The organism is Nostoc sp. DSM 114167 (assembly GCF_052692655.1).
This window is the reverse complement of record NZ_CP195116.1, coordinates 1,090,343-1,148,013: the sequence shown is the minus strand read 5'-3', so window position 1 is coordinate 1,148,013 and position 57,671 is coordinate 1,090,343. Positions and strand designations below refer to the sequence as shown.

44 protein-coding genes and 4 pseudogenes (1 of these 48 cut by a window edge) are annotated in these 57,671 nt (G+C 41.9%); 31 read left to right on the top strand and 17 right to left on the bottom strand.

Annotation, left to right across the window (positions count from 1 at the left end; all coding sequences use genetic code 11):
- The first annotated feature begins 243 nt into the window (after positions 1-243).
- The 8 genes and pseudogenes from NSTC731_RS04735 to NSTC731_RS04700 all read left to right on the top strand — a co-directional run.
- Complete coding sequence (locus NSTC731_RS04735) at positions 244-1,824, top strand: dolichyl-phosphate-mannose--protein mannosyltransferase (RefSeq protein ID WP_445629834.1); 1,581 nt, start codon at positions 244-246, stop codon at positions 1,822-1,824.
- A 322-nt stretch (positions 1,825-2,146) separates the two neighbouring features.
- Positions 2,147-4,453 (top strand): ATP-binding protein, encoded by a 2,307-nt coding sequence (locus NSTC731_RS04730; RefSeq protein ID WP_445629833.1) that lies wholly within the window; start codon positions 2,147-2,149, stop codon positions 4,451-4,453.
- Complete coding sequence (locus tag NSTC731_RS04725) at positions 4,398-4,844, top strand: response regulator (RefSeq protein WP_114080291.1); 447 nt, start codon at positions 4,398-4,400, stop codon at positions 4,842-4,844. Before NSTC731_RS04730 ends, NSTC731_RS04725 begins: the two co-directional genes overlap by 56 nt.
- A gap of 116 nt (positions 4,845-4,960) precedes the next feature.
- Positions 4,961-6,124 carry an ATP-binding protein gene (locus NSTC731_RS04720; protein ID WP_445629832.1) on the top strand — a complete coding sequence of 388 codons (1,164 nt, stop codon included), beginning with the start codon at positions 4,961-4,963 and terminating at the stop codon, positions 6,122-6,124.
- Positions 6,125-6,781: 657 nt separating this feature from the next.
- The gene (locus NSTC731_RS04715; protein ID WP_445629831.1) at positions 6,782-7,390 is read left to right on the top strand and encodes a helix-turn-helix domain-containing protein; all 609 of its coding nucleotides are present in this window, start codon (positions 6,782-6,784) and stop codon (positions 7,388-7,390) included.
- Positions 7,305-8,249, top strand: a pseudogene (locus tag NSTC731_RS04710) (cysteine peptidase family C39 domain-containing protein); the annotation flags it as partial. The gene NSTC731_RS04715 and the pseudogene NSTC731_RS04710, both read left to right, overlap by 86 nt.
- Before the next feature lie 73 nt (positions 8,250-8,322).
- Positions 8,323-8,766, top strand: a complete 444-nt coding sequence (locus tag NSTC731_RS04705; protein ID WP_445629830.1) for a hypothetical protein — start codon at positions 8,323-8,325, stop codon at positions 8,764-8,766.
- Between the two features lie 23 nt (positions 8,767-8,789).
- Positions 8,790-9,326 (top strand): annotated as a pseudogene (locus NSTC731_RS04700) (ISAzo13-like element transposase-related protein); the annotation flags it as partial.
- Between the two features lie 290 nt (positions 9,327-9,616).
- On the opposite strand, the pseudogene NSTC731_RS04695 reads toward NSTC731_RS04700, so the two are convergent.
- The 4 genes and pseudogenes from NSTC731_RS04695 to trmB all read right to left on the bottom strand — a co-directional run.
- Positions 9,617-9,973 (bottom strand): annotated as a pseudogene (locus NSTC731_RS04695) (T3SS effector HopA1 family protein); the annotation flags it as partial.
- A 611-nt stretch (positions 9,974-10,584) separates the two neighbouring features.
- Entirely contained in the window at positions 10,585-11,022 is a 438-nt protein-coding gene (locus NSTC731_RS04690; protein WP_445629829.1) for a nitrogen fixation protein, read from the bottom strand.
- Positions 11,023-11,166: 144 nt separating this feature from the next.
- Positions 11,167-11,463, bottom strand: coding sequence for a hypothetical protein (locus NSTC731_RS04685; protein ID WP_445629828.1), 297 nt, complete (start codon positions 11,461-11,463; stop codon positions 11,167-11,169).
- 439 nt (positions 11,464-11,902) lie between these two features.
- On the bottom strand, positions 11,903-12,550 hold the full coding sequence (trmB, locus tag NSTC731_RS04680; RefSeq protein ID WP_445629827.1) for a tRNA (guanosine(46)-N7)-methyltransferase TrmB: 648 nt from the start codon (positions 12,548-12,550) through the stop codon (positions 11,903-11,905).
- A gap of 393 nt (positions 12,551-12,943) precedes the next feature.
- On the opposite strand from trmB, the gene NSTC731_RS04675 reads away from it, so the two are divergent.
- From NSTC731_RS04675 to NSTC731_RS04665, 3 genes are all read left to right on the top strand, one after another.
- Positions 12,944-13,672: a MotA/TolQ/ExbB proton channel family protein gene (locus tag NSTC731_RS04675; protein WP_445629826.1), complete on the top strand. Its 729-nt coding sequence runs from the start codon at positions 12,944-12,946 to the stop codon at positions 13,670-13,672.
- A gap of 42 nt (positions 13,673-13,714) precedes the next feature.
- Entirely contained in the window at positions 13,715-14,407 is a 693-nt protein-coding gene (locus tag NSTC731_RS04670; protein WP_445629825.1) for a biopolymer transporter ExbD, read from the top strand.
- A gap of 375 nt (positions 14,408-14,782) precedes the next feature.
- Positions 14,783-15,145 (top strand): phage holin family protein, encoded by a 363-nt coding sequence (locus NSTC731_RS04665; RefSeq protein ID WP_289798955.1) that lies wholly within the window; start codon positions 14,783-14,785, stop codon positions 15,143-15,145.
- Between the two features lie 94 nt (positions 15,146-15,239).
- Here the strand turns inward: NSTC731_RS04665 and psb29 are convergent, their stop codons facing one another.
- On the bottom strand, positions 15,240-15,947 hold the full coding sequence (psb29, locus tag NSTC731_RS04660; protein ID WP_322694602.1) for a photosystem II biogenesis protein Psp29: 708 nt from the start codon (positions 15,945-15,947) through the stop codon (positions 15,240-15,242).
- Positions 15,948-16,156: 209 nt separating this feature from the next.
- On the opposite strand from psb29, the gene NSTC731_RS04655 reads away from it, so the two are divergent.
- A complete protein-coding gene (locus NSTC731_RS04655) occupies positions 16,157-16,762 on the top strand; it encodes a chromophore lyase CpcT/CpeT (protein WP_445629824.1) in 606 nt (201 codons plus the stop codon).
- A gap of 81 nt (positions 16,763-16,843) precedes the next feature.
- On the opposite strand, the gene NSTC731_RS04650 is transcribed toward NSTC731_RS04655, so the two are convergent.
- Both NSTC731_RS04650 and hemF read right to left on the bottom strand, forming a co-directional pair.
- Positions 16,844-17,212 (bottom strand): STAS domain-containing protein, encoded by a 369-nt coding sequence (locus NSTC731_RS04650; RefSeq protein WP_094351701.1) that lies wholly within the window; start codon positions 17,210-17,212, stop codon positions 16,844-16,846.
- Between the two features lie 299 nt (positions 17,213-17,511).
- Positions 17,512-18,552, bottom strand: a complete 1,041-nt coding sequence (gene hemF / locus NSTC731_RS04645; protein WP_445629823.1) for an oxygen-dependent coproporphyrinogen oxidase — start codon at positions 18,550-18,552, stop codon at positions 17,512-17,514.
- 449 nt (positions 18,553-19,001) lie between these two features.
- Between hemF and NSTC731_RS04640 the strand changes: the two genes are divergently transcribed.
- The 8 genes from NSTC731_RS04640 to NSTC731_RS04605 all read left to right on the top strand — a co-directional run bounded on the left by NSTC731_RS04640 (position 19,002) and on the right by NSTC731_RS04605 (position 28,822).
- Positions 19,002-19,526: an SRPBCC family protein gene (locus NSTC731_RS04640; RefSeq protein ID WP_322673260.1), complete on the top strand. Its 525-nt coding sequence runs from the start codon at positions 19,002-19,004 to the stop codon at positions 19,524-19,526.
- A 354-nt stretch (positions 19,527-19,880) separates the two neighbouring features.
- Entirely contained in the window at positions 19,881-20,951 is a 1,071-nt protein-coding gene (locus NSTC731_RS04635; protein WP_322673259.1) for an Mrp/NBP35 family ATP-binding protein, read from the top strand.
- Positions 20,952-21,098: 147 nt separating this feature from the next.
- Positions 21,099-22,412, top strand: a complete 1,314-nt coding sequence (rodA, locus tag NSTC731_RS04630) for a rod shape-determining protein RodA (RefSeq protein ID WP_445629822.1) — start codon at positions 21,099-21,101, stop codon at positions 22,410-22,412.
- A 205-nt stretch (positions 22,413-22,617) separates the two neighbouring features.
- On the top strand, positions 22,618-22,815 hold the full coding sequence (locus NSTC731_RS04625) for an NAD(P)H dehydrogenase subunit NdhS (RefSeq protein WP_322694608.1): 198 nt from the start codon (positions 22,618-22,620) through the stop codon (positions 22,813-22,815).
- Positions 22,816-22,894: 79 nt separating this feature from the next.
- A complete protein-coding gene (locus NSTC731_RS04620; RefSeq protein ID WP_445629821.1) occupies positions 22,895-23,551 on the top strand; it encodes an HAS-barrel domain-containing protein in 657 nt (218 codons plus the stop codon).
- A 148-nt stretch (positions 23,552-23,699) separates the two neighbouring features.
- Positions 23,700-25,838, top strand: a complete 2,139-nt coding sequence (locus NSTC731_RS04615) for a cation:proton antiporter domain-containing protein (RefSeq protein WP_445629820.1) — start codon at positions 23,700-23,702, stop codon at positions 25,836-25,838.
- 494 nt (positions 25,839-26,332) lie between these two features.
- Positions 26,333-27,283, top strand: coding sequence for a UDP-glucuronic acid decarboxylase family protein (locus NSTC731_RS04610; protein ID WP_322689629.1), 951 nt, complete (start codon positions 26,333-26,335; stop codon positions 27,281-27,283).
- 147 nt (positions 27,284-27,430) lie between these two features.
- Complete coding sequence (locus NSTC731_RS04605) at positions 27,431-28,822, top strand: UDP-glucose dehydrogenase family protein (protein WP_445629819.1); 1,392 nt, start codon at positions 27,431-27,433, stop codon at positions 28,820-28,822.
- Between the two features lie 190 nt (positions 28,823-29,012).
- Here NSTC731_RS04605 and NSTC731_RS04600 read toward each other — a convergent pair whose 3' ends face one another.
- The 6 genes from NSTC731_RS04600 to NSTC731_RS04575 form a co-directional block, all read right to left on the bottom strand.
- The gene (locus tag NSTC731_RS04600; RefSeq protein WP_445629818.1) at positions 29,013-29,807 is read right to left on the bottom strand and encodes an LmeA family phospholipid-binding protein; all 795 of its coding nucleotides are present in this window, start codon (positions 29,805-29,807) and stop codon (positions 29,013-29,015) included.
- A gap of 560 nt (positions 29,808-30,367) precedes the next feature.
- Complete coding sequence (locus NSTC731_RS04595; RefSeq protein WP_445629817.1) at positions 30,368-31,339, bottom strand: aldo/keto reductase; 972 nt, start codon at positions 31,337-31,339, stop codon at positions 30,368-30,370.
- A 245-nt stretch (positions 31,340-31,584) separates the two neighbouring features.
- On the bottom strand, positions 31,585-31,890 hold the full coding sequence (locus NSTC731_RS04590; protein WP_445629816.1) for a small RNA NsiR4-regulated ssr1528 family protein: 306 nt from the start codon (positions 31,888-31,890) through the stop codon (positions 31,585-31,587).
- Between the two features lie 135 nt (positions 31,891-32,025).
- Positions 32,026-32,280: a hypothetical protein gene (locus NSTC731_RS04585; protein ID WP_445629815.1), complete on the bottom strand. Its 255-nt coding sequence runs from the start codon at positions 32,278-32,280 to the stop codon at positions 32,026-32,028.
- A 184-nt stretch (positions 32,281-32,464) separates the two neighbouring features.
- Positions 32,465-35,593: a phosphoenolpyruvate carboxylase gene (locus NSTC731_RS04580; RefSeq protein ID WP_445629814.1), complete on the bottom strand. Its 3,129-nt coding sequence runs from the start codon at positions 35,591-35,593 to the stop codon at positions 32,465-32,467.
- A gap of 84 nt (positions 35,594-35,677) precedes the next feature.
- Entirely contained in the window at positions 35,678-35,932 is a 255-nt protein-coding gene (locus tag NSTC731_RS04575) for a hypothetical protein (RefSeq protein WP_445629813.1), read from the bottom strand.
- 491 nt (positions 35,933-36,423) lie between these two features.
- On the opposite strand from NSTC731_RS04575, the pseudogene NSTC731_RS04570 reads away from it, so the two are divergent.
- The 7 genes and pseudogenes from NSTC731_RS04570 (at position 36,424) to NSTC731_RS04540 (ending at position 48,875) form a co-directional block, all read left to right on the top strand.
- Positions 36,424-39,443, top strand: a pseudogene (locus tag NSTC731_RS04570) (DUF1574 family protein).
- 177 nt (positions 39,444-39,620) lie between these two features.
- Positions 39,621-41,120: an MBOAT family O-acyltransferase gene (locus tag NSTC731_RS04565; protein WP_445629812.1), complete on the top strand. Its 1,500-nt coding sequence runs from the start codon at positions 39,621-39,623 to the stop codon at positions 41,118-41,120.
- Between the two features lie 351 nt (positions 41,121-41,471).
- Complete coding sequence (gene psbA / locus NSTC731_RS04560; protein ID WP_445629811.1) at positions 41,472-42,554, top strand: photosystem II q(b) protein; 1,083 nt, start codon at positions 41,472-41,474, stop codon at positions 42,552-42,554.
- A 344-nt stretch (positions 42,555-42,898) separates the two neighbouring features.
- Positions 42,899-44,002 (top strand): photosystem II q(b) protein, encoded by a 1,104-nt coding sequence (gene psbA / locus NSTC731_RS04555; protein WP_445629810.1) that lies wholly within the window; start codon positions 42,899-42,901, stop codon positions 44,000-44,002.
- A gap of 323 nt (positions 44,003-44,325) precedes the next feature.
- On the top strand, positions 44,326-45,717 hold the full coding sequence (locus tag NSTC731_RS04550; RefSeq protein WP_445629809.1) for a malic enzyme-like NAD(P)-binding protein: 1,392 nt from the start codon (positions 44,326-44,328) through the stop codon (positions 45,715-45,717).
- A gap of 317 nt (positions 45,718-46,034) precedes the next feature.
- Positions 46,035-48,320, top strand: coding sequence for a PhoD-like phosphatase (locus tag NSTC731_RS04545; protein ID WP_445629808.1), 2,286 nt, complete (start codon positions 46,035-46,037; stop codon positions 48,318-48,320).
- An 81-nt stretch (positions 48,321-48,401) separates the two neighbouring features.
- Positions 48,402-48,875, top strand: a complete 474-nt coding sequence (locus NSTC731_RS04540) for a hypothetical protein (protein ID WP_445629807.1) — start codon at positions 48,402-48,404, stop codon at positions 48,873-48,875.
- Positions 48,876-48,926: 51 nt separating this feature from the next.
- Here the strand turns inward: NSTC731_RS04540 and NSTC731_RS04535 are convergent, their stop codons facing one another.
- Positions 48,927-49,352 carry a hypothetical protein gene (locus tag NSTC731_RS04535; RefSeq protein ID WP_445629806.1) on the bottom strand — a complete coding sequence of 142 codons (426 nt, stop codon included), beginning with the start codon at positions 49,350-49,352 and terminating at the stop codon, positions 48,927-48,929.
- A 452-nt stretch (positions 49,353-49,804) separates the two neighbouring features.
- Between NSTC731_RS04535 and NSTC731_RS04530 the strand changes: the two genes are divergently transcribed.
- On the top strand, positions 49,805-50,455 hold the full coding sequence (locus NSTC731_RS04530; protein WP_445629805.1) for a Uma2 family endonuclease: 651 nt from the start codon (positions 49,805-49,807) through the stop codon (positions 50,453-50,455).
- A gap of 205 nt (positions 50,456-50,660) precedes the next feature.
- A complete protein-coding gene (locus tag NSTC731_RS04525; protein ID WP_445632016.1) occupies positions 50,661-52,199 on the top strand; it encodes an ArnT family glycosyltransferase in 1,539 nt (512 codons plus the stop codon).
- Positions 52,200-52,264: 65 nt separating this feature from the next.
- On the opposite strand, the gene NSTC731_RS04520 is transcribed toward NSTC731_RS04525, so the two are convergent.
- Positions 52,265-54,250: a DMT family transporter gene (locus tag NSTC731_RS04520; RefSeq protein ID WP_445629804.1), complete on the bottom strand. Its 1,986-nt coding sequence runs from the start codon at positions 54,248-54,250 to the stop codon at positions 52,265-52,267.
- A gap of 45 nt (positions 54,251-54,295) precedes the next feature.
- Entirely contained in the window at positions 54,296-55,603 is a 1,308-nt protein-coding gene (locus NSTC731_RS04515; RefSeq protein WP_445629803.1) for a mannosyltransferase family protein, read from the bottom strand.
- Between the two features lie 294 nt (positions 55,604-55,897).
- Between NSTC731_RS04515 and NSTC731_RS04510 the strand changes: the two genes are divergently transcribed.
- Both NSTC731_RS04510 and NSTC731_RS04505 read left to right on the top strand, forming a co-directional pair.
- The gene (locus NSTC731_RS04510; protein ID WP_445629802.1) at positions 55,898-56,056 is read left to right on the top strand and encodes a hypothetical protein; all 159 of its coding nucleotides are present in this window, start codon (positions 55,898-55,900) and stop codon (positions 56,054-56,056) included.
- A 14-nt stretch (positions 56,057-56,070) separates the two neighbouring features.
- The gene (locus tag NSTC731_RS04505) at positions 56,071-57,267 is read left to right on the top strand and encodes a 1-deoxy-D-xylulose-5-phosphate reductoisomerase (RefSeq protein WP_445629801.1); all 1,197 of its coding nucleotides are present in this window, start codon (positions 56,071-56,073) and stop codon (positions 57,265-57,267) included.
- A gap of 197 nt (positions 57,268-57,464) precedes the next feature.
- Here NSTC731_RS04505 and NSTC731_RS04500 read toward each other — a convergent pair whose 3' ends face one another.
- On the bottom strand, positions 57,465-57,671 hold the 3' portion of the coding sequence (locus NSTC731_RS04500; protein WP_445629800.1) for a type II toxin-antitoxin system RelE family toxin. Its footprint extends 57 nt past the window's final position; 207 of the gene's 264 nt are visible here — the last part of the coding sequence; its start codon lies beyond the right edge, outside the window — the gene reads right to left on this strand; its stop codon occupies positions 57,465-57,467.

Genomic DNA, 57,671 nt, shown 5'->3' with positions numbered 1-57,671 from the left:
CTCATCGGCGAGTATCAAAGACTCATCGGCGAGTATCAAAGACTCATTCACGAGTATTAAAGACTCATCAGCGAGTATCAAAGACTCATTCCCTATTCCCCATGCCCAATACTTCGACTACGCTCAGTACAAGTGCCCAATACTTCGACTACGCTCAGTACAAGTGCCCAATGCCCAATGACAAATGACAAATACTTCGGCTTCTCTTCGAGACGCTACGCGAACGCTCAGTACAAGTGACAAATGACAAAAAAGTGGTTCCGAATTGGGATGGTGAGTGTATTTCTTCTTTCACTTGCCTTAAGGTTTTGGGGGCTGGAGCGATTCAACACTCTGGTATTTGATGAAGTTTACTTTGCCAAATTTGGTAATAATTATCTCACGCATACGCCATTTTTTAATGCTCATCCGCCGCTAAGTCAATATATGATTGGCATCGGCATTTGGATTGGCAGTCACATTCCTTTTTGGCACGATACGGTGAATGGGCTGACAGGTTCATTGCGATCGCCTTGGACTTATCGGTGGTTAAATGCCCTTACAGGCTCATTTATCCCTGTAGTTGTAGCTGCGATCGCTTATCAGTTAAGTTATCGTCGTACCTTTGCAATACTTGCAGGATTATTCACAGCTTGTGATGGTATTTTTTTAGTTGAGTCTCGGTATGCTTTAAGTAATATTTATATCGTCATCTTTGGTTTATTAGGGCACTGGTTTTTATTATTGGCATTAGATAACCAAAATCGCCGACGTTCTTTTTGGTTAGTTTTTGCTGGCATTGGTTTTGGTGCCTCAGTCGGTACTAAGTGGAATGGTTTATGGTTCTTATCAGGTGCTTATCTCATCTGGATAGTAGCTTGGGTAATTCATTTGATACATTCTTTTCCTAACTCCAAACTCTTTTTTAAATCCCCCTCATTAGAGCAGGAGGCAGGAGGCAGAAGTCACGATAGCGCAGCGTTAGCGAGTCCGCGAGCGTCGGCAGAAGTCAGGAGGCAGGAGGCAGGAGTTAGTACTTATTCTCCCTCATTCCCCTCATACCCCTCATCTCCGACACCACTACAAAATTTAACTCAGCTAAATATTTTTCAAATGCTGTTTTATCTAGGAATTATCCCAGCTTTTATCTATAGCATCATCTGGATTCCTCACCTTCAACTAGATAAAACGTATGGATTTATTGCAGTACATCAGCAAATTTTGAAGTTTCATTTACATCTAGGTGGTAATAGTCCTAACGTACATCCTTACTGTGCTGCTTGGTATAAATGGCCTTTGATGACTCGACCAATGGCATATTATTATCAAACAGCTGAAAGTATCACCGAACCGTTACCTGTGATGGGCCCGCCTTTACCTGCCGGCGCTGGACAAGTTATTTATGATGTCCATGCAATGGGCAATCCATTTTTGTGGTGGTTTGGTGTTGCTGCCATGTTGTTTTTAGTAGGAATGCTGGTATCACAAGCGGTAATTCCTTGGGTGAAAGAAAAGCGTTTTTCTATGCCTGCAACCCTGAGTGTTGATACTTGGATTGCTTTGTATTTAGTTATAAATTATGCTGCAAACTTATTACCTTGGGTGAAAGTGACAAGGTGTGTTTTTATCTACCATTATATGTGTGCAGTGGTGTTTGTATTTTTAGCGATCGCCTGGTTTGTCGATCGGTGTCTTTGCAGTTATTATCAACAACTCCGGGCGCTAGGTGTCACCATTACTTTTATCATTCTGGCTGCTTTTATTTTCTGGATGCCCATTTATTTGGGTTTACCCCTTTCTCCTAACGGTTACAAGCTGCGAATGTGGTTCAACTCTTGGATTTGATTGAAGGGCATGGGGCATGGGGTATTGAAATAATAACTCCTAACTCCTAACTTATTTCTCAACTTAACATAGCTACACATATATAGAATTGTTCAATCACATGGTTTTCACATTTCTTATCGCTATGTAACTTTAGTCACTGTTAGACTTTTCAAAGCACAAGCAGATAAAACTAAGGCTGCAAAACGCAACACCAGGGCATGGGAAATTAGATACTAAGTAAAAATGATGAATGGAAAATTATAAAATTTTTACATTCATCATTCTGCATTATTATAGATACTCTAGTTTTGATGCTCCCGGACAACACAGGAGGATCGTCATGGAAATGAACTTACAATTGCCAGGTATTAATTTAATTAGCTTGAAAGAGGCACCGATTCATATTTCTAGCCAAATTCAGCCTCATGGTGTCCTGTTAGTCTTGGAGGAGCCTGAGCTAAAAATATTACAAGTTAGCACTAATACGCTAAAGATTTTCGGAATTGCTCCCGAAAATATGTTACATAAAAAACTAGAAGATTTACTCGATCCCTTTCAAATAGAGAGAATTAAAACAGGGCTATCCGGAGAAAATCTTGATTTTATTAATCCCACGAAAGTTTGGGTGCGAAAAAAAGGTGATGAATACGTAGTATTTGATGCAGTATTTCACCGCAATACAGAAGGATTTTTAATCTTGGAGTTAGAACCTGCTCTTACTCAAGAAAATATCCCATTTTTAAGCTTTTATCATCTAGCTAGAGCATCTATCAACCAACTAGAAAAAACAGCAAATCTCCGAGACTTTTGTCAAGTTATCGTTCAAGAAGTTCGGAAAATAACGGAATTTGACAGGGTAATGTTATATAAATTCGATGATGATGGGCATGGTTCCGTTGTCGCTGAAGAAAAGCTAGAAAGCTTAGAACCATATTTAGGGCTGCATTATCCAGAGTCAGATATTCCCAAACCAGCGAGAAAGTTATTTGCTGCTAATTCGATCAGAATCATCCCCGATGCTTATTCTCAGCCAGTCAAGCTTTTTCCTGTCAATAATCCAATTAGCGATCGCCCGATTAATTTAACCAACTCTATTCTCAGAAGTGCTGCTTCCTGTCATACAGAGTACTTGCATAATATGGGTGTAGGTGCTTCGCTGACTATCTCTTTAATTAAAGACCAAAAACTCTGGGGACTAATTGCTTGTCACCATCAATCCCCGAAATATGTTTCCTACGAATTGCGTAAAGCCTGCGAATTTTTGGGACGAGTCATATTTGCAGAAATCTCGGCTAGAGAAGAGACAGAAGACTACTATCACCGGATAAATCTGACACACCTTCAATCAATCTTGATTGAATACATGTCTCAAGAAGAAAACTTCATTGATGGTTTAGTTAAAAACCCTCAACATCTTTTAGATTTGGCCAGCGCTCAAGGTGCAGCCGTGTGTTTTGGCGGAAATTGCACGGTAGTTGGTGAAACCCCTAGAGAAGAAGACCTGAATTTTTTAGTCCAATGGCTAAAAAATAATGTTGAAGAAGAAGTTTTCTATACAGATTCTTTGCCACAGATTTATCCAGATGCCGAAAGTTTTAAAAATGTCGCCAGTGGTTTATTAGCGATTCCCATCGCCAAGCGCAATTATGTTTTGTGGTTCCGACCGGAAGTAATTCAAACTGTAAATTGGGGTGGCGATCCTAATAAGGCGTTTGAAGTTAACCAGTCAGAAGGAAGTGTTCGTCTGTGTCCGCGCAAATCATTTGAATTGTGGAAAGAGACAGTTCGCTTAACATCTTTACCTTGGAAAGATGTAGAAGTTAAAGCAGCATTAGAATTGCGGAAAGCAATTGTTAATATTGTGCTGCGTCAAGCCGATGAACTAGCCCAGTTAGCCCAGGATTTAGAACGTTCTAACGCCGAACTGAAAAAGTTTGCCTACGTCGCCTCCCATGACTTGCAAGAACCACTCAATCAAGTGGTGAATTACGTCCAGCTGTTAGAGATGCGCTATAGCGAAGAACTTGACGAAGATGCTCAGGAGTTTATCAGCTACGCTGTGCAGGGAGTTAGCCTGATGCAGACGTTGATTGATGACGTACTAGCATACTCAAAAGTGGATATGCAAGCGATCGCATTTCAAATGAACGAGGTAGAGACAGCCTTAAATCGGGGATTGGGCAATTTGCGTCAACGCATTAATGAAACTGGGGCTACTATCACTCACGATCCCTTACCCGTAGTCATGGCTGACAGCACCCAACTGATGCAGCTATTTCAAAACCTCATTGGTAACGCCATCAAGTTTCATAGTGACCAGCCGCCACAAATCCATGTGGGAGCAGAAAGAATAGAAGATGCATGGCTATTCTCAGTTCGGGATAATGGAATTGGTATCGATCCAAAATTTAGCGATCGCATTTTTGTAATTTTTCAGCGCTTACACACGCGGGATGAATATACTGGTACAGGTATGGGTTTAGCCATCTGTAAGAAGATTGTCGAATGTCACCGGGGGCGGATCTGGGTAGAGTCAGAACTGGGTGAAGGCGCAACCTTCTACTTTACGATTCCAGTTGGAGGACGCGAACTTGAGCGTAGAAACGGGAGAAAAACACAAAACCATCTTTTTGGTCGAGGACAATAAAGCTGACATTCGCTTAATCCAAGAAGCGTTGAAAAATAGTTCAGTGCCCTACCAAGTGGTAACGGTCAGGGATGGTATAGATGCTATGGCTTATTTACGCCAAGAAGGTGAATATGCTGATGCACTACGCCCTGACCTCATTCTGCTGGATTTGAACTTACCTAAAAAAGACGGTCGAGAAGTGCTGGCGGAAATAAAAGCCGACCCATTACTAAAGCGTATTCCAGTTGTTGTTTTAACAACCTCAAAAAATGAGGATGACATTTTTCACAGCTACGATTTACATGTGAATTGCTATATCACTAAATCTCGCAACCTCAACCAATTATTTCAAATCGTCAAGAGTATTGAAGATTTTTGGCTCTCTACCGTGACGCTACCATCGGAGTAGGCAGGGGGTAGGGGGCAGGGGGCAGGGAGCAGGGGGAGAATAACTAATAACTAATGACAAATGACAAATGACAAATGACAAGATAGAGCAGCAATAGGGGGTGAAACCTGAAGATTATGGTTGTGAGCTACTCAGTAAAAATCTTGTTAATTGAGGATAACCTAGCTTCTGCTAGGTTGCTACAAGAGTTTCTGATGCAAGCCCAGTCCCAAGAGTTTACTCTGGTTCATGTGACCCGATTGGGCGAAGCACTTCAGGAACTAAGTCAATGTAATTATGATGTTATTTTATTAGATTTAACTTTACCTGATAGCCAAGGATTGTCATCTTTACCTCTTCTAATTAGTCAAGCGCCAAGTATACCGATTGTTGTTTTAACAAATACTAATGACGAAGAACTAGCAATTGAAGCAGTGCGGCAAGGGGCGCAAGATTATCTAGTCAAGCGACAGGTAAATGTTGATGTGTTGGTTCGCTCTTTGCGTTATGCGATCGAGCGCAAGCAGGTTTTAGAATCATTACGCACTGTCAATGAAACGTTACAAACTAGGGTTGAAGAACGAACTGCGGAACTCGTAAAAGCGAATGAACTCAACCAGTTCAAATCTGAATTTGTCTCAATGCTCTCCCATGACATTCGCAATCCGCTAAATACTATTCTCTTGGCTGCTGGATTGCTACAAAATCAGGATGAAAGATTAACTAAAGAGAAAAAACAAAATCATTTGCAAATGATTCGCTCGGCAATTAAAAACATGGCGCAGCTATTGGATGAAGTTACATTCATCGGCAAAGCTGATTCTGGTAGACTCGGTTTTGAAGTCATCTGCTTAGATTTAGAAGCTTTTTGTCGCCAAATGGTCGATGAAGTTCGATTGATTGCAAATGATAAGCATCTGACTTTAGTGTTCGCCAGTTTTGGGCAATTAGATGAAGCTTTATGGGATGAAAGCTTACTGCGGCACATTTTGGGCAATTTACTTAGCAATGCTATTAAGTATTCACTACCGGGCGGCATGGTGCGCTTTGAACTAATTGGTCAAGAAAAAGCAGTAATTTTCCGAGTTCAAGATTGGGGAATTGGCATTCCTCAAGAGAACCAAAAACGATTGTTTCAGCCTTTCCGACGGGCGGACAATGTGGGAAACATTCCTGGTACTGGCTTGGGACTAGCGATCGCCAAAAAATGTGTCGATGCACATGGAGGCGAAATTGTAGTTAATAGCCAAGTTGGAGTAGGTACAACCTTTACCGTCACCCTTCCTTTACTAGAAGTTTAAGCGGTTACAGCAATTTTCATATATGGGGAATACAGTTCATTAGACCTCTTGGCATTTGTGCTTTTTGCACTCTTGGGGAAAAGGGTAAAGGTTAAAGGGGAAGGGGATTTTTGCAGAGCCTTTTCCCCTTCCCCCTTCTCCTTTTCCCGACAAATGCCAAGAAGTCTATTATTGGGGCACAATAAATATATTGTGCCTTTACGTATGTGATTTTTCAAACGAATTTTCATCCGTGGTAATGGCAACTCCGTTATCAATTTTTTCTCTGTTCAGAAGAAATTTATGTTTACAAAAAATTTACTAAAATTTAACAACTATTTTCGGAATTTACAAATTGGATTTGTAGCCTAATATAGGCTTACAAAAGGAATATTTAAAAACCGTTGTCAAACATATTATTTAACTCAATTATTTCTTGCATAAAATAAAAAACAAATCGTAATAAGTATTACAGTTACAAAAAAATTAGCTTTTGCAATATCTCTATAAGTAGGATATTGCAAAATTCTGCATCGTTCAGAAAACATTTGTGTGTCCACAAATCTAGTTAATTATACGTGTATGTCGGACTGCCAAAGTAAAATTGAAACAAGATACATAAATTTAACTAACAGTAAGTATTTAACATCATTTCAACGAAAATTACTGTTAGCAAGTTTGGAAAAAACTTTACCCGAATCTTACCAACAACGTATTGAAATCATGTTGTTGGCAGATGAGGGAAAAACCCAAACTGAAATTTGTCAAATTTTGGGATGTTGTCCAGCAACAGCAAGGCATTGGATGCACATAGCCCGAACAGGGATGGCGCACCAATGGCAAGATTGCCCCATTGGTCGCCCGAAGGCAATAAATAACGAGTATTTAGAACGTTTGAAAGAACTGATTAAAGGTAGTCCCCGCGATCATGGGTATTCTTTTAGGCGATGGACAGCTAACTGGCTGGGAAAACATCTAGCGAAAGAATTTGGGATTGAGGTAAGCGATCGCCATATCAAGCGCCTGCTCAAACAGATGGGATTATCCACAGTACCAAAACCCAGCAATTCTGAACAAAACAGCACTGAACAGACTCAAGGTTCCAAAATTTTGATTAATGACCTGAAATCGGCAGTTATTCCTGATAATCACGAATTTTTACCTATTAACTTTGCCAAATTAGCAAAAGATGTAGACATTCATGGCGCAAAATATATTAACTCAGTTAGTAACTCTACAACAGTTCAACAAAATTCTGGGGCATTCTCTTTCGACAGAGGAATTTAAACACTATCTTCAACAAGTTAAATTTATCAACCCGAAAGTCGGCAAATTCTGGCAAGGAACTGATGTTCAGCCAGGAATCTATATTGCGATCGCTGGTAAAGTCAGGTTGCTAGATAGCGCCGATGAGTTAATCGCAACTTTAAAGGCAGGTGACTCATTTGGGGAATTTACCTTGTTTAAGGAGGGAGACTTTAAACCTTACGCTGCCAGGGCTTCAATCAACTTGCAACTGTGCTTTGTTCTGGGTGAAGTTTTATGGCCATTGATGGCTAAATATCCCCAAATTCGAGAGCATTTGTGGGCTAAAGTTCTATCCCGTAATCCTCCACAGGTAGACTCAGAGAATTCTCTAATACTGCCATCTGATTCAAAACGGCTGCATGAAACGAAGGTTTTGTCAACGCCAGCAGTAAAGCCACGCGATAAAAAAATAAGTAAAGCCTATTTTCCCAACTCCACGCAGCGAGTAGGGCATTTATTACAGCGTGTGATTCGGCGCTATCCGTTTTTTGCCCAACAGAGTGGAGCGGATTGCGGTGCAGCTTGTTTAGTGATGGTGTCTCGCTATTGGGGGAAAAACTTTAGTGTAAATCGGCTGCGGGATATTGCCAATGTTGACCGCAATGGCTCGTCACTGCGGGGGTTATCGGCGGCAGCGGAAAGTATTGGTTTTGCCACGCGGCCTGGAAAAGCGAGTCTTGACCAATTAGCGAAGCAAAAATTACCTGCGATCGCTCACTGGGAAGGCAAACATTACATTGTTGTCTACGAAATTACACCCAAATACGTTATTGTCGCCGACCCCGCTATTGGTCAACGCACCCTCAGCCATGCCGAATTTAAAGTCAACTGGACAGGCTCAAGGGGCGACAATCGCCTCTAAACCGAGGCAGATAAAGGTTTTGGAGGCACAGACCCTTGAAAAAAATTGGGTGCTTATTGAGAATGAACTGTATGAGGGTAGTAGGCTTTTCTGTGGGGAGCGGTTTTGTGGTAAAAAAGAATGGTCTCGTAATTTGACCAAGACCGTCGAAATAATGCTGGCATCATTCTATCAAAACTTCTTAGAAAAATACCTAAATAAAGCACAGTTAATCACCCTAAAGATGTTGGTGTGGTTGCTACAAAATCAGAAACAAGTGAAGATAGAAAGATTGGCTGCAACCTTGCCTCTACCAATTCAACAAAACAGTCGTAGACGGCATATACAAAGGTTTTTAACACTAAATGCCTTGAGTGTAGTCTTGTTGTGGTTTCCCATCATTGAAGCAATAATTAACCAACACTTTAAAGTAGGGTCGCAGTTAACCATTGCGATGGATAGAACACAGTGGAAGGAAAATAAGGGACTTCCAGAAAATAAACTATTCCATTAATAATAATGATAATCCTTTTAAAGGAAGATGAACTATTTTTGTACTTGACAGAATCGAAAGTTACAAGTAATTTTATTGTTGATATTTTAGAGGATTTTTGATTAGAACAAAAGCATCGTTTTTCCGATATTCAAACCCTACTTCTAAATCAAGATAATGGGCCACAGAACAGTTCACGACGTACCCTATTTATGAAGCGTATAGTAGAATTTGCCCAAAAACATCAAGTAAATATACGTTTAGCTTACTATCCGCCCTATCATAGTAAATATAATCCGATAGAAAGGACATGGGCAATACTAGAGAATCATTGGAATGGCAGCATTTTAGATGAAGTGGAGACGGCTTTAAAGTTTGCTAGCACTATGAAATGGAAAGGTTCTCATCCAGTAGTTAAGCTAGTACACAAAACTTATGAGAATGGGGTAAAGCTTACAAAAAAAGCTATGTTAAAAATTGAAAAACAGATTGAGCGGCTAACCGATTCTACTCATGAAGTTTTCCCAAATTTAGGTAATTGGTTTATTGATATTTGTTGTAGTAAAACAAAAGTTGTTTGATTTTAATAACAGCATTTATTTAGCTACAAAACATCCCTTATTTACACTGTTTAACTTCAAAGCAGACGACAAGTGTATAGATTCTTCATGCATAGATGAGGGGGAGAAAAGGGAAAGACATAGGCAACCCCTTTTCTCCCTCTTAAAATGATTATCATTCTTGATAAAACCTGTCTCTTGTTTTTCTTGGAATAATTTATTCTTTGGAAGTCCCTTAAGTCCATCGCTAACATCGAAGCATCGGACTATAGCCTAGCCAATCAGTTTATTTCCCTTAACCAATGGAACTACTAATAAATATCTTCAGAGTTGGCATTAAGATATGAACGATGTAATTCGATTCCCACAGAAGAAAATTGTTCACGGATAGCCTGCATTCGCCCTTCAATTGAGTTATCTTCTTGATACCAAGCTGTCAGCAACCCATTTGCTACAATCTGACAGCGATTCATACCAAAACTTTCTTGAACAGCAAATTTTTGGTCTGGTTCTTCTGCCAACCCTAACCCTAGTGCTAGTTGTTTGGTAAATAAAGGAATTTCTGACTTCAAATGCAATTGGTGTTTTTGATAAACAATTTTTAAGAGTTGTCTAACAACTTCATAGTTTCTCTTGTTAAAGTAAAGCACTCCTGAATCGTAGCGTTTCTCTTGTTGATTGTGTCGTTCTTGTTTAACAAGAAGCTTTCTCTCATTTGGTAAAGTAATTAATAAATTAAAATTTTTAGCTGCAACTGGTTCTATTTTAATAGGTAATTGCTTGGACTGATTACATAACCCCTGTTCAACTAAATAATCGACAACATTATAAGAGTTTAAGATAAATATCATAAATTTTAAAAGTATCAACCAATTTTGATGTCAAGAAAACTGTGGTAGTAACTCAACTACCACAGGCTATTTTTCCAAGGATTATTAAAACTTGTACCACACGGCATCAATAAAGCATCTATTACAAATTAATCAAATGTCTGCGGTATATAAATTAAAAATTACGCCCAGCAGTATTAACCTAGTAAATAGCCACCGATGAGAATTATCACATCTCTTAGTACCCCACCCGTAATATTTTTCTCTTCTTCAGACAATTCTAATAGCAGCTCTTGTGCATCTAAACCTTGTTTTCATCTCGCAGATGCATTCACAACAGCTTCTTCAATTAAGTTCGTAATTTCAATTTGACTTATGAGATGTTTGTGATGAATGTTCATTGATATAATATTCTCCTTGAATTACTTAAATCAACTTTGTAGCTTCGTTTAGCCAACAGTCGGTGTCGCCACTTTAAGTAGTAATTCAGAGCGATTGTAGTTATCTGTTATAACTTGTGGACAACGCATACAAGCTGCCTTACCTTCCTGCTGCCACCATCGGCAATCTCGGCGTATAGAACAAGGTGGTAGTTCCTCTACTACCTTTGGCAAGTTTTCTACAACTCGCATTGCTAGACGACAATCTTTACCATCAAAATGTTGACAACCCTTAGTTGCACAGGGTGCAGCCGTCCGAAAAATTTCAGTGGGTGTTACTGGACTAGCTTTTGCTATCAGTTCATCTGTGACAGGTTGGGGGTGCTTAAGATAAGCTACGCGGGGTTCTGTGACTGTACCACCAACGACGCCGAAAACAACACTGTCTTGCCATTCTGGTCTTGCACTAGGGCAAAGTGTAGTCTTTTCAGTAGCGATGTCTTCCATAAATTGAACCTATAATGAATTGTATTTTTAAGCTGATGGAGATTGACAGATAGTTTTGAATTGGACTGCTCTCCATCAACCTAAATAAGCAAATTAAATGTCCAAGAGTTTAATACTGACTGGTAACTTCAAAGACTTGTACTTTCAACTCAAGTTCTGCTCTGCAATTAGTCCACAAATAATTGGTTTTATCACTGGAGTATCATTAATTGGTTTGATCGCACCAGTACCACCTGTAATACCACCTGCAATAATTGGATCGAATTTTGCAACCGTTACAAAACCACCTGCAACGTTTGCCATTTCTTCATCAGACAGAGTTAGCAAAGCATCTTCTAAATCCTGATTGGGGTTCCGTCGTGCTATTGCACTGTTAACAGCATTATCAATCAGATTACTAATGTCTAATTGAAAATCTGAATTTTTTTTATTCCTTTCCATTGTGCTTTTCCTCTGAAGATATAACTAGATATAGGCTTAATAATTAAGTACTGTAATTACCATAGCCTGTATTGTATATATTTTAAGCATGGTAATAATATATTTAACTATATTTTGAAAATTATAATTAGACATAAATAAACCTTTTATGTCACTAAATAATAATTTGAAGTTTTTTGTGAATAACTATTTATTAATAAAATTTATATCTCTCTTAATCACTTCAGCAGCAGAGTTTGTTACTAATTATCAAAGAATATTTAATTAAACTTTTGACCTTTAATAAAACATTTATGTCCCAAACAATTTTCCAAGCTTGGGCAATATTTAATGAAAAGATAATAAGCAAGACTTAAGTAATATTAACAAATATTTATAAGTCTGCTCAATAAAACTTCAAATTCAAAATTTGGGAACAGAGTTGATATTACAAATATCTCTATTCTGTAGTTTTCACTCTTTCAAACAAAGCCCGATAAATAGGTTCACCTTTTTTTTGCGTGCCTATTTCCCTTTCTGTGGAGACTGGTAAGGGGTTTTCAGCCAACCATTCTTCTGTACCAACTTTCTGAAAAGCTGAATTAGCTGCAAAGCGATCGCGCATTTCTACAGCCACAAATTCCATATCTGATTGTAAAAATATCAACCCCCCAACCGCAAGATACTTAGCTAAGTCTGCCACTAGTTCTGGTTGGACTACACGACGTTTAGCGTGGCGGGTTTTAAACCAAGGATCGGGGAATTGAATTGTAACGCGTTGTAAACTTCCTGGAGGGAAGGAAGATAAAAGCGATCGCAGTGAGTTATTCACATTGCAAAATAAATAGTGCAGGTTTGTTAAACCTAACTCAGAACGTAACTTATTTGCCTCCACCACCAGCGGTTCTCGAATTTCCAAGCCGAGAAAATTCCAGTTAGGTTCTATCTTGGCCATATTCAACAAAAACAGTCCCTTAGCGCAGCCAATATCTAAATGTAATTGTTGATTTGGCTTGGCATAAATTTTTTCCCAGTCTTGGTGACTTGCTGGTGTTTGATACTTTTTACCAAGTGGATTAACATGCTGGCGGACTCGGACTGCTGCCAAAATTTTTCTCCTTTACGTGAAAATATCCTCTGTGATTTAGGTTATATCAATTCAAAAAATGTTTGCGACCAGATGCCCACGCTTACTGACGCACACTCTCCCCAAAGCCTAGTAGAGGGTTGGGTAAGGTCTTATCTATGTATTGCATTCTTTTTTTAAATTGGTATTACAAGGAAGTCTAGCAAAAGTATGCCAACAATTACCGGTCTATTATTCGATTGCCTACCCAGCAGCAAGTTAGTACAGCAGTCTCAGTCAAATACATCATCCTTGCACTGTTTTTTTAGGTTTTCGAGAAATTTATATTTTGGAAGTCCCTCATTTTGCATTAATCTCTAGAATTAAAATGCCTTAACACATTTGCTTTAGTCGTGGAGGGAGGAAATTTAAACGGTGGATATTTTAGATTTGTTTTACAAGGGTGGGCCAGCGATGTGGCCTTTACTTATTCTGTCGATTCTAGCTTTGAGTGTGATTTTCGAGCGTATATGGTTCTGGTTGCGAATTTTGACTCAGGAAAAGCAAATAGTTGATCGCGTCTTGGATGCTGCCCAGGATAATTGGGAAGTAGCTGCGGACATAGCAAGAGAAGCAAGCCATCAGCCTGTCGGGCGTTTTCTCTACGCCCCTCTACGTTTTGCCAAAAGTGATGCGGAAACTTTTCGACTAGCACTGGAGGCTACGGCAGAAGACGAATTAGCTGGGATGCGGCGGGGCGAAAAACTTTTAGAAGCCGTGATTGCTCTAGCGCCGTTGCTAGGATTGTTGGGTACAGTTTTGGGTTTAATCCACTCTCTGCGCTCAATTCGGATTGGCGATTTGGGAACTGAATCTACCGCTGGGGTGACTACTGGTATTGGTGAATCCTTAATTAGTACGGCAAGTGGGCTAATAGTTGCCATCATTAGTTTGGTATTTTACCGTCTATTTCAAAGTTTTGTAGTCAACCAAGTCAAAGTTTTTCGGAAGGCAGGGAATGAGATGGAATTGCTCTATCGCCAGTCTCCTCCTGACTTTAGCAATAGGACATCAGCAATTGTGGCAGAAAATTTCACTCCACCCCGCAAGCCAGGAAAGACTAGAGTTTCTGAACCTCCTGAACCCCCGAATACACCTAATTAATAGTCAATAATTCAATCCCCAAACCAGGTTTGTGAGTAAGACATGAAAGTTAATCTACATACTCCAATTGAAGAAGTCCAAATTCAAATCATCCCTTTAATTGATGTCGTTTTTTGTATCCTGACATTTTTTTTATTAGCGGCTTTACAATTTACACGGCAACAGGCAATAAATGTTGATTTGCCTAAAGCCAGCCCTAGTACAGTCTCTGGAATAACGTCACAGAGTGGGAGTGTGATTGTGACCATCGATGCTGTAGGCAATACTTACATAGAAAAACAGCCTGTAAAACAGGAAGATTTGAGACAGAGTTTAAAACAGTATCTCCAAGCAAACCCTAATGCCGTTGTCGTGCTGAATGCTTCGCGCACAGCAACTTACAACGATGTGATTGAGACATTAGATTTGCTACGACAAGTAGGGGGCGATCGCGTTTCTTTGGGAATTATTCCTGGCCCATCTCAACCATCCATAAACTCACCTAACCAGCCTACTGTCCCCTCTTTCCCAATCAATCCTGGTGCTACACCACTTCCAGGAATCAATCCCGAAGGGAATATTACCCCAAAATTCCCCTTAGCACCTAATTCTGTACCCTTTCCTAGCATCACTCAGCCTCCAGCGGGGCAAGGTATCAGTCCGATCAATCCTGGCATTTCTCCCGTAGTTCCTAACTCACCAGCGCCTCAAGCGCCTGTAGCACCCAAACAAACCCAACCTCCTCTTAAAAGGTGAAATAAGAGAAGGGGAATTGGGGATAAGGGGTAAGGGGCATTGGGCATAGGTTATTCTCCTTATCTCCCTTGTCCCCTTGTCCCCCATTCATCACTTTCCATTTCCCCTGCAAGCCTTTTCCCAAACCTAAAGATATCTATAATAAATTTCGGCTAGATAAAAAAAACTGCTAATTTACAAATATATTGGTTGAGCTTTAAAGAATTTTCCACCTATAGACTGAGCAATTCATCACCAATTACCATCCACATTTCATACCAAATTGGGGAAGGATGTCCAAATAGGTTAATAGCTTGAAAAGCGCTTATATCAAGCGTCTTTCAGTGTGTCCTAATTACGAATTACAAATTACTAATTAGTATCAGGGGTTGTGGCATGAATATCGTGACGCTTTTAATTGTTTGGGTCGTAACAGCTATCAGCTTGTTGATAATTAGTAAGCTACCTTTGGGAGTTGAAATTGATACTCCTGGTAAAGCGTTTCTTTCTGCCGCAGTGCTTGGTATCGTAACGGCAATAGTCAGACCGATTTTAAGCCTCATTTTTGCAGTACCAAATCTACTCACATTGGACTTATTATCCGGCATTTTCACATTTATGATTGCCGTGGTTTGTTTTAGTATTGCTGCTTGGTTAGTAGAGGGCTTTCGCTTGCGCTACGGAATTTGGAGCGCTGTTATTGGGGCATTTACGCTGACTATAATTAACAGCTTAATCTACAAAATATTGGGCGTATAAAGCTAATAGTTAGGAGTTAGGAGTAGAGACGCGATTAATCGCGTCTGTACAGGAGTTCACTCATAACTCCTAACTCATCACTGCCAAATTCTAACTATTCATTGGAACTTGGGGGAGCAACTGGGGTAGTTGATTGTTGTTTACGTTGCTCGCGCTTTTTGCGATCGGCTGAGAGGATATCTGCCATCACTACTAGCGCTTGCGCCATTTTATCTAGGTTAGAACGGTATAACTCCAAATCCTTGTTGAGTTTGTCATCAGAGAGATGCAAGCCAGCAGCGATCGCTTTTAGCGCCTCAGTGAGTTGCTTTTCGTCTTTGACTAATTCGGGATCTGACTGTTCTAATAGCGAAAATACACCAATTGCGAACAAACGGTTGTATTTAAAGTTAGGATTATTGGCGATCGCTTGTAGGGTTGCTTGCAAGTCAGCATCTCTATCTAAGTAAGTAGTTTGACCCAGCCATCCAATTAAATCTTTAACTGGCAAACCTTTAGCTACAGCTTGCAATCTCTGGGCATCTTGTCGATATTGTTGCGGATCTTGTTCTATAGCCTGACATAAGGCGTTAAAAATTGATTCTCGATCCCGTTCTGGTTGATAGCCTTCCATGAAGCGATCGAAAGTAGTGACGACACCCAAGGCATAAATTGGATTGTAGCTAAAATCGATATTTACTGACAGCAGATGCATTTCCACCATCAATTCTTCTACTACCCGACGATAAATAGTATTGATCGGACGGGTGTGAAGATTGTAGAAAGTTCGCTTTGTATCAGAGACTGTACGGACGTTATTCACAAATAAAAAAGAAATGTTAAGGGCGACGTATCTTTATTTTCTCGCTTAAAGGCTACTTTGCCAAGTTGAGCTTTTAGCGGGTGATGGTTTCATTTACAATATATACACATTAGAAGTATTTTATAAACTGATAGCTACAGGAGATCGGACCTTTTCTCCTCAAAAACTAGCCAAAAATTATTATCCTTAATGATTTATTTATTGTACTTATGAACTTCTCGCCACAGTTAATTGCTTTAGGTGAGTACCTAGCTGGTGAATTTGATAATCAAGAACAAGCCATAGCAGAACCAGTTTGGTATGTCCACCTGTGCCTGTGGCAAAGACCAGTTAATCTGTTCGCAGAAGATAGCATCACCTTATTTGCCGAACAGGCTAACGTTCTTACCTTAGATCAACCTTATCGCCAGCGAATTATCCGGTTGCGTCAAAGCAGTGACTCTGACGCAACTGTAGAAGTTCAATATTATATGCCTCAAGATCCAGGTGCATTAAAAGGCGCAGGTAATAACCCGGCTCTACTAAACACACTGACATCCGAACAATTAGATTTACTACCAGCTTGTATCCTAAGAGTTACTCAGGAGAAACTAGCTGGCGATCGCTATAAGTTTACCGCTACCCCACTACCAGACACTCGTTGTAGCTTTACTTATCTTGGCAATAGCATCCATGTTTCTTTAGGTTTTGCAGCTACAGCGACAGAATTTCACAGCTACGACAAAGGAATTGATCCCGCAACAGGAAAAGCAACCTGGGGAGCGATTATGGGGCCTTATCGCTACACCAAGCGAAATCAGTATTCAATAAGATAAAGTTATGAGTTATGAGTACTTGAGTTATGAATGAACTCCTGTACAGACGCGATTAATCGCGTCTCTACTCCTAACTCTTTTTTAGCTAGCAATGCTACGAGGTACACCTTCTAAAGCTTCCTCTTCTGTTTCAAAGATTTCAAAAACAGTATCCATCATTGTCACTTCAAACACGAGTTTGGCTTCTGGATGTACATTGCAGATGCGGAAACTGCCTTTGACTTTATCAGCATCACGCATTCCAGCTACCAAAGATGTAAGACCAGAACTATCAATAAAATTTACCTGAGCCAAATTTACAACTACATGGCGACTGAGTTTGGAAATACACTCTTGTAACTTCAGGCGAAATTGCCAAGCCGTGGTGATATCCAGACGGCCTGATGGTGTCAAGACGATAACGGTGTTTCCGTCTTGGGTTGTATAAGTTTTTTGGTCTATATGAATCACTAAAGCCCTCCCCGTGGCATTCCTTTTAAGATTAACTAGTGACAGAATTTTCTAATGCTGTCACTTGAGATTAACAAGCTATAGCTAAATTTGTCACCTGTTTCAGCTAAGTGCTTAACTTTAGTAGTTATAACTCACCAAAATAGTAGAGTATAGGGTATGGGGAATAGGGCATGGGGCATGGGGGAGCCACTGCGGTCTTGGGGTCTCCCCAAGTGGAGCAAGTGGCGTCATAGGGAGATGAGAGAAGTGGGGGAGATGAGGAAGTGAGGGATAAAGAATTAATAACCAATGCCCAATTAATGTGGTGTCCAATTGATCCAATCTTGAGGTTTAAGGAAGGTTTCATACAACTCGGCTTCAGGGGAATTGGGTTCGGGTTGATAGCCGTATTCCCAGCGCACTAGCGGAGGTAGGGACATGAGGATTGATTCGGTGCGTCCGTTGGTTTGGAGACCAAAAATAGTGCCTCGGTCATAAACTAAGTTAAATTCTACATAACGTCCCCGGCGGTAGAGTTGAAAATTCCGTTGGCGATCGCCATACTCTATCCCATGTCGCCGTTCTACAATTGGTACGTAAGCTGGTAAAAATGCTCTGCCACAGCCTTGTACAAAGGCAAACAAATCTTCCCAATTGCGGGTTGCTGGTGTTCCCACCTGGTTGCTGTAAATGGCCGCTTCCCCATTGGGATTTGGACCGCGGTATAAAGCACCCTGGCCATCTTGGTAATCAAAAAATAGACCACCGACACCCCGTGTCTCATCACGATGCTTGAGATAGAAATATTCATCACACCAGCGTTTAAACACTGGATAATACTCTGGGTGGTGTTGGTCGCAAGCTTGCTTTAATGTTTTGTGTAAATGTGCGGCATCTTCAGCAAAGGGATAATAAGGTGTCAAGTCAAGACCGCCACCAAACCACCACACAGGCCCTGCTTCAAAGTAGCGATAATTGAGATGAACTGTGGGCACATAAGGATTGTGAGGATGTAATACCATTGAAGTGCCTGTGGCATAAAAGCCATGCCCTGCTGCTTCCGGGCGTTGAGCTAAAATTGAGGCTGGCAAATGGGAACCCCAAACTTCAGAAAAATTTACACCTGCTTGTTCAAATATTGCACCTTCTCGCAGTACGCGCGATCGCCCTCCTCCTCCTTCTGGGCGTTCCCAACTATCTTCATGAAACTTAGCCACACCATCTAGTTTTGCCAATGATTCGGTAATTTCGTCTTGCAGTTGTTTCATAAACTGACTGACCCTAGTCTGAGCGTCAGTTGCTGGCAAAGACTTTGATGATTCTGCTTCTACAGTTGGTGTTTGCGAGTTGGTCAACATAGATTCCCGAACCTAAATTACAATTTCCAGAAAGCCACAAATTTTCAAATGAAAATTTGGGGGAAACACGCGCCAACAATCTAGCTCTATTTGCCCAACCCGCTTTTTTCTTTTTGGGTTAAGCATTTATCCGATTGATGGGCATCACTAGAGTTATTTTCCCTCAAATGCGTATAGGCTTGTATATTGAATTAGTTTTTTTTGAAATTCTTAATTGGAATATTCTGGTATAAAGACTAAATTTTAGTCTTAAGCTTGAGGTATCAAGGATTTGACTGGTCTAATCAGAACTTTCTTGCCATATTGCTGATGTCGGCTATTTGGGTCTGTATCGAATCGAGGCTTGCTATGTTTAGGGCATTTTTGAGAAAGTTTTAATTTAGCAATTGCTCGTAGTTGCACACCATACCAGAGTTACCAGAAAGTATCTAGGGAGGAGGATTAGGAAAATGCAAGGTTGGTTATCCAAATTCATCCACCGCAAACGTCGTCGGTTTTGCGCTTCTCTGGTGTGGACATATCGAGAGATTAGTTCTGCTTCTGTAGATGAACTGTGGCAAAAAGTGGTTGACTTAACAGATGTTTCTTGGCATCCACAACTTAAGAGTACTAATGTTCCCCACGGATTAGTACCCAAACCAGGATTAATTTTTCAAGCTGTAACACGCTTTTCGCCGATTCCCATCAGAATTTTTGTGGAACGCGTCAATCCCAGAGAGATGCTGAGTATCCGAGTGATGGCGATTCCTGGAATAGAGGAACGAGTAACTTACCAAGTAGAGTCAACGGTTTGTGGTACTTGTTTATCTTATTCAGTAACGTTACGGGGTTGGTTATCACCCCTGATTTGGTCTTTATCCCGTCCTTATGCAGACAGAGTTGCACGATCTTTAGTCGAGGCAGTAGAAAAGACGGCATTACCAGCGGTATCTGGGAATAAAAAATCCCTTAATGACAGTTGTTTTGATTTTTAGGTAGTGGGATTGGGGAAGAAGCAAGGGAGCAGGGGAGCAGCACTTCTCTGCGAGACGCTCCGCGAACGACTCATTTCGGCTACGCTCAATGACCAACGCTCAGTGACCGGGGAGCAGGGGATAAGAGGGACAAATCTCTCCCAAGTCTCCCCCTCTTCCTTGTCTAGCTTGTCTCTTCTTCATGCCCAATGCCCAAAGAAAGTTAAGATTCTATTAGGTAATAATGCAATTTGCTAAGTTTTATCACGGCAGTAACAGTGATAACACTAAGCTGACCTTACTTAAAAAGGCATCCAGTTAATAGCTAAGATGTTCCCCACAAGTGTATTTATTCATTTTGAATTTTGAATTTTTATGTACGATGTCCTCGATTCCCGCTCTGTCTTAGAAATTTTGCGACCAGTGGAAGACCCAGAACTTCGTAAAAGTCTGGTAGAACTGAATATGATTCGCAACGTAAAAATTGACGGTGGTAAGGTTAGTTTCACTTTAGTGTTAACCACCCCTGCCTGTCCTTTACGTGAATTTATTGTCGAAGACTGTCAGAAAGCTGTCAAAAAACTTCCAGGCGTAACAGATGTCAGCATAGAAGTGACGGCAGAAACACCACAACAAAAAAGTTTACCTGACCGCACTGGTATTTCTGGAGTCAAAAATATCATTGCTGTTTCCAGCGGTAAAGGTGGCGTTGGTAAAAGTACAGTTGCAGTGAATGTAGCAGTGGCTCTAGCCCAAACTGGGGCGAAAGTCGGTTTGCTAGATGCTGATATTTACGGGCCCAATGACCCAACCATGCTGGGTTTGTCTGATGCTCAAATTACTGTGCGTTCTACTGAAACAGGTGAAATCCTGGAACCTGCTTTTAATCACGGCGTCAAATTAGTTTCAATGGGCTTTTTGATTGACCGAGATCAACCAGTAATTTGGCGGGGTCCTATGCTCAATGGTGTAATTCGCCAGTTTCTCTATCAAGTGCAATGGGGAGAACTGGATTATTTGATTGTAGATATGCCACCAGGTACGGGAGATGCTCAGTTAACTTTAACCCAAGCAGTGCCGATGGCAGGAGCAGTAATTGTCACCACACCGCAAAACGTAGCTCTGTTAGATTCTCGCAAGGGATTGCGGATGTTCCAGCAAATGAATGTTCCAGTATTGGGGATCGTGGAAAATATGAGCTATTTTATCCCCCCCGATCGACCAGATAAGCAATATGACATCTTTGGTTCCGGTGGTGGCTCCAAAACAGCTGCTGAATTGGGAGTACCACTGTTGGGGTGCGTGCCGCTAGAGATTTCTACGCGAGTTGGTGGTGATAGCGGTGTACCGATAGTTGTTGGCGACCCAGATTCAGCTTCCGCAAAAGCATTAACAGCGATCGCTCTTACCATTGCTGGTAAAGTATCAGTTGCTGCCTTGACATAATTATAAATTTTATATTTCTATCTACTTCCTGGGCTATAGCTTGGGAATACTAGAAATTGGGTGTTAGGAATTAGAGAAATTGGGGAAGAATAAATATTGATTATTGACCAATTCCCAACAATTAAAGCTAAAGTCTAAACTGGCACAATGTTGTTAAAACGATCGCTCCCCAAAATTCGCTGGAAGTCTTGGGTTAAGCCCTGGCAGCATGTAGATTGGCTACTTTTTTGTTTGCCGATTGCTGTTAGTATTTTTGGTGGCCTGATGATTCTCAGTACGGAACTGAAGCAGCCAGTAACTGACTGGTGGTGGCACTGGATGGTGGCGGGTATCGGCGTGCTTATAGCCCTATTTTTATCTCGCATTCGTTACGAACTCTTGATGCAGTGGCACTGGGTAACATACACACTGACGAACTTCAGTTTAATTGCCGTGATGATTGCTGGTACTAGCGCCAAAGGGGCACAACGGTGGATTAGTGTCGCCGGCTTTAACGTGCAACCCTCAGAATTTGCCAAAGTCGGCATGATTATCACATTAGCAGCCTTGCTACACAGGCGGACTGCTTCTAGCCTCGAAGGTGTTTTCCGCGTTCTGGCAATCACCGCTATACCTTGGGGACTAGTATTTTTACAGCCAGATTTAGCAACATCACTGGTATTTGGTGCGATCGTCTTAGGAATGCTTTACTGGGCAAATGCTAACCCCGGCTGGTTAATTCTGATGATTTCCCCGGTGGTTGCCGCCATTTTGTTTAGTATCTCTTGGCCTTTAACAGAGCCAATAGTTTTATTCAAAGAACTATCTTTTGGCCCATTAGGATTAATTTGGTCAGTTGCAATGGCTATTGTGGGCTGGCAAACTCTTCCCTGGCGTCAATTTGGTTTAGGTGCTATCGGTGCGTGGACTCTGAATATACTGGGTGGCGAATTAGGAGTCTTCGCCTGGAACCATGTTTTGAAAGAGTATCAAAAAGACCGATTAACTGTATTCATGAATCCCGATCACGATCCACTCGGTGCTGGATATCACTTAATCCAATCTCGCATTGCTATTGGTGCTGGTGAAATCTGGGGATGGGGTCTGTTCAAGGGGCCCATGACGCAATTGAATTTTGTACCAGAACAGCATACAGACTTTATTTTCTCCGCAGTCGGGGAAGAATTTGGTTTTGTCGGTTGTTTGTTAGTACTGTTTGTCTTCTGCTTAATTTGCTTCCGTCTACTGCATATTGCCCAAACCGCCAAAGATAACTTTGGTTCTTTGTTGGCTATTGGCGTTTTGTCCATGATTGTGTTTCAGCTGATTGTCAACATTGGCATGACTGTTGGTTTAGCACCTGTGGCAGGAATTCCCCTACCTTGGATGAGTTATGGGCGTTCTGCGATGCTCACCAACTTCATTTCCTTGGGAATAGTAGAATCGGTAGCAAATTTTCGACAAAGACAGAAGTATTATTAATTCGTCATTTCTTGTTGGTCATTGATCATTTGTCCTACCCTGCAGGAAGCCCTTCGGGTTCAGCAGTCGCTCATGGGGGAAACCCCCAAGACCGCGCTACTTCACCGCTGGCGCGTCTATGTCCTTTGCTAATGACCAATGACTAATGACAAATGACTATTAACAAGTATTAAGCTATTAAAAGGAAACAAATGAGGCTAAAAAAATGATTCTGCCTGGAGCAACTGTTCGCGTCAAGAATCCCGCAGATACTTATTATCGCTACGAAGGACTCGTGCAACGGGTGAGTGATGGCAAAGTAGCCATATTATTTGAAGGTGGTAACTGGGATAAATTAGTTACCTTTCGTCTGAGCGAATTGGAACTCGTAGAAACCACCGCCGGACGTAAAAAAGCCAAATAAGATTAGTCATTAGTCATTTGTTCTTTGTTATTTGGCAAAAACTAATGACTAATGACGAATGACTAATGACTAAATTACTATGCGCCTTCCCCTACCACAGTTTGCCACTGGCGATCGCCATCCGAACCACATTGCGGAGGTGATTGAAACTACTAGTACTGAATTTTTAGCTCAGTGTTTAGAGCCAGAAGATTTAAGCTTTCCCTCGATGCCACCCTTTGGTAGTTGGGTCTGTTCTATAGATGAAGAATCTGGCAATCAAATTTATGCTGTAGTGTATTATGCCACAACCATGCCCATAGATTCCGTACACAGAGCGAGAGCATTAGGGTTGTCCTTGCAAGACTTACGGGAAGAACAACCCCAAATATTTGCCATGCTCCGCACAGAATTCCGGGCTGCGATCGTGGGATTTGAACTATCTTCGCAAAATCAAAGTTATAACCAAAGAGTATATCAGTATCTTCCACCCCGTCCCCCGCAAATTCATCAAGCTGTTTATCGATGTGAACCAGAAGCTATCATTAAATTTACTGAAGAATTAGATTTTTTACGGACACTGCTGTGTATAAATGGTGCGCCAATCGAGTCTTTAACCGCAGCTGCCATTCGAGATGTATACCAGTTACGCAAAGCTGACCGACAATGGCTAATTAAAGCTGGACGTAGCTTAAGTGTGCTACTTAAAGACGACTACGATCGCTTACGGTTCATTTTGAGTCAAATCCACCCGTAGGTAGTTAATTCTTAAATAATTGCCTAGTTAGTGTAAATTAAGAAGATTTTTGATTTTTTGTCAGGTGGCTTCCCTATTTATTCTTATTGATCGGGCGATCGCCCCCAAGGTAATCGCTGTTTTACCATAGCCCCTTCAATTCCTATATATGGAACTAGTATCACAAGTTCTTGTTCTGGAACCAACTTCCCAAGTTCTTGGCAAAGAACCAATTGTTCCCTTTGCTATTTTGCTGGTGGTCATCTTAGTTATACCCATCATGTTTGAGCGATTAAGATTACCAGGATTAGTGGGTTTGGTTTTTTCAGGGCTAGTACTTGGGCCTTCAGGTTGGAATCTTTTTCAGTCTGACTCTCCCATGATTAACCTACTATCAGACATTGGGTTAATTTATTTGCTGTTTGTCGCTGGGCTAGAAATTGATTTAGAACAGTTTCGCCGGAAAAAAAGTCGTGCTTTTGGGTTTGCTAGCTTTACTTTCAGTGTACCCCTACTCATGGGAACCTTAGTAGGGCTGATTCTAGGCTATGGCTGGAATACTTCAATCTTAGTTGGCTCTTTATTCGCTTCCTATACCCTTTTGGCATACCCCATAATCAGCCGTTTGGGAGTGGTAAGCAATGAAGCTGTTACTGTCACCATTGGAGCTACGATTTTTACAAACATTGGTGTAGTACTAATATTAGCCATTTGTGTAGCTGTCTCTCATACTCAAGCATTTAGCTTTGCGAAACTACTCACTTTGTCTGGTTGGTTAATGATTTACTCTGTGGCCGTTGTCACAGGCTTTGATTGGGCAGGCAAAGAATTTTTCAAACGGTCTGGAGACGATGAAGGAAACAAGTTTTTATTTGTGTTGCTTTCTGTGTTTCTGGCAGCTGTGGGCGCTCAATTGATTGGGGTAGAAAAAATTGTTGGTGCTTTTTTAGCAGGTTTGGCAGTGAATGAAGCTGTGGGTGAAGGCCCAGTCAAAGAAAAGGTGGTATTTATTGGCAGTGTGCTGTTCATTCCCATTTTCTTTGTAGACCTTGGCTTATTGATCGATCTACCTACCTTTGCGAACAATCTGAACACGCTCAAGTTAACGCTGTTAATCGTAGTTGGTTTGATTATCAGTAAATTGATCGCAGCTTTGTTGACAAAACTGGTTTACCGCTATAAATGGCAAGAAATGCTAACGATGTGGTCGCTGTCACTACCCCAGGTTGGTACAACGTTAGCAGCAACTTTAGTAGGATATCAGTCTGGGTTGTTGCCAGTAGAAGTATTACATAGTGTGATTGTTTTAATGCTCGTCACATCAACCTTGGGGCCGTTGATAACCAGTCGAATAGCTGTTGGTTTGAATTCCCCACCAGATGAAGATCCAGCACCATCCCTAGCTGAGGAGAAGGCATTAGAAACAGACAATGCTTTTACTATAGTCGTACCTATATATAATCCTCAGACCCAGCAGTATTTGATCGAAATGGCAGCGTTATTAGCACGTCAGTCTCATGGCAAAATTATACCCCTGGCGATCGCTACTGCTGCTGCTCACATGGATGCGCCCCAGTTAGAAGCATCTCTACAACGGAGTGAATGGTTATTGAATAAAGCCACGACACAAAGTCGAGCTTTGGGCGTAGCCGCAGAACCAGTGCTGCGAATTGATGATGCCTTTGCTCAAGGAATTAGCAGAGCAGCTCGCGAACAAAAGGCTAATTTAATTGTTATGGGTTGGGGTAAACGGACTGGGTTACGAGCGCGTTTATTTGGAAATGTGATTGATGGTGTGCTTTGGGCATCTCATTGTCCAGTAGCAGTGACACGTCTAGTAGAATCACCGAAAAAAATTCAGCGGATCTTAGTACCAATAGAAAACTTAACAGCACCAACATTACAACCTGTACAATTTGCCCAGATGCTAGCAGAGGCAAATCAGAGCCACATTACTGTGCTGAATGTGTGCGATCGCCGCACTAGTTCTAGTAAAATTGCTTGGAGGCGATCGCATCTCTCCTTATTGGTATCTAAATTGGCTTTAGCCAATGCCCCAGAAATTCAAATCATCGCTCACGAAAATGTTGCCCAAGCGATTTTACAGGCAGCAAGATTATATGATTTAGTAGTTTTACCTTTTATACGTAATCGTACCAGTCCTGGAGGGTTAGCCATTAGCGATGTCACAACCCAGTTAGCCAGACAACTCACCTGCTCAATTATTATGCTTGGAGAACCGCAACGCACTCAAAGCACAAATTTAATTTTGCCTACCACGGTTAGCAGCATTACATCTGCTGTATGATGTAAGGCAGAATACAGTTCAGGTAAGTAGACTTGGGCTGCGTTAGCGTAGTCCGCACTTCGAGTGAGCTTCAGTGACCGCCGGAGGCATCAAATTTCTAAAAATATTAGTAATAAATGAATCAGCTGTAAGAATTTATATCTATATTATTTGCATATATTTGCAGCGCGAGTGTCAACCCGATCTCGACTAATTTTTGGTCTCCAAATAAAAATTTAATAACCGTAAAAATACTTTATATTTTTGAAGATTTGATAAAGATCGGTTGAATAACAAACAATTTTTAAACAATTTTTGTTATTTTGCTAATTGAATTCTTAAGAAAACAGGTAAAAATATAACAAAACTACAACTGTGAAAAAATAGGTAAGTTCAACAACAATTTTTGATAGAGCCTTGTTATTTTTTTTTGTTTTGTATTTTTGTACCCAAGGTGGGTAATCTAAAAGTAAGCGCAATAGCTACTGAAAATATTTGTAAGTAACTGGGAAACTATGAGAATTTTGGTGACGGGCGGTGCTGGGTTTATTGGTTCCCATCTCATCGACCGACTAATGGCTGCTGGGCATGAAATAATATGCCTGGATAATTTTTACACTGGTCATAAACGCAACATTTTGAAATGGTTAGACCATCCGTACTTTGAATTGATCCGTCACGATATTACCGAACCAATTCGGTTAGAAGTCGATCAAATTTATCATTTAGCTTGTCCTGCTTCACCAGTACATTACCAGTACAACCCAGTTAAAACTGTTAAAACTAACGTGATGGGAACACTAAATATGTTGGGGCTAGCTAAACGTGTGAAAGCAAGGTTTTTCTTAGCTTCTACTAGTGAAGTATACGGAGATCCAGAAATTCATCCCCAAACTGAAGAGTACAGAGGTAGCGTTAATCCCATTGGAATACGTTCATGTTATGACGAAGGTAAAAGAATTGCTGAGACTCTAGCATTTGATTACTACAGGCAAAATAAAGTTGATATTCGAGTTGTGCGGATCTTCAACACCTACGGGCCGAGAATGTTAGAAAATGATGGTCGGGTGGTGAGCAACTTTATAGTTCAAGCCTTGCAGGGTAATCCTTTAACCGTGTACGGTGATGGTTCGCAAACTCGTAGTTTCTGCTACGTTTCTGATTTGGTAGAAGGATTCATCCGCCTAATGAATAGCGACTACATTGGCCCAGTCAACCTGGGTAATCCTGGTGAATACACGATTTTACAATTGGCACAAACTGTGCAAAATATGATTAATCCAGACGCGCAGATTAAATTCGAGGCACTACCTTCGGACGATCCCCGACGTCGCCAGCCTGATATCACAAAGGCAAAAACTTGGTTAAATTGGGAACCTACCATTCCTCTACAAGAAGGTTTAAAACTAACAATAGAAGATTTTCGCGATCGCATTCAAAGCGATGTCAATAATTCAACCACCTGAGTTACGTCTAGCGTCGCTCTAAATTTTCATCCAGGCTAACCCCATCGGTAGCTAGTATATTTAGTTGCTGAGTTTTCCCAAGTGTCTAAGTGTAAAATTGAGAATTTTTTTTGAAAATTAAGCCCAAAAAAGTGAGGAGTTAAATAAATGCGTGTTTGCGTTATTGGTACTGGTTACGTTGGTTTAGTTACAGGCGCTTGCTTGGCTCATATTGGGCATGATGTAATTTGCGTAGACAACAACGAAGAAAAAGTTAAGTTAATGAAGTCTGGGCAATCTCCAATTTTTGAGCCAGGACTCTCAGAAATTATGCAGTCTGCCATTCAAACAGAGAAGATTCATTTTACTAGCGATCTTGCTGCTGGAGTTTCCCATGGAGAAATTTTGTTTATTGCTGTAGGAACGCCACCTTTACCCACTGGTGAAAGTGATACTCGTTACGTCGAAGCTGTAGCTCGTGGGATTGGGGAAAATCTCAACGGTGGTTATAAAGTCATAGTGAATAAATCTACAGTACCCATTGGTTCAGGTGACTGGGTGCGGATGCTTGTTCTAGATGGTGTTGCAGAGCGGCAGAAAACACTGATACCCGCAGGTGGAGTGCCGAGTGATGAGAAATTACCTGAATTTGTAGCCGAGTTTGATGTAGTCAGCAATCCAGAGTTTTTGCGCGAAGGTTCGGCAGTTCACGACACCTTCAACCCCGATCGCATTGTATTAGGAGGCAATAGCCAAAGAGCAGTAGCCTTAATGGAACAGCTGTATGCTCCAATTGTGGAACGCAAGTACGCTGACGATCAATCTTTACCCCCTGTGCCAATTTTGGCAACAGACCTGAGTTCGGCAGAGATGATTAAATATGCCGCTAATGCCTTCTTAGCTACTAAGATTAGTTTTATTAACGAAGTTGCTAATATTTGCGATCGCGTCGGTGCTGATGTTACTCAAGTAGCTAAAGGTATCGGTCTAGATTCCCGTATTGGTAACAAGTTTTTACAAGCTGGTATTGGTTGGGGTGGCTCTTGTTTTCCCAAAGATGTCTCCGCTCTGATTCACACTGCTGATGACTATGGTTATGAAGCCCAGCTACTGAAATCTGCTGTCAGTGTCAACGAACGTCAGCGGTTGATTGCTTTGGAAAAACTCCAACAAGTTCTAAAAATTCTCAAAGGCAAAACAGTCGGACTACTCGGACTGACCTTTAAGCCCGATACCGACGACTTGCGCGACGCTCCAGCACTCAACCTAATTGAACAGCTAAACCGACTGGGAGCTAAAGTTAAAGCCTATGACCCCATTGTTTCCCAAACAGGTCTACGTCATGGACTTTCTGGTGTGCTAGTAGAAACCGATGCCGAAAGACTCGCTGACGGCTGTGATGCCTTAGTACTTGTCACCGAATGGCAGCAATTCAGCACTCTGGACTATGTGAAGATGGCGAAACTGATGGCCCACCCCGTTATCATTGATGGTCGTAACTTCCTCGACCCCGAAGCAATGATCCGCGCTGGATTCCAATATGTAGGCGTGGGAAGATAGAAAGTAGAGACGCGATTAATCGCGTCTGTACAGGAGTTAGGAGTGATAAATAAAAATTAATTACAATTTATAATTAACAACTCCTAACTTTCTTCAAAACCTAAAGATTTAAATTACCGCCTAGATGATTCTAGGCGGTATTTAATTTGTTTAAATTACTCTACTTTAATTTTTTGCCTATAATTTGGGATTAAGGACTATTTGGAATACGTTCAATTTCAGCATATCCACTGAAAATAATTTTTTGACCTTCAGTTTCTAATCGGTTGAGGCGCATTTTCACTCCATCAAGGTCAAAACGATCCAAATCGACCATATTATCTAAAATTTCTACCAACGCTACGCTCAAGGTTTGCGAGATTTCCCGTTGTGCTTCTGGTACTTGGTCAAGTTGAATTTTCGGATCTTTGAAAGAAACTCGCCGCCGTCTTTCAATACCTACAGTTAAAATCATGCTCAGGGGTACAAGTTCGCCATTATTTAAATCTGCTTTTGCTAGAAGCTGTAAGCGATTTTCTGGCAATAGCTGTATCTGGACATCTGTAAAGGAGACTGGTTCACCGCCAGATAATTCTGTCAGTGATGGTACGGTGAGGTTAAGCAGGCGCTTTTTCACCAGTTCCGCATTAAAGGCTTGGTTTATGCCTGCTTCTGATAAGATTACTTGAGCGATCGCTTGAGTAGGTTGCTTAAGGCTAAGTTTGCCCTTTAAAACCGAACCGAAGTCAATGGCCACCGCATCAGTTTCAAACGACATCTCCTCAACCGCGAAATCTCTCCGAATCACCAACCCACGACCGCTCATTTTGAAGCTATCAATGCTGCCTTGTAAGAGCTTGCTGGAAGGATAGCAGCGCACAAAGACTTCTACTGACTCGCTCGTGCTAAACAGGTGGCGAATCGTTTGGCTGGCGACTGTGTTGAGCATCCGCTCTCCCCAATCTGTGCCTTTAGGATCTTGTAAACCAGTAAGTCCGCCGAACATGTGGTTTTGGGTCTCTAGAAGTTCTTTGTACTTTTGTAACAAATCATGAAGAATACAGCAAGCGATCCCGTGATTAATTGTGCTGATGGATAGGCATAGAATAGCTGATAACTGATAAAATATGTATTAAATATTACTAGTGTGACTTAGTTGGGAGAAAGTTGCAGCATTGATGACAATAGTAATCCTAAGAGAATGAGATTACTGTGGCGTAGTATTTTATAGATGGTTAAAATGTATCATTTATAAAACTATAATACATTTTTGCTACTGTAGTAATACATAAAGTTAGCCTGAGTCTTCCTGAGTCAGCTTCAACCTCATGGTTTCCACACGGAGCGCGAGGTCTTAGAATACGCTTAAATACCGCATTAGCAATATTAATCGTGCTAATTTTGATATGATTCTGGATTTATTTAAACCATAAAACCAGAATCAGATCAAGATATTCACGCCCTTTGGCAATTTTCGTTATGGTTTGTGTGGCGATCGCTCCATAGTTTTTGTAATTTGAAATTCATTAATCGAGTTTCTAGAATTCAGATATATTGGTATTGAGTTTATTTTCTTGCTGCTGACATCAATTGCTGGAGGTACTGTGGTTCTTCTCCCAGCCAATCTAGATTTTGGGCAGTGCTATCGAAGATTGATGAGGTTTTGAAAGGCTCAAACTCGCCGCGTGATGCCGCTTCTGCCGTTTTTGCTAAGAGCGATCGCACTTGCTCGTTATTCATTGGCTGGAACGTCCGCACTGCTTCAAAAGCTTGCTCTAGAATCTCCATGCTGTCAATTCCGGTAATTACAACCGATGTGGGCAGATTCAAAGCATAGTGTAAACATTCAATTGGCGTTACAGTATTTGACTGTAAAAGAATACCGTTTGCCAAGCTTTTCATTCCCAGAACGCCGATGTTTTGTTTAACTAGCTCTGGCACAACCAGCTTTTCAAAGCTTCGGTAGTGGGCATCCATCACATTGAGAGGCATCTGCACTGTATCAAATTTAAACCCATTAGTGGCTGCAACTTCCAGCATATGCAGATGAACATAGGGGTCTTTATGCCCAGTAAAACCTATATATCGGAGTTTGCCAGCTTCCCGTGCCTCAATCAAGGCAGCATTCGCCCCTTCTTCGTGAAAAACTCGATGCGGGTCTTCGTGCCGCAGGATTTCGTGGTGCTGAACGAGATCGATGCAATCAACTTGCAGGCGTTGGAGTGATTCGTCTAGCTGTTTTGCGGCTGCTTTTTTAGAGCGACCATCGATTTTCGTCATCAGGAACACTTTGTCTCGATAGCCATCGCCTAGCGCTTTTCCCATACGAATCTCGCTAAGTCCACCATTGTAATCCCAACTGTTATCCATAAAGTTTATGCCGCGATCGATCGCGGTTCTAACAATTCGGATACCTAGTTCCTCATCAACATACTTCAAGGCGATGTGCCAACCACCCAATCCGATGGCGGAAACTTTCTCTCCTGTACTACCGATAACTCGGTATTGCATTTGTGAATTTGACGTAGTTTCTGACATGAGTTTTCCAAGTCTTTCAGCTATTACTTAAATACATATAGCCATCTGCCAATTCAAACACAAGAGAAAGTTGGTAATATCTTGCTGAAGATACACTTTTCAAGCCGATCGGGAAATGACTGAAGAAGCCAAAATATCGATGGCAATTTGCTATGTTTGAGGTAAAGAATTAAGGGTACAGCATTGCTGCACCCCTACAACATATTTGGTTCAAATAAATGAAAACTGTTGTACAATATCGACAATTACTTACCACTATAAAAAAAGGCAATTTCTTTTTCTTTTAGGGGTGCGAAACCAGCATCTAGAAGTAATTGGTCGAGTTCTGCTTGGGGAATGTGTTTTGCGCCAATTCGTACAATGCGCGATCGCATGGTATTAGATACACCACTGCGCTGTCTATTGCTTTCTAGCGCCATAACTTTACTATAAAGTTCTAGCTTGGCAGGGGGAATGGGAGAACCATCAAAATCAATTCCCTGTGCGATCGCTTCATCAATCGCATCAGCTCCTGTAGTAGTTTGATTCCCTGGGTTAGTTTCGGTAGGCATAGTGATTTACTCTTCTTCGCTATGGGTAGATTTTACCAGCCTTACTGACACCAAAGTTGCCCGAACTCACGTTTACAGAAGTTTTCATGTATTTGAACCACATCTGTTGTAGGGGCGCAAGGCTTTGCGTCCCTACTAATCACGAGCTTGTCGCGTCACCACACCACCAACAAACGCCCCTAAGATAGTGCCTGTCCATAGCCCTGTTGTGCTACCTTGCCATATTGCTCCTGGTGTTATCCAAGCGTTGCACATCTCCTTTAAACCCCAAGGTTGGTTTTGACACTTTTGACTATGGAGCATCATGGTAATTTGCCCACTAGTGTAAGCGCCAAAAAAACCTGATGACAGCGCCAAGAAAGTGCAAATTAAAATTTTATTTTTTATCATTTGTCATTAGTCATTAGACATCTTGCAAAAGTAACAAATGCCAAGATGTTGGGCAAAGGTTAAAGGTTACTGGGTTTGGGAAAATTCTATACCTTTACCCTTTACCCCTTACCCTTTTCCCACAATGTCAAGAAGTCTATTAGTCATTGGTCATTATTCCCCATACCCAATGCCCTATTCTCAATCAACCTGTATTTCTCATCCCAGCAGCAATCCCATTAATAGTTAACAATGCTCCTCGCAGTAACTCGCCTTTGCTGTAACGAGAATGAATTACTCCAGAAGTAGCAGTAGTATTTTGGGACTGCCGTAGACGCTTGAGTAGTGAAACTTGGATAAATCCCAAGGGGACAATTGTCCCATTCCGTAACTGCACAGATCGTTGCAATATCGGATCGCCATCTAACAGTCGATTATGATCGGTGATTTTTAACACCAAATCCCTTGTCAGATAGAACTCGCTAGCAATTTGGTCAAAAACCTTGGCAAAACGAAGTCGATCTTCTGGTTTTGAGAGTTCTTGGACGTAGTGGTGTGCCATTTGTATATCTACTTTTGCCAAAGTCATCTCGGCTTTAGAAATCACCATCTTGAAAAAGGGCCACTTAACGTAAAAGTAGCGCAGTAATTTCAAGTGTTCTTCTGGTTCTGCGTTCAGGAATTCTTGTAAGGCTGTGCCAACGCCATACCAGGAAGGAAGTAAAAAGCGGGTTTGCGTCCAGCTAAATACCCAAGGAATAGCTCGCAGACTGCTTAAATCTTTTTTACCAGATGGACGACGGGCGGGACGGGAACTAATTTGCAGTTGACTAATTTCTTCAATGGGGGTTACTTCGTGGAAGAAATCAACAAAATCAGGCTGTTCGTAGATTAAAGCTCGATAATGTTGACGCGATCGCACTGCTAATTCTTCCATAATCTCATTCCAGGGTTCAATATCATCAAACCCTGTCCGTAACAGGCTGGCTTGAATCACAGCTGTGGTGATGGTTTCCATATGGTACAAAGCCAAGTCCAACAAGGAATATTTGGAAGCTAAAACTTCTCCTTGTTCAGTAATCTTGATTCGCCCATTGATACTATGACCTGGTTGAGCCAAAATCGCTTCATAAGCAGGGCCCCCACCCCGTCCCACAGAACCGCCGCGTCCGTGGAAAATTCGCAAATTTAGATCGTAGTTTTCTGCTATTTGTTGCAGTGATTTTTGAGCTTTATGAATTTCCCAATTACTGCTTAAAAAACCAGAGTCTTTGTTGCTGTCAGAATACCCCAGCATTACTTCTTGCAAGTTGGGGGTGATGGATGAGGCAGGGGAGCAAGGGAGCAGGTGGTCACTGAGCGTAGCCGAAGTGGGAGCAGGGGAGGCAGGGGGGGCAGGGGAGGGTGAATTTTCATCTGCACCTTCTGTTTTTGTCTGTTCGTAGCCGCCGGCTAATAAAGCGCGATATAACGGCAGTTCAAACAGTTTTCGCATGACGCTTCTGGAGCGTTGTAAATCTTCTACTGTCTCAAATAGGGGAATAACTTGAATAGTTCCGACGGCAATGGCGGGGTCAAAAAGTCTGGCTTCTTTGGCTAAAAGCAATACTTCCAGCACGTCGCTCACGTCGCGGCACATACTGATAATGTAAGTTTGGCAGATGTTCAGACCAAATTCTTGTTGGAGCGATCGCACGACGCGAAAGGTTTCAATTACATCGTTGGTTTTTTCGGAAAATGGCAATTCTGCCGGAATTAATGGTCTGCGGGTTTGCAGTTCGCCTGTAAGCCAAGTAACTCTTTGCTCCTCGGATAGTTCGTTGTAAGGTTGAGGTAATATTTGCAGGTATTCCAGAATCTCATTGAGCGCATCGGCATGGCGAGATGATTCTTGGCGGATATCTAACTGTGTCAAGTTAAAGCCAAAAATTTCTACCTGACAAATCAGATTTTCTAATTCTCGACAACTTAAACCTGTTTCTGTCAAGTTGCGCTGAATCATTCGCAGTTCTGCTAAAAAATCGGCACCCGAACGATACAGAGGGCTGTCTTGATTTGTTGGCGTTTCCCGATTGTACAAAGCGAGATTGCGATCGCGAGTATTTTCCAGCCGTTTCAGTACGTAAGCCAGTTTCAGCCGATAAGGTTCTTGTCGATAACGCAGTGCCAGTGCATCGTAGACTTCACTCAATTGCGACTGATCCAATTCTAGAGATTCAAGTAAGTCTGGTAAAACATCACTCCAGTGCATCGACACACTCAACAATTCAATCAGATTTTTCACTGACTGAATATATCTCCCGATCACCATTTTGCGCTGATAGCAAGCTGTTTTCCAGGTGATTTCAGGTGTGACTGATGGGTTTCCATCTCTGTCTGAACCTACCCATGAGCCAAAAGAGCAAAAGTTTTTACTCGGTGGTTCAAGCCAAGGAAAGGTATTGGATAGAGCGTGTTTGAAACGTTTATACAGTTGGGGAATGCCATCAAATAAAACTTCTTGGAAGTAGTGCAGGGCATAATCTACTTCATCTAGCACTGTGGGTTTGAACTGGTGAAGTTCATCTGTACGCCACCACAGGCGAATCTCTTCGAGCAATTGTTCGCGGACATCTACTGCTTCCCAAGGATATGCTCCTGGTGTACTCCCAGAGTGATTTTCCAAGGTATCCAGTTTTTGCAAAAGTTGTACCACCTGTCGCTGCTTATCTCGGATGGTATGGCGAACAATTTCCGTCGGATGCGCTGTAAAAACTAACCGCACATCCAGATGTGCAATTAGACGTTGAATTTGCTGGGGTGGTACATTCAGTTTGAATAAATAGGGAAACAAGGCAGCAAAAGTACCTTTTGGTTTGACTTGCGCCTTTTCGAGATAATTCTTTTTGAGGAAGGCTGCTGCTATTCCCTTGCTAACGGGCGCATCATCTTCTCTTTGATTGGAGGAATAGTTAACATTAGACGGTGTTTCCGGCTCCATAGCCTCTGTTTCTGCTTCATAACGGCTCAATTGCTGCCGTTGTTCGTATTCCTGCTCTATGATGTTAATCAGCTGAAAATACAGAGCGAAAGCACGAGCCGCGCGAATTGCTTCATTGATATTTAATTGTTCAATTAATTTGACGGCTGAGGATGCTTGGTCATTTGTTGCTTGCCCCTCTGGCGAACATAGATCGCGCAACTCACGTAACAAGTCTACCATATTTTGACCGCATTCTTGCCGGAGAACTGACTCCCACAATTCTTCCACTACCTGGAGACGATGACGCAAAAATAATTCCGACACCGGGTATATATCAGCAGTTTGAGACGAAGAGTATAAAAGGGAACCCATATTCTCTATTCTTGTAAAGCTAATTATTGTTTACGGTTCTAGGTTTTGCACTTAATGCTCACTGGGTTGTTCCTGAGCAAATAATTATTTGGTGTATATCTTCTCATCTTGATTGATTTCGCGTTCATCGGGGAAATCTAGATTGGGTAGGCGATCGCCTCGAAATAATTCTTCACTAGCTTCTCCTATGGCTTTTAGTGCTCTGACTGTGGTTTTTCCAGTAATCAGTAGCAGTAATATAGACGCTGTACTTATTTGTAAAAGGAGCGATTGAGGAATGGGAAACAAATCCAGATTGGATGTGGGTTTAGGTGAAGACTGTTGATTGGTAGGAGGCATTGCTAATTTTTGGTTATGGGAATTATGAGTAGAGACGCGATTTATCGCGTCTTTTAGGAGAGACGCGATTCATCGCGTCTGTACAGGAGTTAGGAGTTAGGATGACTCCAACGATAAAGGGAGGGAGTTTAATGAGATAAGCTTATTATTTGTTTCGCCCATCAAGCGCATTAGCGTAGTGGAACACAAGTCCCGCTTTAAAGGACAAGTCATCAGCCAGTCATATAGAATTATTCTGACTCCTGGCTCCTAACTTTTAACTCCTAACTAACTCCTAACTTCTGATTTCTGACTCCCTATTAGTAAAATAAACGCAAAACTCAACATTAGTCAGACTTGCAACCTATACAAGACTATCTTGTCCGATTTTGTGAGCTACGAAGGTAACAAAATTGTTAAAAAAAAACGTCAGAGTGTGATAGACCTATGGTTCTAGTTTACAAGTGCAGGCACTATCCCCCAACCATCGCTTCCTGTAAAGTTAACTGAGCATGAAAACAGTAGTACCAGATCGCCAGCAATCCTTAGTGCAATGGGTAAGCCAAGCAACAGGGATCAACACTTTCGGAGTGAAAGTCCGGTTGCGGGGAAATGACCTTCATATTCTTTGTGAAGGTACAGAATGTCCGCAGCGTTGGCGTACTTTGTCTGATTTGCTGCAAGCACTACAGCAAACAAACTTAGATATCCTCACAAACAGCGAACAAACCTCAATATATCAAGTATTTGTCTATGGCCGCAGAAAAGGGGAACACCGCCCCTCATGGTGCCATCGGGTTCATCTCAATCAAATAGATAAGCATCTCGATCAGGTGCAACAAGCGCTGCTAGCAGACTCGGAAAAATCAAAACAATCGGGTGGGGCGCTAATTGTCTCTAACGAAAGTTTGGCACGCCAAGGCAATCCAGAGGCGATCGCTCGATATCTGAGTGAAACTCTGAGTACGCTAGGTGTATCAGTACAGGTAAAAATTAAGCTATATAAACCCAAGAATTCTCAGCCAGAAGAAAATCGCCTGTGGGTATTTTGCCAGTCAAGCTATAGCCCTGATGCATCGTTGCTTGCTGAACCCATAGCACAAAAGTTGCGTTATCTCAAGCTTTCCGGCTACCAAGATGCCGTAATTGTTTCTCAAGTGAGCGGCGAAACTGCCCCTGATTGGCTGCTGCGGGTGGATTTGACGCCACCAGAGGTGATGCTGAAGGAGTGGGCGCGTTGGGGAGATGTCCAAGCGATATCGCTCGATTATTAGCTGAAGTTCTATCAGGATTAAAAGTTGGCGTCCAAGTTTCTTTGAAAGAATCAACGCTACATATTTTTTGTATCCCAGCTTTCGATCCTTTAGGAACTGCCCCGATCCCAGACAAGGTAGCGTGCTTAGAGGCGATTTTACCGCAGCTAGAAGCGATCGCTCCTCAAGGCATTCTCGCCGCCACCGTATACGGACAAAAAGCAGGCGACAAGGAACCCACTTGGGTTGATTGGCTGAGTTTACCCGCAGCAAACCATCCCGCTTTTGCCATATCACCACTTGATTTGGCAAATACTGGCGATGAATCAGCGATCGTATTTTTACTAGAGCGCTTACTCAATCCTGATTTGGATTGGCGACTATTGACAGGGGGAATTCGCGTACTTCTACTGAACAAAAATGGTTTATTGCACATTATGTGTGATGCACCTGTTTGTCCACAGCGACAACAAGTAACAAGTAAAATTACGCAGTTTATCCGCCAGTTAAAAATTTCCGGTATCATGGGAGTACGTATCTACGGTCGGCGTGCTGGGAATAAAGAACCTTTTTGGCATTATGGCGTCGATCTTGAACATCGCCAACGTTTAGTACCAGAAGCAACCCCAGAATTTGCTGCTACTTCTATATACATTGACGATTTAGTAACATCTGAGACTAGTGAACCAATTTTGCGCCCAGACTTAACGACAGAAGAAGTTCAAAATTTTGTAACCGAAGTAGCGCGAGATTGGATAGCAACGGCGAGTTCAACTGCGAGAAAATTCTTGTTGAAAAGCCAGCTATTTACCGAAAGCAACGAGTCAGCGGAACGTAACCATGATGTTCAAGGAATTAAAATTGCTCTGGTTTGGGGAACACTGGGATTATTGCTCACCCTCCAAACTGATTGGATATTGGGTCGAATTATTGCACTTAATACGCCCAGTTCGTCAAAAGTAGCTAGTGCCACCCTCCCATCTTCATCTTCTGAGCAAAAGGCAGCTTTGACATCTGGAAAAAATCAGAGTGAGAAAACGACATTTTTTAGCAGCACTTCCAAGACAAAATCTCCTCCAAATCAGAGTTCTGTATTTAATGCTTCGGAATTTACTCAAAGCGATGATACCCCAAAAAATAATTTGGCAGCCGCACCACTGAAGGGAAAAGCCACCGCAACAGCTATTCTTTTAGCAGCGCGATCGCAGATGCCAAGTTTTAATGTTAGGCAGTTAGACGAGCAACTAGCACTGTATAAACAGCGTTTAGCTAGAACTGGTAGTCCCCCAGATGTATTGATTATTGGCTCCTCCCGCGCCCTCAGAGGAGTAGATCCCGCAGCACTTTCTAAAGCTTTAGCGACTCAAGGCTATCCAAATCTTGACGTGTTTAACTTTGGGATCAACGGTGCTACGGCACAAGTTGTAGACTTTGTGATTCGTCACGTACTAGAACCATCAGAACTACCCAAAATAATTATCTGGGCAGATGGGGCGCGTGCTTTCAACGGTGGACGCGAGGATATTACCTTTAAATCGCTTGCGGCATCCGTTGGTTATAAGCAAGCATTCCAAAAAACAGCAACTACTGCAAATAGCAATAATTTACCAGAGAATACAGTCAATTCGGAAGAACAAAAGACAAACGAAGAAAAACAGGAAATTAGTACTTATGAAGCCGTCAATCAGTCATTAAATCAGGCTCTCGCCTCTGTTTCTACTAGCTATCAAAACCGCGACCAAATTAAAAGTTTACTGCAAAAACAACTGCTCTTATTTGGTAAAAATCAAACAGTTGTATCACAAAAACAGTTGACAGACGGTACTTCAGATGAAAGTATTTCCCAGCAAGCCGTTGACTTTGATGGCTTTCTACCCTTGTCGATTCGCTTTAATCCCGCGAGATACTATCAAAAACATTCTAGAGTTCCCGGAAATTATGACAACGACTATAAATCTTTCCAAGTAGAAGGACAGCAAGATACTGCTTTTCAAGAAGTGCTTCAGTTTACCCAGTCTCAGAAAATCTCTTTAGTATTTGTCAATATGCCTCTGACAGCAGATTATTTAGATCCAGTGCGTAAACAATATGAGCAACAATTTCAGCAATATATGTTGCGTTTGGCTACTAATCCTAACTTTATTTATCGTGATTTGAGTCAACAGTGGCCAAAAGTAAATGATTTCTTTTCCGATCCTAGCCACCTCAATCGGTTTGGTGCATACGAAGTATCGAAAAAGCTAGCTAACGATCCGATGATTCCTTGGCCAGTGAAGTAGGGAGTGGGAGTGGGGATGAGAGAGCAGAGGGCAGGGGGCAGGGGAGCAGAGGAGCAGCACTTCGACTCATTTCGGCTACGCTCAATGACCAACGCTCAGTGACCGAGGAGCAGAGGAGTAGAACAGTAGGGGAAGAAGAACTATTTTTACAAATGACAAATGACAAATGACTAAAAAATGAACTTTATATCAATTTTCTATGGGCTGTTCTTATTGAGTGTGTTAGGAATTTACTGGTCTTTAGCACAACATAAATTGCGATTGTGGACGCTGCTAATTGCCAGTCTGGTTTTTTATTCATCTTTGCACATCCAATACATACCATTACTATTAGCATTGACGTTTATCAATTTCCGTATAGGGCTGGGAATTGGTAACAACACATCACCAGGGAAACATTCTCTTGACTGGCAAATTTCTAATGAAGAGTGGCAATTTGCTCAAGTTGATTGGAATCGTCGCCGTTTAAAGATTTTGTGGGTGGGTATAATTCTAAATGTTTTACTGCTATTAGCTTTTAAGTATTTTACCCCTTTATTCAAGTTTGTTTTTCATGTCCAAACAAACTCGCCAGATAGCTCTTTTAAATTAATTGCACCCTTGGGAATTTCATTTTTCACTTTTGAATGTATTGCTTATTTAATAGATGTCTATCGCGGTGCCCCTGCTACTGATAATTTTCTCAAATTTGCTACGTACAAATTATTCTTCGCCAAACTGATTTCAGGGCCGATTACGCGCTACCACAACTTAGCAAATCAATTTAATACACTAGAATTACCCAATACTAATAGAGTAGCCCAAGCGCTGTGGTTGATTGCTAGAGGCGCAGTCAAAAAAGGTATTTTTGCAGACCACTTGGGAATTTTCGTCGATTTATGTTTCGGTAATTTGCAACGGGCCGGTAGTACGGATCTTTGGTTAGCTACATTCGCTTATGGCTTGCAGTTATATCTAGATTTCAACGGTTACGTAGACATTGCCCGTGGTAGTGCGATGCTTTTCGGTTTAGTTCTACCTGAAAATTTCGACTTTCCTTATTTCAGCACCAATATTTCTGAATTTTGGCGGCGCTGGCACATGACTCTGGGAGATTGGTTACGTAACTATGTCTACTTTCCGTTGGGTGGTTCCCGTCGCGGTTTAGTCCGTACCTGCTGGAATTTATTTATTGTGATGCTAATTGCTGGTATCTGGCACGGTGCTGCTTTGGGTTATGTCGTTTGGGGTATATTCCACGGATTAGCTTTAGTGGTTCATCGACTTACAGATTCTATAAGCGATCGCTCTGAAAATCTAGAACAATTCTGGCAAAATCCTCTAGGTATATTTGTTGCTTGGTTCTTAACTCAATTCATGGTTTTTACCTCTTGGATTTGGTTCCGTCTACCTAATCTCCAAGACTCTTCTTTGGTAATTCGGCATCTTTGGGGTTATCCGGCTGACGCCCAGTTTGCTGAAAAGGTTTATGTCGAAGCCTTAAATATGAGCCAATCCCAACTCGCTTGGGTACTTCTAGCTTTAGCTGCCCTTATGGCTGTAGTCTATGCATTCAATCGAATGCTGAAGTTGGAGTTTAACTGGCCCCTTAAGCTTGTCTTCGTTCCCCTATGTTTTTACGCTGTTTGGTTATTAGCTCCTGAAGGCAGTTTGCCCTACATCTACTTTGATTTTTAACTGAACCATCAGACAATGTAAAACTTAATATTTCGTTACAAATTAGCAAGAATTAAAATCTTTCCCACCAGCTAATTGTAAAGAAAGGTAAAGTTAAATAACGAGGCGATCGCTTCATTAAAAACGATCGCTAGTTTATTGTTGAAATGGCTGAAAAAGCCTGAATCCATTACTTTTATCTTGATTATTTATAGAAGGAAAACTTTACAGTTCGATGAGCTTGTTAAAGAATTATGTTACAGAATATTAAGTCACAGTTCGCGTCAAAGTAAATTCATGTAGACTGTATTTCAACAGGCGAAAATAAAATCGCTTGTTGCATATTTAACAACCCATAGCACTTATAAAACCATGACCACAACCTTACAACGGCGCTCCGGCGCTAACGTATGGGATCGCTTTTGCGAGTGGATCACCAGCACCGACAACCGTATTTACATCGGTTGGTTTGGTGTCCTCATGATCCCAACCCTACTAGCTGCTACAACCTGCTTCGTAATTGCTTTCATCGCTGCTCCTCCCGTGGACATCGACGGCATCCGCGAACCAGTTGCAGGTTCTTTGATTTACGGAAACAACATCATCTCTGGTGCAGTTGTTCCTTCTTCAAACGCAATCGGCTTGCACTTCTACCCAATCTGGGAAGCTGCTTCCTTAGATGAGTGGTTGTATAACGGCGGTCCTTACCAGTTAGTAATTTTACACTTCTTGCTCGGTTGCGCTGCCTACCTTGGTCGTCAGTGGGAACTTTCTTACCGCTTAGGTATGCGTCCTTGGATCTGCGTAGCTTACAGCGCACCTCTGGCTTCCGCTACCGCAGTATTCTTGATCTACCCAATTGGTCAAGGTTCTTTCTCTGATGGTATGCCTTTGGGTATCTCTGGAACCTTCAACTTCATGATTGTGTTCCAAGCAGAACACAACATCTTGATGCACCCCTTCCACATGTTAGGTGTGGCTGGTGTATTCGGCGGTTCATTGTTCTCAGCAATGCACGGTTCTCTAGTAACTTCTTCCTTGGTTCGCGAAACCACCGAAACCGAGTCTCAAAACTACGGTTACAAATTCGGTCAAGAAGAAGAAACCTACAACATCGTTGCAGCCCACGGCTACTTCGGTCGGTTAATCTTCCAATACGCTTCCTTCAACAACAGCCGTTCACTGCACTTCTTCTTAGCAGCTTGGCCTGTCGTCGGTATCTGGTTCACCGCTTTGGGTATCAGCACGATGGCATTCAACCTGAACGGTTTCAACTTCAACCAATCAGTAATTGATTCCCAAGGTCGCGTCATCAGCACTTGGGCAGATGTAATCAACCGCGCTAACTTGGGTATGGAAGTAATGCACGAGCGTAACGCTCACAACTTCCCCCTAGATTTAGCTGCTGGTGAAGTTACTCCTGTTGCTCTGACTGCTCCTGCGATCAACGGTTAATTCTGAAGATTTAGCTAAATAAAAAGCGCCCTCCAGAAATGGGGGGCGCTTTTTTGTTGTAATTAACTTAAAAGCTAGGCTAACTTAGCAAAACTTAAAAAAAATGTCTTGAAAAATACAAATTACTAATGTAAAACGTGATATTAGGAGCCGGGAAAGTTTTCCCTTTTTTCTACACAGTCTCCCTGGGGAAGTGAGTTAACAGCATTTTTGGTGTGAGGTAATTCCAGAGAGTCCCGGCTATTAGGGAGAAGGTATTTGGCAAAAGTCTTTGAAAACAGCTTAATTCTCAATTTTTAAGAATTGAGAAAGTTTGTTGTCACCGATTTATAAATAACACAGTTATGTCCACAACTCTAGGAAGAAGCGAAAGCGGCAACCTGTGGGATCGTTTCTGTCAATGGATTACTAGCACCGACAATCGGCTTTATATCGGCTGGTTCGGCGTTTTAATGATTCCTACCCTATTAACCGCTACCATCTGTTTCATTATTGCCTTTATTGCTGCACCACCCGTTGATATTGACGGCATTCGGGAGCCAGTTTCTGGTTCTTTATTATACGGCAATAACATCATCACTGGTGCTGTTGTACCTACTTCTAATGCAATTGGTTTGCACTTCTACCCAATTTGGGAAGCTGCTTCAATGGATGAATGGCTCTACAACGGCGGCCCTTATCAGCTCATTGTCTTGCACTTCCTGCTTGGGATCTTCTGCTGGCTCGGTCGGCAATGGGAGTTAAGCTATCGTTTGGGGATGCGTCCCTGGATTTGCGTTGCTTACTCTGCGCCTGTAGCTGCTGCAACTTCGGTTTTCTTAATTTATCCAATTGGTCAAGGTAGCTTTTCTGATGGGATGCCTCTGGGCATTAGCGGCACTTTTAATTTCATGTTGGTATTCCAAGCCGAGCATAATATTCTCATGCACCCATTCCATGAATTAGGTGTAGCTGCGGTGTTCGGTGGTGCTTTTTTCGCAGCAATGCACGGTTCTTTGGTGTCTTCCTCTCTAGTCAGAGAGACAACAGAAGCTGAATCTATAAACTATGGTTACAGGTTTGGACAAGAACAAGAAACCTATAGCATCGTAGCAGCTCACGGTTACTTTGGGCGGTTAATTTGGCAATATGCCAGCTTTAACAACTCGCGTTCCTTGCACTTTTTCTTGGCTGCTTGGCCTGTAGTTGGGATCTGGTTGACGGCATTGGGCATCAGTACGATGGCGTTCAACCTCAACGGGTTTAACTTTAACCAATCAATTCTTGACTCTAAAGGTCATGTAGTTAATACATGGGCTGATGTACTAAACCGGGCCAATTTGGGTATAGAAGTGATGCACGAACGCAATGCTCACAACTTCCCTCTGGATTTAGCGGCGGGTGAGGCAGTACCAGTGGCAACGATGTCTACGACAGGCGTAGCTGCGGCACCTGTAATTCACGGTTAATTGTAAGTTAAAATTCACTGCGCTCTCTGTATGGAGGGCGCTTTTTTCGTGCATGAAGCTATAGTTATACAAATATTTACACAGATAAAATATAAAAAAAATATCTGGTGTATTTGGGTACAATTACTAAATTGTTACTCATTTATATTAGTGAATGCATTGGTATAAATAAAAATAATTATCAAAACTGTGAGCAGTAGATAAACTAACTACTGATGATTATCCCTGGATACATACATTGTGTTTTCACAGACTACAAATCTCAAATTTTAGTTTTTGTCTCAATTCAATATAAAATCTAAAACTTAAAATCTAAAATCAACATGGCAGACCTAACTCCTAATTCTAGTTTTAGTTTGACACTGCGCTTGCAGATTCCCAATCGTGTAGGGATGTTGGCGTCAGTAACACATGCGATCGCAACCTGTGGCGGTAATCTCGGTCAAATCGATTTAATCGAGCAAACCCGCAAAGAGTCCACCCGCGATCTGACTGTAGATGCTGCTAGTACTGAACACGCTGAAACCATTGTGCAAGCAATCAAAGCCTTGCCAGATATCAAGTTACTCAGTGTTTACGATCGCACCTTTAATTTGCATCGCGGTGGCAAAATCAGCATTAGCAGTAGAATTCCCCTGAAGAGTGTTTCCGATTTGGCAATGGCTTACACGCCCGGAGTCGGTCGAATTTGTACAGCGATCGCTCAAGACCCAGAGGAAGTTTACAACTTAACCATCAAACAAAACACTGTTGCCATTGTTACCGATGGTAGTGCCGTTTTAGGTTTGGGAAATCTCGGCCCAGCTGCCGCCTTACCAGTTATGGAAGGCAAAGCAATGCTATTCAAAGAATTTGCAGGGCTGGATGCTTTTCCCATTTGTCTCGCCACCCAAGATACAGAAGAAATTATCCAGGCAGTTAAAAATATTGCTCCGGTGTTTGGAGGCGTGAATTTAGAAGATATCGCTGCACCTCGCTGCTTTGAAATCGAAAAGAGATTACGCCAAGAGTTAGATATCCCCGTTTTTCACGACGATCAGCACGGTACAGCAATTGTCACCTTGGCTGCGTTATTTAATTCTTTGAAACTGGTACATAAATCCTTAGCAGAAATCAAGATCGTGATTAACGGTGCTGGGGCGGCGGGAGTGGCGATCGCTCGGTTACTCCGTAAAGCTGGGGCAGAAAAAATCTGGATGTGCGACTCTAAAGGGATTCTCTCTACCAGTCGCAGCGATTTGACAGAAGAAAAACTCGAATTTGCTGTGAAAGGTCAGGGTACATTAGCGGGTGCAATGCAAGGGGCTGATGTGTTTATTGGTGTCAGCGCACCAGGAGTTTTGACACCAGAAATGGTGCAATCAATGGCGAAAGATCCAATTATCTTTGCAATGGCAAATCCGATTCCAGAGATTCAGCCAGAATTAATCAGTAAAGATGTTGCTGTGATTGCGACCGGTCGCAGTGACTACCCAAATCAAATCAATAACGTCCTTGCTTTTCCTGGGGTATTTCGTGGTGCTTTAGATTGTCGGGCACAGACAATTACCATCAAAATGTACCTAGAAGCTGCAAGTGCGATCGCCTCTTTAGTTAAGCCTTCAGACTTGAATCGGGAACACATTATTCCTTCAGTCTTTGATGAGCGCGTTGTCACTGCTGTTGCTGCGGCTGTGCAACGTGCCGCACGGGAAGAAGGCATCGCGCGGAATTAATTAACTAAGGGACTTCCAAATAAAAAATATTCAATTATTGATTGTAGGGTGGGCAACATGAGCGCCCAGTTTATATGGCGCTCATGTTGCCCACCCCACAATATTGGATAGTTTATTTCTGGGAGTTTCCTAAAATAATCACTTTTATGAGATGCGCGTCTCGTTCGTCCCTGAACTTTTAGGCTGCAATCAATTTGCGCTATCAACTGATGTTAAACAGATGAGAATTGATGCATGATTGGTGATTAGATGAGTTGGGGCTACCAATTTAGGAGCAAAGTAACACATCTAAAACACCATCATGTCAACTGTTTGCAATGAAGTATCAAATTGGGGACGAGTTTTTACAAGAACTACCACTGATTTTAGCGGGGCCAATCCTCAAATATACTGAGCCAAAGTCTGTGACAGTATGGGTCGCACTCAAACAGTCTTCTCAGGTAAAACTTAAGGTTTATGACACAACAAATGATGGTGAAGTAATCGGAAATTGCTTATTGGAGGGAGAACGCTCTACCTTTGCTCTGGGTAAGTATCTTCATGTAGTTGCCATCACAGCTCGGTCTACAATTGGACATCGCTTAACTGGAGGTCACATCTATGCATACGACCTCCAGTTTACTGTTGCTGACCAAACCCTGCAAATGCAACAAGCATTATGTTCAAACTCCTCTCCTCCAGTCAGCATCAGCTACTTCGATCATCGAAAACCAACCTTTGTTCTACCGCCAAACCATTTTCAAGATTTGCAAATTGTCCATGCTTCCTGCCGTAAACCTCATGGGCATGGGTTTGATGCACTGCCAATTCTCGATAGTATGATTCAGGCGTCAGCAAATCAACCCCAGCACCGACCTCACCAGCTGTTTCTCACGGGAGATCAAATTTATGGAGATGATGTAGCAGAACCATCTCTGTGGGTTGCAACTACTCTTGGTGATGCCCTCTTGGGTTGGGAAGAACGACTTCCGGTAAATGGAGTGTATTGCACTCCCCAGCAGCTACCCCCTAGAGAACGGGCTGATGCTGCGACAAATCAAGCTGGTTTGACGGCAGGATTACATAACAAAGCAGAGAAAGTCAACAGTCATCTTTTCAGTCTGGGTGAATATTACGCTACTTATTTACTCGCTTGGTCGCCAGTGTGCTGGCCGACAACATTTCCTAAAGGACAGCAAGTAATGCGCGATCGCCATGCTATCAAAGACTGGAATCGCGCAGTCAAGCATTTGCGACAATTCATCTATACCCTTTGGAAAGTGCGCCGCGCCCTTGCCAATATCCCCATGTACACCATCTTTGATGACCATGATGTTACTGATGACTGGAATTTGAATCAAGCTTGGTGTTTGCGCGTGCTGGGGCGACCATTAGGGCGAAGAATAGTCCAAAATGCATTGTTAGCCTATACAGTATTTCAAGGTTGGGGCAATACACCAGAGCAATTTGCAGAAGGAAAATCAGGTGAAAAGCTGTTGGCGGCTGCACAAGCTTGGTCAGCTTCCGAAGGAAGAGATGCAAAGGCTAATGAGGCGATCGCTCGTTATCTAGGTATGCCAGCCAACGATCCTCACACAGACTTACCTATTTTAGTCCGAGACGGCGCGGTATTTATTCTGGATCGAGATCCAAAAGCGCTGACTTGGCATTATATAGTCCGCAGCGATTGCCATGAAGTAATTGTGCTGGATACACGTACATGGCGGGGTTATCCAGCCGATCAAAAACCAATTGCGCCGCCGATGCTGTTGTGTCCCAAAGCATTTGAGCAACAACTACTTTTGCCTTTACAACAAGTAACTGAACAAACTGAAATTAAAACTACATTTGTGATTGCGCCCACAAACGTTTTTGGATTACAAGTGATTGATTGGATTCATCATTGGCACTTAAACCAGGAGAAAGTTTTTTCAACAGATGTTGGAGATGCTTGGAATATTAATGTTGAAGCACTGGCGAAATTTCTAACTACTTTGTTTGAGGAACGTCAACAAGTCGTGATTCTATCTGGGGATATTCACTACAGTTCTGTTGCTCACTTATCTTATGCACGCACCCATTCCAAATTACAATCTGTCTTAGTACAGCTAACCGCTAGTGCATTGAAGAATGAAGAAATGTTGACGCGGTTGATTCATACACGATTGAAAGATTGGCTGCTACCAGAACAGGTACGACATTGGATCGGCTGGATAAAGCCACCCAATATGGTAGAAATTTCCGAGAAACAATTACACCATAATCCTCAGCTGCTGAATGACCCTGACTGGCATTGTGTACTGGAGTGGATACCTAGAAACAGCGTTCAGACTTCTACCTACACAGCAGATATATTATCATTGATAGCTCCTTGGAAACGAGCCGAAAATACCAAATGGAAATGGTTACAACCCCTGATTTTTTGGAAATCTCGTTGGTTTCAAGAGGGACGAGAAGTAGTTGGATTGAATAATTTAGCTCTGGTTCACTTTGAGTTAGCAGATGAAAGTAATTATTGTAAAGTTATGCAAGATTTATACTGGTTTTCTTGTTGGTATCCAACCCAAATTGTTTACAGCCGTTTTGAGAGCCAGTTAACGCCCAATCAGTCTTTATTACGATGAGCGGTTTTGCTATGTGAATGGAAAGTTTAGTTGTATATGTGGGCACTCTAGACTTCAGAAACATACTGGAGAGTGATTTCTATGTCTACAACCCCAATTAGTGCAACATTGGCACAAACAGACAGAGATGCTGTGTTGCAAGCGATTAGCACCATTAAAGAAAAGCTACCATTTTTGGTTGATTTGAGTGCCGACGATCGCAAGACTTTACCCAAGATGGGCGATAAGAGTCGGGCGTTTGTCAGCAAAGCATTAGAGGTGGCGGCGCAGAATCCAGAGTTTTTACCGCGATCGTTTGACTTGGATGAAATGCGAAAGGATGTGCAATTATTTGAAGCGTTGTATCCGGTGTTGTTGTCGTTGACGCAGTTACAAGAGTTGGTAGATGATACATCTCTTGCAGTCGGTAGTGAAGCTTATGCAGCCGCGTTGCAGGTGTATAACTACGCTAAAGCCAGTGGACAAGGGGCGGGTTTAGATACAGTGGTTGCAGAAATGGGACAACGATTTGCTCGTAAACCTGGAAAATCCAAGTCTCAAAAAGCAGCGTTGTAGAAAATAGCTCAGTACTTGCACTTAAAAGATGCCACGTGTGAGCTTCAGAATTTAAATGTTGGAGTTAAAAGCACGACATTTCGAGTTCTGAGCTTTATTTTTTGAGTTCAAAGGCTCAACGTTCAAGCAAAAAGGTGCAACGTTCGAGCAAAAAGGTGCAACTTTCGAGTTCAAAGGTGCAACTTTCAAGCAAAAAGGTGCAACTTCCGAGTTCAAAGGTGCAACTTTCAAGCAAAAAGGTGCAACTTTTGAGTTCAAAGGCTCAACGTTCAAGCAAAAAGGTGCAACTTTCGAGTTCAAAGGTGCAACGTTCAAGCAAAAAGGTGCAACGTTCGAGTAAAAAGGTGCAACTTCCAAGTTCAAAGGTGCAACGTTCAAGCAAAAAGGTGCAACTTCCGAGTTCAGAGGCTCAACGTTCGAGTAAAAAGGTCGAACTTCCGAGTTGTGTAGGTTGGGTTGAGGAACGAAACCCAACATTTTCATAGCTTTGTTGGGTTGCGCTTTGCTTAACCCAACCTACAATTTTTCTTAACTGAACTGTATTGAGTTTAAAGGTTGAAAGTTGAGATTTTGAGAGCGATCGCAGACGCATAATATCTCAAAAGCTAGACTCGTCGCCAAACTTGGCAACCGCTTCAACCAGAGCAGATTCTCCAGATTGTGAGCAATAAGCCAAAAAATCAAAGTGCATTTATATTTGAGGCACTTTAAAAAGTTTTAGATCGGTAGTGGGTTGCTCCATTTGTGAAAGCAATTGAGGCTGCGGTGAAAGGAGAATAAACTAAGTTGAGTAAATAAAGCGATCGCCTTCTAACCCCCATCATCCAACCTCAGAACTCGAAGGTTGCACTTCAGAGGTTAAAGAGTCGAGCTAGGAGTTTAGAATTTAAGTTACAAGAGATATAGCTTACTGGCAGAAGGGTTAGACAATGAGTGAAACTCAGACCCAGTTACCGACAGATACATGGATTTGTGCTTCTTGGCAGGAGTATGAGCAGATAGTCGCTAACTTGCTCAACGAGAAGGCAAAGAGTTACTACTACAAAGGACACATGAGGCTGGAGATGCCACCAGTTAGTTTTGCTCATGGTAAAGACCATGTGATAATTATTTTTGCTGTAACTCTATTTACCGCACTTAAAGGAATATTGGCGACAGGTTTAGACACAACCACCTTTCGTAAAACTGGTATTCAGGATTGTCAGCCTGATGTGGCGTATTACCTTAGAGAACATACCCAAACTATCCCAGCAGGTACAGGAATCGTCAACCTAGATCGCTATCCTGCACCAGATTTAGTGATTGAAATTGCGAAAACATCTCTGCTGGATGACTTGGGTACAAAGCGATCGCTCTACGAAGAATTGGGTATTGCTGAATACTGGGTAGTGGATGTCCAAAATGCCGAAATTATAGCTTATGCGATCGCAGATCGAGGCAGTAAACGTATTCAAGAATCACAAGTATTGCCTGGATTGGTAATTGCAATTTTAGAAGAAGCCTTACGCCGAAGTCGTGAAATAAGTCAATCTAAAGTTTGCGCTTGGTTATTGAGCCAGTTTCAGCAAAAGGAGGGTTGAACTTTGGCAGTTTGGAGCATTGTTAATTACTCACAACTTCCATTAGATTTACGATTGGATTCCGAGTATTATCAGCCTGAGTATCTATTTTAGGAGAAGAAAATCTCAAATCTTCATCCAAGATACTTACAAAATTTAGCAATGATTTCTGATGGAAATCATCTAACGATTAGTGAGGTTTGAGATGATTATCCCGATTTTAAATATGCGTCTATTCCGAGAAAAAGAATGGTTATTTAGCTTACTGATAATATCTCTATTTCTATGGCTGATATTTTTGGGAAACTCCGCTTTAAGAGATTGGGATGAAGGTACTGTGGCACAGGTTGCCCGTGAAATTTGGCGTGCCCCGCTTGGTTCAATGCATTGGCTTTACCCCACACTGGGAGGACAACCTTATCATAATAAGCCACCCCTGATGCACTTGTTAATTGCTTGGACTTACTCGATCGCAGGCGTGAATGAGTGGACAACGCGTCTACCGGGTGCAGTGTTAACTGCCTTGGGCGTGCCTTTGCTTTACTTGGTGGGATGTTTGCTTTTTAATCAAATACCAGCTCTGTTTAGCGCTTTAGTTTACCTGACGATGTTGCCTGTAGTGCGTCACGGAAGGCTAGCAATGCTAGATGGTACAATTATCACCTTTTTCTTGCTGCTGTTGTTTTGTTTGCTAAAAGCACGACAGAATCGCCGATATGCTCTCGGTGTGGGATTTTGTCTGGGGTTAATCGCTCTCACCAAAGGGATGATAGTTTTACCGCTAGGAGCGATCGCTTTTTTATTCCTGATTGCAGATCGGCAGTTTGCTTTGTTAACAAGTCCCTATTTATTAGTGGGAATATTTTTTGGAAATGCACCTGCGATCGCTTGGTTTGTCGCTCAATGGCAACATTATGGCGAAACTTTCTTTCAAGTGAACTTTCAAACACAAACTTTTGATCGCCTGACACAATCTGTTGAAGGTCATAGCGGGCCACTTTGGTATTATTTAATTGAGTTAATTAAGTATAGTTTTCCTTGGCTACTATTTTTACCAGGAGGTTTTTATCTAGCTTGGAAAAAACGTCATACTACCTGGGGTCGCTTAATTCTTATTGGCATAATTATTTACTTAGGAGCCATCTCTTTAATGAGAACTAAGCTGCCTTGGTATGTTATGCCTGTGTATCCATTTTTAGCTTTGGCAATTGGTGCTAAACTTAGCGAAATTTGGCAGTACGGTCATTTTAAGGTGCGAAGTTTGACAATATTTATAGCTATTATTGCTATTGCTGGTTTAGGAGGTTTTGTTTACTTTATTGTTGCAAAGAAAGAGCCTAGTTTAATAGTTATGAGCATTGTTTTGGCAATAACTATGAGCATTGCAGCATGGCTAATTAGACAACGCGATCGCAACTTTATTCCAGTGCTATTTTCTGGGATGTACTTAGTTTTAGCACTGTTAATGAGTTCGCAATCATGGATCTGGGAATTAAAGGAAGCTTTTCCGGTTAAACCAGTAGCAGAATTAATTCGGGCAAATGTTTCAACAGGAACACAAATTTATACTTCTTTTGCTTATGGGCGTCCCAGTTTAGACTTTTACTGCGATTGTAAGGTAACTCCTGCAACTGTTCCAACTTTACAACAAATGTTATCTAATAAATCTTATTTGCTGTTAGACAATGGAGCTTTGCAGCAAATCAATTTAACTGGTAGTAAAATTATCGGTTCGGCTCAAGGATTTACACTGATTTCACCATAATTTATGAATGAATTTATCCTTTAGAGACATATTCTCTAAAATTGAACTTTGGATAAACAGCGCTGCTACGATCCTTCGTTTGTTACTTGAACGATGGATTGACTAGATTGAGCTAGATAGATACCCATTAAAACTACGGCAAAAGTCGCCCAGTCAAACAAACCTACTTGTTCTGCAAAAATAAACCAAGCAAAAATGGAAGCTAGAACTGGTTCTAAAAGAAGCGTGACGGCGACAACGCCTGAAGAGATTCTGCTAAGGCTATAAGCTAAAAGTCCCTGACCCAACACTTGGCAGAAGAGAGCTTGAAAAATTATGAAAAACCAACCCATCCAGGAATAAGGCAATAGTCTATCTTCGAGGAATGGGAGGACTGGTAATAGAAACATTGTTGTCACTCCACATCGCCACAGCATGATAGTTGCAGTGCTAAATCTGGTTCGGAGTCTTTCTATCAGCAGCATACACGTAGCCATGAAAACCGCAGTTAGCAATGCTAATGCATCACCTAATATTTGATCGGTTGCAAATTGTACCTTATTGAGTTCAAATGCGATCGCTCCACCCAAAGCGACGACCAGACCAATCACGAATCTATTGTCGAAACGCCGACCGAATAATAAATACCCAGCCAAAGCAACAAATAAAGAGTTCAAATTAGACAGTAAAGCCACGTTGGCAACACTAGTTTGACTCAGCGACCAAGCCCATAATAGAAGATAGGTTCCAGCAGAGGTTCCCATTGCCAACAATAGCCACACTTCTTGAGTTGTAAAAGGCTTCTGTTCTATAGATTGGTTATCAAGTAAGACAGGAGTAATGCTGCCCTCTGCCCCCTGCCTCCTGCCTCCTTCAATAGACTGCTGGTAGCGGAAAGCCTCAAGTCCATTCCACAAACCAAAGACAACTGTTGCAATCCAACTGCGATGAAATACTACAGCATTTGCACCAATTTCTTGTTGACACAATTTAGTCAAAGATGGTGCTAAGGATATGGGAATTAAGGCAAACAATAATGAGACAGTTCCCAATAAAGCCGGTGTTTCGGAGAATTGTTGCTTTAGTAATGACAGTTTAATCGTCATACTTTTAACGAAAATGTTAACTATATTGTTGACTGATTCCTGGAACGGGTAATTAATAGCAGCTTGGCTAGATATGGCTAAGTATAAACCCATTAAAACTACAGCGAAACCTATCCAATTCGAGAAAGTTAATTTTTCTGAAAAAATTACCAGAGCGAAAATGCCGCTAAATACTGGCTCTAACAGATGCACCAAGGAGACAACCACAGAGGAAAACTTGGCAAGGCTATAGGTTAAAAGCCCATGACCTAAAACTTGGCAAACCAGCGCCAAGCAAATTATCCACACCCACCCACTGACTGTAGAGGGGAAAAGCCGATCTTGAGTGAACAAAAGTATGGGGAAAATAGCTAGAGCGGCGATCGCACAGATCCACAATTGAATTGTAGCTGGAGAAAATTTAGTTCGTAATTTTTCTACGATCAGCAGGTATGCACTCAATAAAACCGCCGAAACGATCGCAGCCAAGCTGCCTTGAACCTCATCTGTAGCAATTTGCAACTCCTCAAATTCAATAGCGATCGCTCCCCCAAGGGCGATGAACATGCCAATCAGGAATTGCTTCTCAAAATCCTTACGAAATAGCAGCCACACCCCTAAACTAGTAAATATGGGAGCGAGATTATGCAACACACTAGAAATCGCAACACTAGTTTGAGTCAGCGACCAAGCTAACAAAACTAAAGTGGCAGCCCAAAGAATACCAGCACCTAGTAATAGCAACATATCCTGACTGGTGTAAGACTGCTGTTCTACAGGTTTGTCTGCGGAAAATCGTTGCCGTATTGCTTTGTATCCATGCCAGATCGAGAAGGCCACACTAGCAAGCCAAAAACGATTAAATACAGTTGCACTAGGGCTGAGTTCAATTTCGCTCAATTTCATAAAAATAGAGCCAAAAGATATGGCACCTACACCTAGAAATAATGAAGCGATCGCTATCTTCGTTTGATTGAATACATTCATTAGGAAATTTCAATTCAATTTCTTCGCAATAATGGATCGAACCCTTTAACCAACCCAATGCTCTTGGGCAAATCCTACAGCTATTTTGGCTAGTAATGTCACAAAAGCGCCTAATATTAAATATCCTTGACGAGGATAGTGAGATAGCAGCACACCAATGGCTATATTCAGAGGCACAATACCGTAGGCGAGACGGCTCAAAGAGATAGTACCTCCAGAGGCTAGCAGCAAACCAATACCACAAAAGCCATAAATAACTGTAACTGGGGTCAGTTGCGTGTGGAAGCGCCACAACACATAGCCACCACCCAAGACCATGAACAAGTTGAGGAAGTTATCGATCCACTGTTCGCTTGCCAGAATCAACAAAAATAAGACTAAAGCATAAAAGCTATAAAATAATTTTACAGAACCAAAACGTTGACGGAAATGCCATAAAAGATAGCCACTGACAACAATCGCCCCCAATAACAGGAGATACCAGGGGTCTTGAATCCCGCCAGAGGAGTTTTGCACCCAGCCAAATTGCCAATTTTTACTACCGACGGCAATTTGCATGAACATATTTAACCAACCCTGCCAATCAAATCCGAGAGTTGGTCGCCATCCTCGCTGTGCTTCGATAAAAGCTAAAGGGTCGCCAAAATAAATCGCACAATACAAACTGAATAGAAGTATGCCAATAGCTGTAGTCAAAGCGGCTATATAGGCAATAGGTGGTCGGCGTTCTTTCCAGGCTGCGATCGCCAATGCTGGAATTAGTGCCATACCTGTAGGACGTGTTGCTGTCGCCATCGCGCCCCAAAAAGCAGTCCAGGCATACTGCTTTCGATCGAACGCCTGCAATGTCGCCGTACTCAAAAACAAATACAGCCCCTCTGTGTAAATCACTCCCGTAAACATCGAAGCTGGATACAAAGAAAGCACAGCAGTTACCCAGTGTGCTGCATTGATGCCATAACAATCCTTGACCCAAAAGTACAAACAGTAAAGTGCTGCACAAAATGCCAAGTTGTTGATTAATGTGCCTGCCAATTCAAACGGTAAGCCCAACTCCATCAAAATCCAGATGCTTAAGGGAAACAGGGGAAAGAAGGCCAGATTATGTTGCTTACCGTCATTCACAAATTCATAACCAGAAGTTGCGATCGCTCGATAATGGATACTATCCCAAGCATCAAAAACCCCCCAGCCAAAACGGGGCAAAAATTCCTCTGCTGGTAATGATAGTTTTGGCGCAACCAGCAACATAGCTGTCCAGATAAATATTCGACTGGCAAGCCATATTGCTGCTGGAAACAGGAAATCATTTTTCCATAAAATTTTTTTTATAACTATCTGAGCTTTGACCATAGGGTTGAGTGCTTCAACAAACTCCTTTATGCATCTTTCTACCTATGGCTGCAATCCAGCAATTTATCAGTAAGATTTTGCATATTAAATCCTCCACCAACATAATTAAGAAACTAGACAGATGAGTAATTAATTGAAATTACTTCCTATTTGGTTACTTTTGCCAATTCTCTCGGAATTTATCTTTTAAAATATAGTATTTATAAATACAAATTTTGTCTAGTTATATGAAAATTAAACCTTGTCTGCTTTGAGATCGTAGCAGGATTTCCGCCGTGCTAGCAGTCTATCGAGTTGAAATTAACGGATTGGGATTGGCACAAACAGGTACGCGAACAAGAAGACACGGGGATATTTTCTTTCTTTGCGTCTCTCCTCCTCGTTAGTGTATCGATTATGGCGATCGCTGTGATTAAAGAGTCCCCAGCAATTTATAGTGAGAGTTGTCTGTAAATCCTTAAGCAATTGTGAAAGCGATTACTCTCGTTGGTTCCACTGGTTCTATTGGTACTCAGACTTTAGATATTGTCACTCAGTACCCAGATCGATTTCGGATTGTGGGATTGGCAGCTGGGAACAATGTAGAGATGTTGGCTGCTCAAATTCGGCAGTTTCAGCCGGAAATAGCAGCCATTTGCTCAGAAGATAAATTACCAGCGCTCAAAGAAGCAATCATTGACCTCAATCCCCAACCGATTCTACTGGCTGGTGAGGCCGGAGTGATAGAAGTTGCCCGTTACGGCGATGCCCAAACCGTTGTCACTGGGATCGTTGGTTGTGCTGGTTTGCTACCGACGGTCGCAGCGATTGAAGCTGGTAAAGATATTGCCTTAGCAAACAAAGAAACTCTGATTGCTGGCGGTCCTGTGGTTCTACCCCTAGTCGAAAAACATGGTGTAAAATTACTCCCTGCTGATTCCGAACATTCCGCAATCTTTCAATGCCTCCAAGGTGTTCCCAAAGATGGCTTACGGAAAATTTTGCTGACTGCATCTGGTGGGGCTTTCCGCGACTGGGATGTAGAAAAGTTAGCAGATGTAACCGTTGCTGATGCCTTGAAGCATCCTAATTGGTCGATGGGACGGAAAATCACAGTAGACTCTGCTACTTTAATGAATAAAGGACTGGAAGTAATTGAGGCTCACTTCCTGTTTGGCTTGGATTATGACAATATCGAAATTGTCATTCATCCCCAGAGCATTATTCACTCACTGATTGAATTGCAAGATACTTCAGTTTTAGCCCAACTCGGCTGGCCAGATATGCGCTTACCCTTGCTGTATGCTTTATCTTGGCCCGATCGCATTTACACCAACTGGGAACGACTAGATTTGGTGAAAGCTGGAAATTTAACCTTCCGCGAACCAGATCATCAAAAGTATCCTTGTATGCAGTTGGCTTATGCTGTGGGTAAAGCTGGCGGTTCCATGCCAGCAGTGTTAAATGCCGCTAACGAACAAGCTGTAGCTTTATTTTTAGAAGAAAAAATTCGGTTTTTAGATATTCCTCGGTGTATCGAATGGGTGTGCGATCGCCATCAAAATAATAACCGTGTTAATCCCTCTTTAGATGACATTTTGGCAGCAGATCAATGGGCAAGACAAGAAGTTTTAATAGCAAGTGAAACGTTAGAAACTCAGTCGCGGATCATCTCTCTGCGATAAAAGCCTTTAATCAAATACCTAAAAGGCAGATTTTCTGGTTGGTTCTTGACCAATTCTTGTTTAGCCTTCAGCTTAATACTGAAGGCTAACGGTTATTCCTACAAATTACAGCATCCAGTATGCATCTACTATTGAATGTCAAAATCCGCTGATATTAGTACAAAAAAATAATTAGCCTTTAAAGCTCTAAACTGTCATTAAGGAAAATATCTGTAAATATCCTTTCTTTGCAATGCTCGAACAAAAACAATAGCATCATCAGAGATTGTTAATCCAATTCTGTAGTCTCCAATTCTAATACGATAATAATCTCCATCAGCTTTAAGTTTTTTGATATTGTTAACTTCTCCTAGATTTTCTGCCTTTTCCACTTCTTCAATTACGGCTTGTATTCTTTGCAGCAA

Coding starts and splice junctions, on each gene's coding strand:
- NSTC731_RS04735 (WP_445629834.1), top strand. CDS start 244: ATGACAAAAAAGTGGTTCCGAATTGGGATGGTGAGTGTATTTCTTCTT.
- NSTC731_RS04730 (WP_445629833.1), top strand. CDS start 2,147: ATGGAAATGAACTTACAATTGCCAGGTATTAATTTAATTAGCTTGAAA.
- NSTC731_RS04720 (WP_445629832.1), top strand. CDS start 4,961: ATGGTTGTGAGCTACTCAGTAAAAATCTTGTTAATTGAGGATAACCTA.
- NSTC731_RS04690 (WP_445629829.1), bottom strand. CDS start 11,022: ATGGAAGACATCGCTACTGAAAAGACTACACTTTGCCCTAGTGCAAGA.
- NSTC731_RS04685 (WP_445629828.1), bottom strand. CDS start 11,463: ATGGAAAGGAATAAAAAAAATTCAGATTTTCAATTAGACATTAGTAAT.
- NSTC731_RS04670 (WP_445629825.1), top strand. CDS start 13,715: ATGAAAGTTAATCTACATACTCCAATTGAAGAAGTCCAAATTCAAATC.
- NSTC731_RS04665 (WP_289798955.1), top strand. CDS start 14,783: ATGAATATCGTGACGCTTTTAATTGTTTGGGTCGTAACAGCTATCAGC.
- NSTC731_RS04655 (WP_445629824.1), top strand. CDS start 16,157: ATGAACTTCTCGCCACAGTTAATTGCTTTAGGTGAGTACCTAGCTGGT.
- hemF (WP_445629823.1), bottom strand. CDS start 18,552: ATGTTGACCAACTCGCAAACACCAACTGTAGAAGCAGAATCATCAAAG.
- NSTC731_RS04640 (WP_322673260.1), top strand. CDS start 19,002: ATGCAAGGTTGGTTATCCAAATTCATCCACCGCAAACGTCGTCGGTTT.
- NSTC731_RS04635 (WP_322673259.1), top strand. CDS start 19,881: ATGTACGATGTCCTCGATTCCCGCTCTGTCTTAGAAATTTTGCGACCA.
- rodA (WP_445629822.1), top strand. CDS start 21,099: ATGTTGTTAAAACGATCGCTCCCCAAAATTCGCTGGAAGTCTTGGGTT.
- NSTC731_RS04625 (WP_322694608.1), top strand. CDS start 22,618: ATGATTCTGCCTGGAGCAACTGTTCGCGTCAAGAATCCCGCAGATACT.
- NSTC731_RS04620 (WP_445629821.1), top strand. CDS start 22,895: ATGCGCCTTCCCCTACCACAGTTTGCCACTGGCGATCGCCATCCGAAC.
- NSTC731_RS04615 (WP_445629820.1), top strand. CDS start 23,700: ATGGAACTAGTATCACAAGTTCTTGTTCTGGAACCAACTTCCCAAGTT.
- NSTC731_RS04610 (WP_322689629.1), top strand. CDS start 26,333: ATGAGAATTTTGGTGACGGGCGGTGCTGGGTTTATTGGTTCCCATCTC.
- NSTC731_RS04605 (WP_445629819.1), top strand. CDS start 27,431: ATGCGTGTTTGCGTTATTGGTACTGGTTACGTTGGTTTAGTTACAGGC.
- NSTC731_RS04600 (WP_445629818.1), bottom strand. CDS start 29,807: ATGTTCGGCGGACTTACTGGTTTACAAGATCCTAAAGGCACAGATTGG.
- NSTC731_RS04595 (WP_445629817.1), bottom strand. CDS start 31,339: ATGTCAGAAACTACGTCAAATTCACAAATGCAATACCGAGTTATCGGT.
- NSTC731_RS04590 (WP_445629816.1), bottom strand. CDS start 31,890: ATGCCTACCGAAACTAACCCAGGGAATCAAACTACTACAGGAGCTGAT.
- NSTC731_RS04585 (WP_445629815.1), bottom strand. CDS start 32,280: ATGATAAAAAATAAAATTTTAATTTGCACTTTCTTGGCGCTGTCATCA.
- NSTC731_RS04580 (WP_445629814.1), bottom strand. CDS start 35,593: ATGGGTTCCCTTTTATACTCTTCGTCTCAAACTGCTGATATATACCCG.
- NSTC731_RS04575 (WP_445629813.1), bottom strand. CDS start 35,932: ATGCCTCCTACCAATCAACAGTCTTCACCTAAACCCACATCCAATCTG.
- NSTC731_RS04565 (WP_445629812.1), top strand. CDS start 39,621: ATGAACTTTATATCAATTTTCTATGGGCTGTTCTTATTGAGTGTGTTA.
- psbA (WP_445629811.1), top strand. CDS start 41,472: ATGACCACAACCTTACAACGGCGCTCCGGCGCTAACGTATGGGATCGC.
- psbA (WP_445629810.1), top strand. CDS start 42,899: ATGTCCACAACTCTAGGAAGAAGCGAAAGCGGCAACCTGTGGGATCGT.
- NSTC731_RS04550 (WP_445629809.1), top strand. CDS start 44,326: ATGGCAGACCTAACTCCTAATTCTAGTTTTAGTTTGACACTGCGCTTG.
- NSTC731_RS04545 (WP_445629808.1), top strand. CDS start 46,035: ATGAAGTATCAAATTGGGGACGAGTTTTTACAAGAACTACCACTGATT.
- NSTC731_RS04540 (WP_445629807.1), top strand. CDS start 48,402: ATGTCTACAACCCCAATTAGTGCAACATTGGCACAAACAGACAGAGAT.
- NSTC731_RS04535 (WP_445629806.1), bottom strand. CDS start 49,352: ATGTTGGGTTTCGTTCCTCAACCCAACCTACACAACTCGGAAGTTCGA.
- NSTC731_RS04530 (WP_445629805.1), top strand. CDS start 49,805: ATGAGTGAAACTCAGACCCAGTTACCGACAGATACATGGATTTGTGCT.
- NSTC731_RS04525 (WP_445632016.1), top strand. CDS start 50,661: ATGCGTCTATTCCGAGAAAAAGAATGGTTATTTAGCTTACTGATAATA.
- NSTC731_RS04520 (WP_445629804.1), bottom strand. CDS start 54,250: ATGAATGTATTCAATCAAACGAAGATAGCGATCGCTTCATTATTTCTA.
- NSTC731_RS04515 (WP_445629803.1), bottom strand. CDS start 55,603: ATGGTCAAAGCTCAGATAGTTATAAAAAAAATTTTATGGAAAAATGAT.